This is a genomic window from Nocardia sp. NPDC050175 (assembly GCF_044459885.1).
Classification (GTDB): Bacteria; Actinomycetota; Actinomycetes; order Mycobacteriales; family Mycobacteriaceae; genus Nocardia.
This window is the reverse complement of the sequence record NZ_JBITJI010000013.1, coordinates 224,272-281,942: the sequence shown is the minus strand read 5'-3', so window position 1 is coordinate 281,942 and position 57,671 is coordinate 224,272. Positions and strand designations below refer to the sequence as shown.

The 57,671-nt window shown below is 67.6% G+C and carries 49 protein-coding genes (2 of these 49 only partly in view); 31 read left to right on the top strand and 18 right to left on the bottom strand.

Annotated features, from left to right (window positions below; translation table 11 throughout):
• Window positions 1-557: the beginning of an acyl-CoA dehydrogenase family protein gene (locus ACIBK2_RS36090; RefSeq protein ID WP_396974110.1), read on the bottom strand. The gene continues 616 nt to the left of window position 1, outside the view; 557 of the gene's 1,173 nt are visible here — the first part of the coding sequence; it begins with the start codon at window positions 555-557; its stop codon lies beyond the left edge, outside the window.
• A gap of 207 nt (window positions 558-764) precedes the next feature.
• On the opposite strand from ACIBK2_RS36090, the gene ACIBK2_RS36085 reads away from it, so the two are divergent.
• Complete coding sequence (locus ACIBK2_RS36085) at window positions 765-1,658, top strand: hypothetical protein (RefSeq protein ID WP_396974109.1); 894 nt, start codon at window positions 765-767, stop codon at window positions 1,656-1,658.
• Window positions 1,659-1,700: 42 nt separating this feature from the next.
• Here ACIBK2_RS36085 and ACIBK2_RS36080 read toward each other — a convergent pair whose 3' ends face one another.
• Window positions 1,701-2,846: an epoxide hydrolase family protein gene (locus tag ACIBK2_RS36080; RefSeq protein WP_396974108.1), complete on the bottom strand. Its 1,146-nt coding sequence runs from the start codon at window positions 2,844-2,846 to the stop codon at window positions 1,701-1,703.
• Window positions 2,847-2,943: 97 nt separating this feature from the next.
• Here ACIBK2_RS36080 and ACIBK2_RS36075 point away from each other — a divergent pair, with 97 nt between their 5' ends.
• Complete coding sequence (locus ACIBK2_RS36075; protein WP_396974106.1) at window positions 2,944-3,936, top strand: helix-turn-helix transcriptional regulator; 993 nt, start codon at window positions 2,944-2,946, stop codon at window positions 3,934-3,936.
• Here the strand turns inward: ACIBK2_RS36075 and ACIBK2_RS36070 are convergent.
• A complete protein-coding gene (locus ACIBK2_RS36070; protein ID WP_396974104.1) occupies window positions 3,921-4,880 on the bottom strand; it encodes an SMP-30/gluconolactonase/LRE family protein in 960 nt (319 codons plus the stop codon). The genes ACIBK2_RS36075 and ACIBK2_RS36070 overlap by 16 nt on opposite strands.
• 169 nt (window positions 4,881-5,049) lie before the next feature.
• Here ACIBK2_RS36070 and ACIBK2_RS36065 point away from each other — a divergent pair, with 169 nt between their 5' ends.
• The 5 genes from ACIBK2_RS36065 (at window position 5,050) to ACIBK2_RS36045 (ending at window position 8,937) form a co-directional block, all read left to right on the top strand.
• Complete coding sequence (locus tag ACIBK2_RS36065; RefSeq protein WP_396974102.1) at window positions 5,050-5,775, top strand: alpha/beta hydrolase; 726 nt, start codon at window positions 5,050-5,052, stop codon at window positions 5,773-5,775.
• Window positions 5,776-5,813: 38 nt separating this feature from the next.
• On the top strand, window positions 5,814-6,254 hold the full coding sequence (locus ACIBK2_RS36060) for a hypothetical protein (protein WP_396974100.1): 441 nt from the start codon (window positions 5,814-5,816) through the stop codon (window positions 6,252-6,254).
• Entirely contained in the window at window positions 6,247-7,584 is a 1,338-nt protein-coding gene (locus ACIBK2_RS36055; RefSeq protein ID WP_396974098.1) for a hypothetical protein, read from the top strand. Before ACIBK2_RS36060 ends, ACIBK2_RS36055 begins: the two co-directional genes overlap by 8 nt.
• A complete protein-coding gene (locus tag ACIBK2_RS36050) occupies window positions 7,581-8,348 on the top strand; it encodes an ESX secretion-associated protein EspG (protein WP_396974096.1) in 768 nt (255 codons plus the stop codon). The genes ACIBK2_RS36055 and ACIBK2_RS36050 overlap by 4 nt, the downstream gene beginning before the upstream one ends.
• 187 nt (window positions 8,349-8,535) lie before the next feature.
• On the top strand, window positions 8,536-8,937 hold the full coding sequence (locus ACIBK2_RS36045; RefSeq protein WP_396974094.1) for a gamma carbonic anhydrase family protein: 402 nt from the start codon (window positions 8,536-8,538) through the stop codon (window positions 8,935-8,937).
• Window positions 8,938-9,016: 79 nt separating this feature from the next.
• Here the strand turns inward: ACIBK2_RS36045 and ACIBK2_RS36040 are convergent, their stop codons facing one another.
• Both ACIBK2_RS36040 and ACIBK2_RS36035 read right to left on the bottom strand, forming a co-directional pair.
• Window positions 9,017-9,640: a phosphoribosyltransferase gene (locus ACIBK2_RS36040; RefSeq protein WP_396974092.1), complete on the bottom strand. Its 624-nt coding sequence runs from the start codon at window positions 9,638-9,640 to the stop codon at window positions 9,017-9,019.
• Between the two features lie 11 nt (window positions 9,641-9,651).
• Window positions 9,652-10,506, bottom strand: coding sequence for a carbon-nitrogen hydrolase family protein (locus ACIBK2_RS36035; protein ID WP_396974090.1), 855 nt, complete (start codon window positions 10,504-10,506; stop codon window positions 9,652-9,654).
• 62 nt (window positions 10,507-10,568) lie between these two features.
• Here ACIBK2_RS36035 and ACIBK2_RS36030 point away from each other — a divergent pair, with 62 nt between their 5' ends.
• The 3 genes from ACIBK2_RS36030 (at window position 10,569) to ACIBK2_RS36020 (ending at window position 17,586) form a co-directional block, all read left to right on the top strand.
• Window positions 10,569-12,362: a DEAD/DEAH box helicase gene (locus ACIBK2_RS36030; RefSeq protein WP_396974088.1), complete on the top strand. Its 1,794-nt coding sequence runs from the start codon at window positions 10,569-10,571 to the stop codon at window positions 12,360-12,362.
• 258 nt (window positions 12,363-12,620) lie between these two features.
• Entirely contained in the window at window positions 12,621-16,004 is a 3,384-nt protein-coding gene (locus ACIBK2_RS36025) for an AAA domain-containing protein (protein ID WP_396974087.1), read from the top strand.
• Window positions 16,005-16,152: 148 nt separating this feature from the next.
• Window positions 16,153-17,586 (top strand): ATP-binding protein, encoded by a 1,434-nt coding sequence (locus ACIBK2_RS36020; RefSeq protein ID WP_396974085.1) that lies wholly within the window; start codon window positions 16,153-16,155, stop codon window positions 17,584-17,586.
• Here ACIBK2_RS36020 and ACIBK2_RS36015 read toward each other — a convergent pair.
• Together ACIBK2_RS36015 and ACIBK2_RS36010 are read right to left on the bottom strand one after the other, a co-directional pair.
• Entirely contained in the window at window positions 17,583-18,761 is a 1,179-nt protein-coding gene (locus tag ACIBK2_RS36015; RefSeq protein ID WP_396974083.1) for an amino acid deaminase/aldolase, read from the bottom strand. The genes ACIBK2_RS36020 and ACIBK2_RS36015 overlap by 4 nt on opposite strands.
• Before the next feature lie 163 nt (window positions 18,762-18,924).
• Window positions 18,925-19,404, bottom strand: coding sequence for a TetR family transcriptional regulator (locus tag ACIBK2_RS36010; RefSeq protein ID WP_396974081.1), 480 nt, complete (start codon window positions 19,402-19,404; stop codon window positions 18,925-18,927).
• 416 nt (window positions 19,405-19,820) lie between these two features.
• Between ACIBK2_RS36010 and ACIBK2_RS36005 the strand changes: the two genes are divergently transcribed.
• On the top strand, window positions 19,821-20,567 hold the full coding sequence (locus ACIBK2_RS36005) for a tyrosine-protein phosphatase (protein WP_396974079.1): 747 nt from the start codon (window positions 19,821-19,823) through the stop codon (window positions 20,565-20,567).
• Between the two features lie 7 nt (window positions 20,568-20,574).
• Here ACIBK2_RS36005 and ACIBK2_RS36000 read toward each other — a convergent pair whose 3' ends face one another.
• On the bottom strand, window positions 20,575-21,840 hold the full coding sequence (locus ACIBK2_RS36000; RefSeq protein ID WP_396974078.1) for a class I adenylate-forming enzyme family protein: 1,266 nt from the start codon (window positions 21,838-21,840) through the stop codon (window positions 20,575-20,577).
• Between the two features lie 92 nt (window positions 21,841-21,932).
• Complete coding sequence (locus ACIBK2_RS35995) at window positions 21,933-22,727, bottom strand: enoyl-CoA hydratase/isomerase family protein (protein ID WP_396974077.1); 795 nt, start codon at window positions 22,725-22,727, stop codon at window positions 21,933-21,935.
• A gap of 38 nt (window positions 22,728-22,765) precedes the next feature.
• Between ACIBK2_RS35995 and ACIBK2_RS35990 the strand changes: the two genes are divergently transcribed.
• From ACIBK2_RS35990 to ACIBK2_RS35940, 11 genes are all read left to right on the top strand, one after another.
• A complete protein-coding gene (locus ACIBK2_RS35990) occupies window positions 22,766-23,788 on the top strand; it encodes a glutathione S-transferase family protein (protein ID WP_396974075.1) in 1,023 nt (340 codons plus the stop codon).
• A 99-nt stretch (window positions 23,789-23,887) separates the two neighbouring features.
• Complete coding sequence (locus tag ACIBK2_RS35985) at window positions 23,888-24,619, top strand: hypothetical protein (protein WP_396974073.1); 732 nt, start codon at window positions 23,888-23,890, stop codon at window positions 24,617-24,619.
• The gene (locus ACIBK2_RS35980) at window positions 24,616-25,605 is read left to right on the top strand and encodes an ABC transporter ATP-binding protein (protein WP_396974071.1); all 990 of its coding nucleotides are present in this window, start codon (window positions 24,616-24,618) and stop codon (window positions 25,603-25,605) included. The genes ACIBK2_RS35985 and ACIBK2_RS35980 overlap by 4 nt, the downstream gene beginning before the upstream one ends.
• Window positions 25,602-26,384 (top strand): ABC transporter permease, encoded by a 783-nt coding sequence (locus tag ACIBK2_RS35975; protein ID WP_396974069.1) that lies wholly within the window; start codon window positions 25,602-25,604, stop codon window positions 26,382-26,384. Before ACIBK2_RS35980 ends, ACIBK2_RS35975 begins: the two co-directional genes overlap by 4 nt.
• Window positions 26,385-26,437: 53 nt before the next feature.
• A complete protein-coding gene (locus ACIBK2_RS35970; RefSeq protein WP_396974067.1) occupies window positions 26,438-30,115 on the top strand; it encodes an ABC transporter ATP-binding protein in 3,678 nt (1,225 codons plus the stop codon).
• A gap of 159 nt (window positions 30,116-30,274) precedes the next feature.
• Window positions 30,275-34,063, top strand: coding sequence for a multifunctional oxoglutarate decarboxylase/oxoglutarate dehydrogenase thiamine pyrophosphate-binding subunit/dihydrolipoyllysine-residue succinyltransferase subunit (locus ACIBK2_RS35965; protein ID WP_396974065.1), 3,789 nt, complete (start codon window positions 30,275-30,277; stop codon window positions 34,061-34,063).
• A gap of 112 nt (window positions 34,064-34,175) precedes the next feature.
• On the top strand, window positions 34,176-34,517 hold the full coding sequence (locus ACIBK2_RS35960) for an ESX-1 secretion-associated protein (RefSeq protein ID WP_396974063.1): 342 nt from the start codon (window positions 34,176-34,178) through the stop codon (window positions 34,515-34,517).
• Window positions 34,514-34,690 (top strand): hypothetical protein, encoded by a 177-nt coding sequence (locus ACIBK2_RS35955; protein WP_396974061.1) that lies wholly within the window; start codon window positions 34,514-34,516, stop codon window positions 34,688-34,690. Before ACIBK2_RS35960 ends, ACIBK2_RS35955 begins: the two co-directional genes overlap by 4 nt.
• Before the next feature lie 243 nt (window positions 34,691-34,933).
• Window positions 34,934-36,220, top strand: coding sequence for a hypothetical protein (locus tag ACIBK2_RS35950; protein ID WP_396974059.1), 1,287 nt, complete (start codon window positions 34,934-34,936; stop codon window positions 36,218-36,220).
• Window positions 36,220-36,549, top strand: a complete 330-nt coding sequence (locus tag ACIBK2_RS35945) for a hypothetical protein (RefSeq protein ID WP_396974057.1) — start codon at window positions 36,220-36,222, stop codon at window positions 36,547-36,549. The genes ACIBK2_RS35950 and ACIBK2_RS35945 overlap by 1 nt, the downstream gene beginning before the upstream one ends.
• Before the next feature lie 468 nt (window positions 36,550-37,017).
• Window positions 37,018-37,707, top strand: a complete 690-nt coding sequence (locus ACIBK2_RS35940) for a hypothetical protein (RefSeq protein ID WP_396974055.1) — start codon at window positions 37,018-37,020, stop codon at window positions 37,705-37,707.
• Between the two features lie 85 nt (window positions 37,708-37,792).
• Here the strand turns inward: ACIBK2_RS35940 and ACIBK2_RS35935 are convergent, their stop codons facing one another.
• Window positions 37,793-38,419 carry a TetR/AcrR family transcriptional regulator gene (locus tag ACIBK2_RS35935; RefSeq protein ID WP_396974149.1) on the bottom strand — a complete coding sequence of 209 codons (627 nt, stop codon included), beginning with the start codon at window positions 38,417-38,419 and terminating at the stop codon, window positions 37,793-37,795.
• 74 nt (window positions 38,420-38,493) lie between these two features.
• On the opposite strand from ACIBK2_RS35935, the gene ACIBK2_RS35930 reads away from it, so the two are divergent.
• From ACIBK2_RS35930 to ACIBK2_RS35900, 7 genes are all read left to right on the top strand, one after another.
• Window positions 38,494-40,020 (top strand): flavin-containing monooxygenase, encoded by a 1,527-nt coding sequence (locus ACIBK2_RS35930; protein WP_396974053.1) that lies wholly within the window; start codon window positions 38,494-38,496, stop codon window positions 40,018-40,020.
• The gene (locus ACIBK2_RS35925) at window positions 40,017-40,847 is read left to right on the top strand and encodes an SDR family NAD(P)-dependent oxidoreductase (RefSeq protein WP_396974051.1); all 831 of its coding nucleotides are present in this window, start codon (window positions 40,017-40,019) and stop codon (window positions 40,845-40,847) included. Before ACIBK2_RS35930 ends, ACIBK2_RS35925 begins: the two co-directional genes overlap by 4 nt.
• Before the next feature lie 16 nt (window positions 40,848-40,863).
• Window positions 40,864-41,778 carry an alpha/beta hydrolase gene (locus tag ACIBK2_RS35920; protein ID WP_396974049.1) on the top strand — a complete coding sequence of 305 codons (915 nt, stop codon included), beginning with the start codon at window positions 40,864-40,866 and terminating at the stop codon, window positions 41,776-41,778.
• A gap of 118 nt (window positions 41,779-41,896) precedes the next feature.
• Window positions 41,897-43,690 (top strand): AMP-dependent synthetase/ligase, encoded by a 1,794-nt coding sequence (locus ACIBK2_RS35915; RefSeq protein WP_396974047.1) that lies wholly within the window; start codon window positions 41,897-41,899, stop codon window positions 43,688-43,690.
• Window positions 43,691-43,815: 125 nt separating this feature from the next.
• On the top strand, window positions 43,816-44,472 hold the full coding sequence (locus ACIBK2_RS35910) for a hypothetical protein (protein ID WP_396974045.1): 657 nt from the start codon (window positions 43,816-43,818) through the stop codon (window positions 44,470-44,472).
• A gap of 70 nt (window positions 44,473-44,542) precedes the next feature.
• Window positions 44,543-46,216 carry a molybdopterin-dependent oxidoreductase gene (locus ACIBK2_RS35905; RefSeq protein ID WP_396974043.1) on the top strand — a complete coding sequence of 558 codons (1,674 nt, stop codon included), beginning with the start codon at window positions 44,543-44,545 and terminating at the stop codon, window positions 46,214-46,216.
• Window positions 46,217-46,285: 69 nt separating this feature from the next.
• Window positions 46,286-46,912 carry a Uma2 family endonuclease gene (locus ACIBK2_RS35900; RefSeq protein WP_396974041.1) on the top strand — a complete coding sequence of 209 codons (627 nt, stop codon included), beginning with the start codon at window positions 46,286-46,288 and terminating at the stop codon, window positions 46,910-46,912.
• Between the two features lie 94 nt (window positions 46,913-47,006).
• On the opposite strand, the gene ACIBK2_RS35895 is transcribed toward ACIBK2_RS35900, so the two are convergent.
• The 6 genes from ACIBK2_RS35895 to ACIBK2_RS35870 form a co-directional block, all read right to left on the bottom strand.
• Window positions 47,007-48,488: an MFS transporter gene (locus ACIBK2_RS35895; RefSeq protein WP_396974039.1), complete on the bottom strand. Its 1,482-nt coding sequence runs from the start codon at window positions 48,486-48,488 to the stop codon at window positions 47,007-47,009.
• A complete protein-coding gene (locus ACIBK2_RS35890) occupies window positions 48,485-49,246 on the bottom strand; it encodes a PadR family transcriptional regulator (RefSeq protein ID WP_396974037.1) in 762 nt (253 codons plus the stop codon). Before ACIBK2_RS35890 ends, ACIBK2_RS35895 begins: the two co-directional genes overlap by 4 nt.
• Window positions 49,247-49,487: 241 nt before the next feature.
• A complete protein-coding gene (locus tag ACIBK2_RS35885) occupies window positions 49,488-50,204 on the bottom strand; it encodes an ABC transporter permease (protein WP_396974035.1) in 717 nt (238 codons plus the stop codon).
• Window positions 50,201-50,869, bottom strand: a complete 669-nt coding sequence (locus tag ACIBK2_RS35880; protein ID WP_396974033.1) for an ABC transporter permease — start codon at window positions 50,867-50,869, stop codon at window positions 50,201-50,203. The genes ACIBK2_RS35885 and ACIBK2_RS35880 overlap by 4 nt, the downstream gene beginning before the upstream one ends.
• Window positions 50,866-52,029, bottom strand: coding sequence for an ABC transporter ATP-binding protein (locus ACIBK2_RS35875; protein ID WP_396974031.1), 1,164 nt, complete (start codon window positions 52,027-52,029; stop codon window positions 50,866-50,868). Before ACIBK2_RS35875 ends, ACIBK2_RS35880 begins: the two co-directional genes overlap by 4 nt.
• Window positions 52,030-52,039: 10 nt before the next feature.
• Window positions 52,040-53,035, bottom strand: a complete 996-nt coding sequence (locus tag ACIBK2_RS35870) for an ABC transporter substrate-binding protein (RefSeq protein ID WP_396974029.1) — start codon at window positions 53,033-53,035, stop codon at window positions 52,040-52,042.
• 136 nt (window positions 53,036-53,171) lie between these two features.
• Here ACIBK2_RS35870 and ACIBK2_RS35865 point away from each other — a divergent pair, with 136 nt between their 5' ends.
• Window positions 53,172-54,071, top strand: coding sequence for an ABC transporter substrate-binding protein (locus tag ACIBK2_RS35865; protein WP_396974027.1), 900 nt, complete (start codon window positions 53,172-53,174; stop codon window positions 54,069-54,071).
• 41 nt (window positions 54,072-54,112) lie between these two features.
• Window positions 54,113-54,334 (top strand): hypothetical protein, encoded by a 222-nt coding sequence (locus ACIBK2_RS35860; protein ID WP_396974025.1) that lies wholly within the window; start codon window positions 54,113-54,115, stop codon window positions 54,332-54,334.
• 9 nt (window positions 54,335-54,343) lie between these two features.
• Here ACIBK2_RS35860 and ACIBK2_RS35855 read toward each other — a convergent pair whose 3' ends face one another.
• Both ACIBK2_RS35855 and ACIBK2_RS35850 read right to left on the bottom strand, forming a co-directional pair.
• Window positions 54,344-55,540 (bottom strand): NADP-dependent malic enzyme, encoded by a 1,197-nt coding sequence (locus tag ACIBK2_RS35855; protein WP_396974023.1) that lies wholly within the window; start codon window positions 55,538-55,540, stop codon window positions 54,344-54,346.
• 436 nt (window positions 55,541-55,976) lie between these two features.
• A protein-coding gene (locus ACIBK2_RS35850) for an FAD-binding protein (RefSeq protein WP_396974021.1) crosses the window boundary here: on the bottom strand, window positions 55,977-57,671 show its 3' portion. 72 nt of this gene lie beyond the right edge of the window; only the last 1,695 of its 1,767 coding nucleotides appear in the window; the start codon falls outside the window, past its right edge — the gene reads right to left on this strand; the stop codon is at window positions 55,977-55,979.

The window sequence follows — 57,671 nt, the reverse complement described above, 5'->3', positions numbered from 1 at the left end:
ATGCCCGCCTGCTTCTTCGCCGCGCTCGGGTCGGTGCGCACCAGGCAGAAGATCCAGTCCGCGTACTGGGCCAGCGTGGTCCAGATCTTCTGGCCGTTGACGATGTAGGAGTCGCCGTCGCGCACCGCGGTGGTGCGCAGCGAGGCCAGGTCCGAGCCCGCGTCGGGCTCGGAAAAGCCTTGGCACCACCAGATGTCGAGCGCGGCGGTGGGCGGCAGGAAGCGCTGCTTGAGCTCCTGCGAGCCGAAGTGCGCGATCACCGGGCCGACCATCTGCGCGTTGAACGTCAGCGGGTCCGGCACCGAGGCGAGCTGCATCTCGTCCTGCCAGATGTGGCGCTGCATCGGAGTCCAGTCCTTGCCACCCCACTCGACCGGCCAGTTCGGCACCGCGAGGCCGTTGTCGTTCAGCGCCTTGTGCGAGCGGACGATGTCGTCGCGGGACAGCTCCTGGCCGTACTTGAAGCGCTCACGGATCTCGGCGGGGATCTCGGTCCGGTAGATGTTTCGCAGTTCGTCGCGGAACGCGACTTCGTCTGGGGACAGGCTTATTTTCATACGCAGCTCCGTCTGTGTCTCGTAACGTCCGAGTCCAACCTACCCTTGAGTAATCCTCTACTGTCGAGTGGATCACACCTGAAGGACACGCTTGCGGGCGTCAACACTGGGTGAACAGCGGCGCTACCTGGGCGGTATTCCTGACGAACTGGTACGTTGCTGCACGTGGGTTGGGGACCCCGAGACTTTGCGTATCGAGGAGTTCGAGTGAACGGCAGGACCATCGCACGCGCCGCATCGGCCGTGACAGCTCTCGGCATCGGCGCGGCGCTGACCATCGGTGGTACGGCCACCGCCGATCCGGAACCGTCGCCGCTGGACACCGGGCTGGCCCACCTCACCGAGACCGCAGGCCCCGACCCGACCGTGCAGGCGGGTGTCGGCGCGCTGACCGAGTACACCAAGCTCGCCGATGTGGCCGGACTGCGCCACGTCACCAGCGCCTTCACCCCGTTCGCCTACGCCGCACCCACTTTCGGCTGCGGCAGCATCGGGCCGGTCACCACCATCATCGCCGCCGCGACCACCGACGGGGTCGGCAACAGCCAGGACCTCAATGTCGCGCCGGGCACCCTGCGATTCAGCGCGACGCCCGCGCACACCGGCACGCCGCTGGCCTCGGGCCTCGTGGTGGCCTGGGTGAACATCAACAACGGCGCCAGCGGGATCGATCCGCTCGACGACCTCACCGAGTACGGCCTTCCGTCGCTGTCCAAGACGGTGAACAGCGGACCCGGCACGGTGATCGCCTCGATGTGGGGCATCATCGACTACCCGTTCGCGCACTGCTTGATGACGCCGACCGTCGGCACCTTCATGGTGCCGGACCAGCCGGTGATCCAGCCGAAGCCGTCGAACACCAACGCCCCGGGACTGGTCACGCCGGGCCCCAACGGGACCGAGATCGGCCCGGAGGCCGCGCCGCCCGTCGAGCAGAAGCCCGCGCCCGCTGCTCCGGCGCCCGCCTCCGCGCCCGCTCCCCCGGCACCCGAGGCTGCTCCGGCGCCCGCCCCAGCCCCGCCCGCGGCGCCGACGCCGACCACCCCCAGCGCGCCTGCCGGTGCGGCGGTGCACGGCGAGTTCAGCAAGCCTGCCAACTGATACGACGGCACCGCCACGGATGGCGGTGCCGCGCAGTCCGATTCAGCTGACCTTCGCGAAGAAGGCGCGGATGTCGGCGACGTGCAGCTCCGGAAGTTCCATCGGGACGAAGTGATTGCCGGTGTTGCCCTCCGGCCAGTGCGCGATGTCGTTGTCGCGCTGGGCAAGTCGCAGCATCAGCGACGAACCCCCGCCGTAAACGCCCGTCGGCACCAGCTTTTGGCCCTTGGGCCAGGCAAAACCGTTGTCGCCGAGGCCGTTGTACATCGGCCAGGATGAGCTGGCGGCCGTATTGGTGAACCAGTACAGGCTGATGTTCGTCAGCAGATGATCCCGGTCGATGACGTCCTCGGCCTGGTCGGCGAGCGGCGCGAATTCGTTGAACTTGTGCATCAGCCAACCGAGCAGCCCGACCGGTGAGTCGGTCCAGGCGTGCGCGAAGGTCTGCGGCGCGGCGTGCAACAGGACGTGGTGGTTCAGGCCGGTCATCCACTTCTGCATCAGGTCCCATTCGGCGCGCTCATCCGGGCTCATGGTCGGCACGTCGGCCGCGGTCGGCATGCCGATGCCGCCGTCGATGTGTACGCCGATCACCCGATCCGGCGCCGCGATCGCCAGCTCGGGCGCGACGTACGCGCCGAGATCGCCGCCCTGGGCCCCGAAACGCCGGTAGCCGAGCCGAGTCATCAGCTCGAGCCACATCTCGGCCACCCGGCCCGGCGTCATCCCCACTTCGTGCGGTCCCGCCGAAAACGCGAAGCCCGGCACCGACGGCACCACGACGTGGAAGGCCTGCGCCGGGTCAAGACCGTGCTTGCGCGGATCGCTGAGCAGGCCAATGGTTTTGCTGAATTCGACGAAGGTGTTCGGCCAGCCGTGGGTCAGGATCAGCGGCACCGCGTCCGGCTCGGGCGAGCGCACATGCACGAAATGCACGTCGAGGCCGTCGATTTCGGTGATGAACTGTGGAAACTCGTTCAGCGCCGCTTCCTGTGCGCGCCAGTCGAATTCGGTCCGCCAGTAGTCGGCCAGCTCTTGCAGGTAGGCGACCGGTACGCCGCGGTCCCGACCCGAACCGGGCAGCTGCGCCGACCAGCGGGTGCGGCGCAACCGGTCGTTCAGATCGTCCAGGTCGGCCTGCGCGATGTCGATGCGGAACGGGCGAACTGCGGTGCGGTTGTCGGTCATCGGTGCTGCTCCTTGCCGGTCGGTCTCGCGATCTGGGCACCACGTTAGAAGTCATGTAGGACCATCTATGTCCTAGTTTTCTGGGACCCTCGAATTCATGAACAACACCCCCGCCCGGCTGCTGCGCCTGCTGTCGCTACTGCAGACCCCGCGCGACTGGCCGGGCAGCGAACTGGCCGAACGGCTCGGCGTCACCGACCGCACGGTGCGCCGCGATATCGACCGGCTGCGTGAGCTGGGCTATCCGGTGGACGCGACGATGGGCGCGGCGGGCGGCTATCGACTGGCGGCGGGGTCCGCGCTGCCGCCGCTGCTGGTCGAGGACGACGAGGCGGTCGCCATCGCGGTGGGCCTGCGGGCCGCCGCGGGTTATGCGGTCGCGGGCATCGAGGAGGCGTCGGTGCGCGCGCTCACCAAGCTGGAGCAAGTGCTGCCTGCGAAGCTGCGCCGCAGGGTGCGCGTGCTCGGCACCGCGCTGGCGCTGCCCACCGATACCGGTCCGCTGGTGGATCCGGAGGTGCTGACGGCGCTGGCCGCTGCCGTGACCAACAGGGAGCGGGTGCGTTTCACGTATCGCGACGGTGGTGGCGCGGAATCGCGGCGGCACGCCGAACCGGTCGGACTCGTTCCGTCACGGCGTCGCTGGTACCTCGTCGGCTTCGACATCGACCGAGATGACTGGCGCATCTACCGGGTTGATCGCATCGAGCGACCACAGCCGACCGCCGCCCGGTTCACCCCGCGCGAACTACCTGCCGCCGATCCCGCCGCATTTGTGGCCGGGCACCGAACCAACTGGGGCACGCCGACTTTCCGTCTGTCGATCACCATTCACGCACCCGCACAACGGATCACCGGCCGACTGGGCGATCAACCAGGCGACATCATCGCGATCGATGAGATCACCTGTCGCCTGGACACTCTCCGCGACGACTCCCCGGAATGGTTGGCGCATCGACTGATTGCCCTCGGCGTCGATTTCGAGGTGCGCGAACCGCCGGAGCTGATCCGACAGCTGCGCACGGTGACCGCGCGCATCGACCGCGCTATCGGCGGCCCGCTTCGAGCTGACGCTCAGCGCGGCAACTGAATTCGCAGGACCGCACCGTTCTCGGTACCCGCGATCAGTTGATCGGGCTGCCCCGGCGTGGCGACGACCGAGGTCAACGGCTCACCGCTCAGCACGGCACAGGCCGCGCCGGTAGTCGGGTCGACGCGCACGAGTTGGCCGAAAACTGTGGTCACATACAGGATTCCGGACGAATCGACGAGAAGATCATCGGTGAAATCCGGAATACCGGGCAGCGGCGAAGCGACGTCCGCGACAACGGAGGTGGCGCCGGGAGCATCGATCGGGACGCGCAGAATCCGGCCGAGCGGGCCGCCATTGGAGGTGACATAGAGCATGCGGCCGCGCACGACGACACCGTTCGCGCTTCCCTTGGGGGCCTGGTCGGTCCACGCGGTGTCGATGGTGCCGTCCGGGCGCACCCGGATTACGCCGGACAACGACGCACCGAGGTAGAGATAGCCGTCCGCGTCGAACGCGGCGCCGTTGGGCATGGTTCGCACGCCGGAGACGAAGACCTCGGGCTTCGGGTCGGCCGCCGTCGGGTCGAAACGGACCACGCCACCGGGACTGACCAGGCTGGTCGGTGTGTCCCCGTAGACGACATAGAGCAAGCCATCCGGACCACTGCGCACGGCACCGGGGAAGTCGACCGGGACGGTCGCGGTCAGCGCACCGGAACGGTCATAGCGCTGCACCACATTGCGGTACACCCGCGAGACCCACAGGTTGCCCGCGGCGTCGTAGCCGACGTTCTCCGACCAGTCGAGCATCGGCACGCCGACGGGCACCGCGGTCGCGGCGAGCGCGGCGAGCGCGGCGAGCGCGGGCGCGCACGCGGCGACCGGCTGCGCGGCGGTCGGGTCCGCGGCGGTCGGGTCCGCGGCGGCGACCGGTGCGGTGCACGCCAGGGCGATCAGGGCGGCGGGCCACAGCAACGAGCCTGGGCGACGGAGTCTTCTCAACGGGCACCTCGGTCTCTGCAAGCCGATAGAGCAATCGGCTGGGAGTCTAGCCACCTGAACAGAAGAGGTCCGTGCTCACACCGGGCCTGGCCGGGGCGAAGACGCGCGGCGGCCGACTGGAGACATCGTGAAGTCCCATGAGCGACAAAATCTTTGGCAAGATCAGGGGATGCCATTTTTCGACGGCGAGCGCGGCCGGATGCATTATCGGCGGTGGCCGATCGAAAACAGCGTTGCGACAGTGCTGCTGCTGCCCGGAATAGGTCAGCACAGCGGCCACTACCACCGGTTCGCCAGGACGCTGAAGACCGCAGGCATCGAAACGTGGGCGCTCGACACCTCGGGGCAGGGACTCAGCGAGGGCGACCACGGCAATCCGGGCACGCTGGTGGAGTTGGTGGCGGACGCGGTGCGGCTGTTCGACCTCGCGCGCGCCACGGTGCCTGCACCGCCGTTGGTCCTGATGGGTCATTCACTCGGCGCGGTCACCGTGCTCGCCCTGTTCGGCGCCGCGGAACCGGAAGCGGGCGCGGCGGCCGCGGATACCACCGCGTTGGAGCGCGCCTACCCGCTGCGGCCCGCCATTCCGGCCGACGCGGTGACCGGTCTGGTGCTGTCCGGCGTCTCGAAGCGGGCGCTTGGTGGGGGCACGCCCGGCGCGCTGGGAACACCACTGCCGCGCGACCTTCCGATCCTCGCGGTGCACGGCGTCGAGGATCGGCGAGCGCCGATTGATGCGGTCAGGGTATGGACTCAGCGCCACGAATCGGTAGATTTACGCGAGTACGCCGATGCCGGGCATGATCTGCTGCACGAGCCGGTGCACGCGCGGGTCGCTGCCGACATCGCGGACTGGATGCAGGGTGTCGTCGTGGGGTTGGCACGGCGCCCGTGAGCTGAGCCTCGCTCAGAGATGAGGAAGGGGGACGTCAGGTGCCATCTAACGAGAACGCCAATGGGGTCGGAAGCCCGGATCTGTCGGAATTCACGGCGCCCGGTGTCAGTGCCGCGGGGCTACACACCGCGGTCAACGACGGCGAGCTGTGGATCGACCGCGTGCTCGTCGCGAGCGGGGTGCACGAACGATGCGCGCGCCGCTACGAGCAACTGGCCAATCAGATCGAGGATCAGATCCGGTCGCTCAACGCCGCCTCCGCGCTGCCCGGGTTCGGCGGGTTCGCCTCCGGCGACGCGCTGCGCGCCGGCTTCGAGACGAAGGCGCACGGCGCGCTCACCCGACTGTGGGAATACGCCGAAGCCGCCAGGGAACTCGCGCTGACCTTCCGGGCCGCAGGCGCGGCCTACCATCGCGCCGACCACGTGCTCGCCTCGGCCGTCGGCCGGATCGACGCGGACGGAGCAGCCCATGCGTAAGTTGCCGCACACACCCGAGCGGACGCTCAGCAGGCGCAACGACCCGCCGTACGCGCCGACCGTCGAGGTCTTCGACAACCTGACCCATCAGGAGATCCACGAGAAGGTTCAACTGATGAAGCCCGCCGTGCTCACCGGCGGGCAGCAGGCCTGGGGTGCCGCGGCGGCCGGGCTGGCCGACGCGGTCGCGCAGGCGCACATCGAGATTCGCGCGGCCATCGCCGACGGGTGGCGCGGCAGCGCGGCCCAGCGCGCCGCCGCGGCCGTGCAGGGCTTCGAGCAGACCGGTCAGGATCTCGCCGACGTGCTGGCCGTCGTCTCGCAGCGGCTCGGGCAGGCGGGCGACGCGGCCGAGGCCTTGCGGGCCGCGGTATCCGCACCGTCCGGGAAGACGCCCGATCTGGGTGCCGCGCTGCTGGATCCGACGCAGGCCACCAGCAATGTCGCCGATCAGAAGACGACCGAGCACACGCGTCAGGACATCGTGCGCTCGATGAACGACATCTACACCGGCGTGTTCATCCCGACCGGCAACGACGTGCCCGCATTCCTGGACGAGCAGTTCGGTGACGCGCCGACCACGCCGAGCGGTGCACCGGTCAGCAAGGCGACCGGGTCCGGCGTCGACGCGGGAACCCCTGTCGTGCAACAGGTTCCGCTGAACACCTCGTCGATCGCGACGCAGCCCGCCGAGGCACCGACTGCGGACGCACCGGTCGGGGAGCAGGTCGCGGCCGAGCAGCACCAAGACGAAACCACACCCGCGGCAACGGTCGCCGCTGCCAGTGGAGCCACCGACGCGGGCGCGGGAAGTCCTGCCGCACCTGCCGCAACCCGAGTGACGGCGGCCGCAACGGATACGCCACTGTCCTTGGCACCGGCCGCGACCAGGCTGCGCACCGCGCCCGCCGCCACTGCGGCCGCGACACCGAGCACCACCGCCGCGTCGGCTCATCAGGTCGTTGTCCCGACCACACCGGGCACCGCGAGCGCGACCACCGACGAGCAGCGCAAGCGCGACGAACGACGCGGTGGCAGCAGCGGTACCAGTAGCAACGATGCGGTCAGTGGCCTCGGCGCGGGTGCGATGGGCGGCCTGATGGGTGGGGCGATGGTCGCAGGTGACGCACCACGCCAAGGATCCAGCGTCGCCGCGAACGCCGCCAACGCCGGCGCACGCGCCGCGCGCTTCGACGAGGAGGACGAGGACGACTTCCACTTCGACGACCTCCCGACCTACCTCGAACCGTCCGACGACAACGGCGAGCTGATCGGCGCCATCGATCCGACCACGCCGCCGGTGCTCGGCGAGTGGACCGAGCTGGAGTGAATTGGACGCTGACGCCGGACCAGTTCGCGCTGGCCTGGGCGCGCACCGACGGCGACCGGATTCCGTATCCGCTGGCCGTCCGATTATCCGCGCGCGACACCGCTGAGCGGGACACCCAACTACCGGCCTTACAGAGTTGGTGCGATCGGGTGCTCGATGCCGACCTCGAAGCGGCGCTGCGCGTGCTCGGCGCGCCGGAGCTGCGGATCGAGGTGTTCGGCGAGCGCGACGGCGCGCCGGGCTCGGACGCGGTCCGGCCGGTGCGGGTGCTCGGCGCCGCGGCGGGCAATGTCGCGGTGGTGGCCGCGCAGCGACCCGGCGCGACCGCGGATCGTGGCGGTGACATCCGGTTGTTCGTCGGCAGTGTGAAAAGCCTGACCGCCCGGGTCGTTTCGATGCTGCCGGAGCGGACGCCGGGCACCACGCCGCGATTGACCGCGCCGCTGGCCAGGGTCGGCGAGGACAGCCGCGATCTGGTCACCGTTCCGGTCGCGGGGCCGACGGTGCCGAGCCGCATCCGCAGAATGCTGCGGCAGCCGCGCGACGGCATCGGTCAGATCGTGGTGTCCGCCCGGCGCGGCGAGGGTGAACTGCGTCCGTTCGGGGTGCTCTGCTGGATCGATGTGGTCGACGACGGTCGCTACTCGGTGCGCACCGGCACCGATGTCGACATCGTTCCGGTGACCGCGCACGGTTTCATCGCACAGCTGCGCCCGATGGTCACCGCGGCCGAACGGGCCAGCGCCTACGCCGACCGCTGGTGAAATTCACCAACAGACAACTGATTTCGTAAGTACATGGGTAACTCGTCGGGTACGCCCAGATCTGAGCCGCCCACACGACCGCCGGCCCGGAGCGATACTGCCGCGGCATTTACGACCGGCAAAAGGCGCGGAGAGGCGGGGGAGCGACGTCCGGGTCGAGGCGGGCGCCTCGATCTGGTACGGCGCGGTGCTTCGCGCGGACCTGGCGCCGATCATCATTCGCGAACGCGCCAATATTCAGGACAACGCCGTGCTGCACGTGCCGCCGGTTGTGCCGATGGAGATCGGGCCGGGCGCGACGATCGCACACAGTGTGGTGTTCCACGGTGCGTCCGTCGGCGCGGAAGCCATTGTGGGCAACGGAACTACGGTGCTCGATATGGCGAAAATCGGTGCGGGAACGATGATTGCCGCCCACTCGCTGGTCCAGCCCGGCACCGAAATCCCCGACGGTGTCCTCGCCGCGGGCTCCCCCGCAGTAGTGAAGCGTCCCATCGAAGGCACCCCCGCCGAGTCGTGGATCAAGCTCAACCCCGGCTTCTACGCCGAACTCGCGCAACGCCACCGCACGGGGATCACCGAGGTCTAGACGCACGCCCTCCGATTTGGTGCACCTGGAATCGCATGCGATTTCCGGTGCGGCAAATCAGGAGACGTGCGTGGTGAGGTCAAGTGAGGAGGGTGGTCACTTCTTCGTCTGCTAGTTGGTGGAAGTCCTCGTAGGCGGTACCTACTCCGCCCAGGGTGCGCGGGACCAGCGGGCACACAACCTGGTCTGCTTCCGCGGCGACTCTGCGCAACGCCTCCGCTGAGGAAACCGGTACGGCCACCACGATCTGGGCAGGCTGGTGCAGGCGGGCGACGCGGCAGGCGACCACCACGGTCGCGCCGGTTGCCATACCGTCGTCGACGATCACCACGGTGCGCCCATCCAACGGAATCGGTTTCGCCTCGCCGCGCCACACCGTCCGGCGCCGATCCAACTCCACCCGCTCGCTGTCCTCGATCGCGGCGAACTCCTGCGCGCTGATCCCGATGTGCGACAACACATCCGAGTTGAGCACCCGCACACCGTCCTCGCCGATGGCACCCATCGCCAGCTCCGGCTGCCACGGCACACCGAGCTTGCGGACCAGCAGAATGTCGAGGTCACCACCGATGATCTCGCGCACCCCGGCGGCCACCGGAACCCCGCCGCGCGGCAGACCGAGCAGCAGCGGATATGCCGCGCGCAGGTCCTCCAGATGTGTAGCGAGCGCGCGACCGGCCGATGTCCGATCTGTGTAGATCATCCAGCAAAACGCTACTCCGCGGCCCGCTGGGCGATCGCGAATCGCCGCAACTCGAGGCTCGGATTAGTAGTACGGACCTCGGCCAGATGAACGAGGTCGATGCTTGCGGTCAACACGCCCGCTTCGTCGCCGAGTTCAGCCAGCACCGCACCGGTCGGATCGATGATCATCGACGCGCCCGCGCCACGCGGCGCGGCCTGATCGGCGGCGGCCACATAAACGGTGTTCTCGATGGCCCGCGCACGCAGCAACGTCGTCCACTGATCGACCTTGGCCGGACCGGGTATCCACTGGGCGGGCAGCACCAGCACCTGGGCGCCCGCGGTGGCCACCCGGCGGATGCCTTCCGGGAAGCGCAGATCGAAACAGGTCTGCAAGCCGAATGTCACGTCCGCCACACCGAAGACGGCCGGCGCCTCGATCGCGCCCGCCTCGACCACCTCCGATTCGAGGAAGCCGAAGGCGTCGTAGAGATGCACCTTCCGATACTTCGTGACGAGCGTTCCGTCGGGCCCGAGCACCACGAGGGTGTTGTGGATCCGGCTACCGCCCGGCGCGACCTGCTCCACCATTCCGGCGACCAGATGCACGCCGAATTCGCGGGCGATCTCGCCGAGTCCGGTGACGAACGGCCCGGTCAGAGGTTCGGCGACGGCCACGACACGCTCATCGAGCCGAGTGACGGCAAACATCGAGTATTCCGGCGCGACCACCACTCGCGCGCCCCGATCGCGGGCCGCGCGCACGTGCTCGCGCAGTGCGGAAAGGTTGGCGGACGGATCGGTGCCGGGGGCGAACTGGACGACCGCAACGTCCAGCTGGTTCGGGCCTGGGGTCTGATTCGTTTCGGAGCTATCCAGTTGCATACGTCTCACCGTATTGGGGCGGTGGCCGGGCAGGCCAGCACGAGGCAGTAAACTCCTGGTCAATGAGTACCAATCAGGTCGACAGCGTTCCTGGCGACAACGACAGGGACAACGACGGCCCGACCTTCGCCGATCTCGGGATCGATGACCGCATTCTCGCGGCCATCGCCGATGTGGGCTATGAGTCGCCGTCGCCGATCCAGGCTGCGACGATTCCGCCACTGCTCAGCGGCGCCGATGTGGTCGGCCTCGCGCAGACCGGCACCGGCAAGACCGCGGCGTTCGCGATCCCGATATTGATGGGTCTCGAAACCTCCGGCAAACTCCCGCAGGCCCTGGTGCTCGCGCCGACCCGCGAGCTCGCGATCCAGGTGGCCGAGGCGTTCGGCCGCTACGCCACGCACATCCCCGGGTTGCATGTGCTGCCGATCTACGGCGGCCAGGCCTACGGTGTGCAGCTGTCCGGCCTGCGCCGCGGCGCGCACGTGGTGGTCGGCACGCCCGGCCGGGTGATCGATCACCTGGAGAAGGGCACGCTCGACCTGTCGCAGCTGAAGTACCTGGTGCTGGACGAGGCCGACGAGATGCTGAAGATGGGCTTCCAGGAGGACGTCGAGCGCATCCTCAAGGACACGCCGTCCACCAAGCAGGTCGCGCTGTTCTCCGCGACCATGCCCGCGGCCATCCGCAAGATCTCCAAGCAGTACCTGAACAACCCGGTCGAGATCACCGTCAAGTCGAAGACCTCCACCGCGACGAACATCACCCAGCGCTGGGTGCAGGTCTCGCATCAGCGCAAGCTGGACGCGCTGACCAGGGTGCTCGAGGTCGAGTCGTTCGAGGCGATGATCATCTTCGTGCGCACCAAGCAGGCCACCGAGGAGCTGGCCGAAAAGCTGCGCGCCAGGGGCTTTTCCGCGGCCGCGATCAACGGTGACATCGCGCAGAACCAGCGTGAGCGCACCATCGGCCAGCTCAAGTCCGGTTCGCTGGACATCCTGGTCGCCACCGACGTCGCCGCGCGCGGCCTGGACGTGGACCGCATCTCGCACGTGGTCAACTACGACATCCCGCACGACACCGAGTCCTACGTGCACCGCATCGGCCGCACCGGCCGGGCCGGGCGCAGCGGCGAGGCCCTGCTGTTCGTCGCGCCGCGCGAACGCCACCTGCTCAAGTCGATCGAGCGGGCCACCAGGCATCCGCTGGAGGAGATGCAGCTGCCCAGCGTCGACGACGTCAACGCGCAGCGCGTCGCCAAGTTCGGCGACAACATCACCGAGAGCCTGACCTCGTCGAACCTGGCGCTGTTCCGCAGGCTCATCGAGGATTACGAACGCGAGCACGACATTCCGCTCGTCGACATCGCGGCGGCGCTGGCCGTGCTGTCGCGCGACGGCGACAACTTCCTGATGCAGCCCGAGCCGCCGGAGCCGGTGCGCGAACGCCGGGAACGCCCGGATCGCCCGCGCCGCTTCGAAGGTGACGACGATCGGTCCGGATTCGGTCAGCACAGTCGGGCCAACGGCACCGAGCTGGCGACCTACCGGATCAGCGTCGGCAAGCGGCACCGCGTGGTGCCGGGCGCGATCGTCGGCGCCATCGCCAACGAGGGTGGCCTGCGCCGCAGCGACTTCGGGCACATCAGCATCCGGCCCGACCACAGCCTGGTCGAGCTGCCCGCGGACCTACCCCCGGAGACGCTGGAAGCGTTGCGTCGCACCAGGATCAGCGGCGTGCTCATCCAGCTGACGCCCGATCAGGGTCCGCCGGGACAGCGCTCGTTCACCCGCGGCCCGCGCCGCGAGGGCGCGCCGGCGAAGCGGCCGCCGGAACGGCGTAAGCCGCGCTCCTGAGGCGGGCAGGGTCCACCGAGATCAAGCGCGCTAGCTAGAGTGTTGCCGTCCGTGCGTAATTAGTGCCGACGGCAGCGGGTGTCCCGCGAAAACTCGAGACGTGATGAGCGACAATGGCGCAGCCTGCTCATCGATGCCGACCGGGTGCGGGTGTCCCGCAGCGACCCGAGGCGTCGATGGGCGACAATTGCGCAGCCCGTTCATCGTCGCCGACCGGGTGCGGGTGTCCCGCAAGACACAGGAGGGCCGCGTTTGTTCGTGTTCGGTGATCGTGTCGTCTGCTCCGCCGTCGACCTCGTGCGCGCGGCGCGCTGTGAATTCGCGCTGCTTCGCGCCCTCGACACCGAACTCGGCACCGTCGCGGCCGATCCGGAAACCACCGCCGAATGGGCGCCGACGCCGCGCACCTGGTTCGACGACTCGCGGGATCGCAGGCTCAGCGACTTCCGCGACCGGTTCGGCAGCTCGATGGTGGAGATCCAACGCCCGCAGCACAAGTCGGACAGTCCGGAGACGCTGATCGCCGCGTTGACGGCCGCGCACGCGGCGACCGTCGCCGCGCTGCGGGCCGGAGTGCACGTGATCCACGGCGCCACCTTCTTCGACGGCGCCTTCGACTGTTCCTGCGATTTCCTGGTGCGGGCGGGTCATCGGGTGCGCTACACCGTGCACGGCACCGCGCACAGCAAAGCCGACCGGGTCGGCACCGCACTGGAACTCGCCGCCTGTGCTGACGCGGTGGACCACAGCGGATCGTTGACCGGCCCGCTGATCCGGCTGCATCTCGGCGAGGACAACACCGCCTACGCGCTGAGCGATCAGATCCCGGTGTACCGATCCCGCAGGCGCAGAGTCGAACACATCCTGGACGAGAAGCTGAGCGAGCTGCTACCCGTGCAGTGGGGTGATCCCCGGTATCTCGCCTGCGGGCGGTGCGGGACCTGCACGACGGCCGCGGCGGCCGCGCGGGATCTGCTGCTCGTCGCAGGCATGCCGACCACGACCAGGGCCCGGCTGCGCGAAGCGGGCGTGAGCACCATCGACCGGCTGGCCGGCACCGAGAGCACCGTGCGCGGCGTGCCGCCGCGCACCTTCACCGCGCTGCGCCGCCAGGCCGAAATCCAGTTGCGCCGGGAGGATTCCGGCCTGCCGACGCACAGCCTGATCGATCCGATCGCGCTCGGCGCGCTACCGCCGCCCTCCCCCGGTGACCTCTCGCTCACCGTCGAGGGTGGCGGGCGCACACCCCTGGCGGTGGACGTCGGTGGTCCCGGCACGGTGCACCTGACCTTCCGCGGGCCGTTCGGCACGGCCGGCGAGCCGGGCAGCGAGGCGGCCGGGCAGCGGCAGGCGCTGGAGGAGGTGCTCGACTATCTCGTGCAGCGGCGACGGATGTATCCGGACATGCACGTCTACCACTACACCTCCGCGGTACGCAGCGCGCTGCTGCACTGCACGGGCAGCACCGGTGTCGGCGAAGAGATCGTGGACGAGTTGCTGTGTGACGGTGTGCTCGTCGATCTGTATCCGATCGTGCGCAACGCGCTGATCGTCGGTGAACGTTCCTACCGGTTGAACCGGCTGGCGCGGCTGCTGCCCGGCGCGGCGCATTCGCCCGCCGCCGAACGGGATTGCCTGACCGTGCTGCGGCTACGGGACTGGCTGCTGGACCGGGCGGCCGAGCAGCGGATCGACCCGCAGGCGATCACGCTGGAGCGGGCCGGGTCGTGGTGTCAGGTGGCCGGTCCCGACGAATTGGAGCCGATACCGCCCTCGCGGCCGTCCTCGTTCGAGGCGGCGCTCGCCGAATACGCGGCGGCGCAAGACGAACCGCGGCACGTCGCCGCGATGATGGCCGCGGCGCTCGGCTATCACCGGCGCGAGCGGCAGCCGCTGTGGTGGGCGCACGTCGATCGACTCAGCCATCCGGTCGACGAATGGGCCGACGCGCCAGGGGTGCTGGTCGCCGAGTGGGGCACCGTCGACACCAAGTGGCATCGCAGTCCGGACCGGCCGACCATGCGCCGCTATCTCACGCTGACCGGCCGGATCGGTTCGAGCTGGAGTGCGGGCGGGCCGGGACCGGCCACGGTCCTGACGCCGGGCGCCACGGTCTACACCTTCTACGACCGGCCCGCGGCCGCCGGAATGGTCACCGCCGTCGGACGCCGGGCCACCGCCGTCGCCACCGTGCTCGGCTGCTCGGTCGACGCCGAATTCGACGACGCGGTCCGCCTCGAGGAACTGCTGCCCGACGGCTGCGAACCCTACGACGAGCTACCGACCGCGATCGCACCCGGCCTACCCGCCTGGGACTGGAACGCCGAAACCGCGGTCGAATTCGCCGCCCAGCAGCTGCTTGTCGCGCTCCCGGAGATTCCGGAGGGCGCCGTGTTCGACCTGCTCGCCCGCCGCCCGCCCCGGCTGCGCACCGGTGCCGCGCTGCCCGAGGTGCACGGCGATCACGCCGCCGCGATCACCGCCGCGATGCGCGAACTCGACAACTCCTACCTCGCGGTGCAGGGGCCGTCGGGCACCGGCAAGACCTCCACCGCTGCCCGCGTACTGGAACGCCTCGTCACCCGGCACAAGTGGCGGATCGGCATTGTCGGACAGACGCATTCGACCGTGGAGAACCTGCTGGACGCGGTCGTGCGGGTCGGCGTGCTGCCGGAACTCGTCGCGAAGAAGGACGTCGAGTCGGTGGGGCCGGAATGGGTCGTCATCGACGCCTCCCGATACGCGCGCTTCCTCGACAACGCGATCAGCGGCTGCGTACTCGGCGGCACCCCAACGGATTTCGCGAACGAAGAGATGGTGTCGCGCGAGGGACTCGACCTGCTGGTGATCGCGGATGCGGGGCGGTTCCCGCTGGCCGACGCCGTCGCGGTCGGCGTCAGCGCGCGAAACCTGTTGCTGCTCGGCGATCCCGTGCCACCGGCCACGCACAGCGCGCACCCGGAGCCGGTCGGCGAATCGGTGCTCGGCTGGCTCGCCGAGGGACGGCACACGCTGCCCGGCGAACGCGGCTATTTCCTGGACCGCACCTGGCGGATGCATCCGCAGGTGTGTGACCCGATCTCCCGCCTGTACTACGACGGACGCCTGCGTGCCAACGAAACCGTCACCCTGGCAAGGGAACTCGACGGCGAAGAGCCCGGCGTGAGCACCGTCCTGGTCCCGCACCACGGCAACGCCACCGAATCCGCGGCCGAGGCCCGCGAGGTGGTCCGCCGCGTGCGCGCGCTGCTCGCCATGAATTGGACCATCGGCGCGATGACCCGACGGCTACATCCACACGACATCTTCGTGGTCGCCCCCTACGCCGCACAGGTCGGCCGAATCCGAACCCTGCTCGCCCGAGCCAGGATCGAGGACGTCCTCGTCGGCACCCCGGACCGATTCCGCGGCAGAGAAGCAGCTGTAGTACTGCTCTCGATGACCACGTCCAGTCCCGCCGACGCCCCCTACGGCATGCCGTTCCTGTTGTCCCGAGCGCTCCTCCATGCCGCCCTCTGCCGCGCCATGTGGAAAGCCATCATCATCCGCTCGCCCCTACTGAGCGAATACCTGCCCCCAGCTCCGGAAGAGATCCCCGACTTGGCAGGTTTCCTGCGACTGTCCGCCTCACCTCGTGATTAGGACAGGCCTCGCTGCGCGATTGCGGCGCTGTTGGGGATCCCTATGGATCGACCATCGTTGTTCGCCAGGAATCGACATCGAAGAATTTCTGATCTAAGTTAGATTGCATCTACGTTAGATCAAATCCATGTTTAACCACGGAGCCTCCATGGAGTTCACAGGCAGAGCGACCGACCTCGGCCTGTTGGGCCAACAGCTGGCGCTGACGGTTGACCAGAAGGGCGCCACACGAGGCCGGGCGGTGATCGTGACCGGGCGACGGCGAGTCGGCAAATCACGGTTGGTACAGGAATTCTGTGATAGATCCGGCCGACCATACGTGGTGTTCCAGGCCACTCGCGGACGCAACCCTGTGGCCGAGCGCGACGACTTCATTGCGACCATCGCTCATTCCGCGCTGGGCGATGCGGAGTTGGTGGCCGGGTTGCACGCATCGGACTGGAATCAGGCGCTGCGCGCCTTGGCCATCGCCCTGCCCAGCGATGCGCCCACCATCGTTGTCATCGACGAGGTGCCTTGGCTGACCGAACAAGACGCCGAGTTCGAAGGTGCACTGCAGACGGTATGGGACCGCCAACTATCCGCAAAGCCCGTCCTGCTGGTGCTGGTCGGCAGCGACATCGCGGTCATGGAAGCGCTGCAGTCCCGCGATCGCCCGTTCTTCGGCCGAGCAACGAAGATGACAGTCGAACCGTTGCACCTGGCCGATGTCGCGACCATGACCGATCTCGACGCTGCCGCCGCTGTGGACGCGCTGCTGATCACCGGCGGTTTTCCCGAAATTGTGCAGTCGTGGGAATCGGGAATGAGCAGAGCAGAATTCCTGCAGGCATCCACCGCCAACCCACTCTCGCCGCTGCTGGTGGCCGGTGAGTTGTCGCTACTCGGAGAGTTCCCAGAAGCATCACGCTCGCGCGCGGTACTCGAAGCCGTCGGCAGCGGCGAACGCACCTTCAGCACCATCGCCGCGCAAGCGGGCAGTTCCGGCGCGCTGCCCGCGGGAACCCTCACCCCGCTGCTGAACACCCTGCAAGTCAAACGAACCGTCGCCGCAGACCTACCGCTATCGACCAAAGCGGACACCAAAAACAAGCGCTATCGCATCGCCGATCCCTATCTGCGCTTCTGGTTGGCGTTCCTGCAACGCGGAATTCCGCTCATCGAGCGCGGCCGCGGCGATCTCGCCTTGGCCCGCATCGAACGATCCTGGCCCTCATGGCGCGGACGCGCCGTGGAACCACTCATCCGGCAGTCACTGCTTCGCCTACTGCCCAACGACCGATGGCCCGAGACCGAAGCGATCGGTGGCTGGTGGAACCGCCAGAACAACCCTGAAATCGACCTCGTCGGCACCGACCGCGAACCTGTCGCCACCGCCATACAGTTCATCGGCTCCATCAAATGGCAAGACGACCGCAGCTTCGATCGCCACGACTACGACGCCCTCACCCGAACAATCCTGTCAGTGCCGGGCACCGACATCGACACCCCACTCATAGCCGTATCACGCTGCGGCGTAGTGCCTGACCTGCCACTGGCAACATACTGGGGCCCTGAAGATCTCGTCGACGCCTGGCGCTAGCCGAAGCAGTTTCCTTCGCCGCGATAGGTGGGGACTGCTGTTCGGGTGCCGTCGGCTTCGACCAGATGTAGCTTGTCGAAGCGTTCGCAGAGTTCGCCCGCCTTGGCATGACGGAACCACACCCGGTCGCCGATGCGGAGTTCTGCCGCGCCGGTCAGTGGGGTCTGCACCTCGCCGGTGCCCTCGGTGCCGATCAGGCGTAAACCGGTGGGCCACACCGGCTTCGGCACGCGAGAGGGGCCGGTCGGGCCGGAGGCGATGTAACCGCCTGCGAAAACCGTTGCGATGGAAGGGGTTGGGCGGCGCAGGACCGAGGTGGCGAAAAACAGTGCCGGTCTTGGTGTGAAGGAGCGGTAATGGTCGAACAGGGTCGGCACATACAGGCCGGAGCCCGCGGTGACCTCGGTGACGTCCGGGTCTGAGATGCTGACCTCGATCGAACCGGTGCCGCCGCTGTTGACGATCTCCAGCTTGCCGGTTACCGAGCGCACGGCATCGAGAACGCGCTTGCGGCGCTTGGTGATTTCGGCCGCGGAGGCCCGCTTCATCAGGCGCAGTGCGATGTTGCTGTCGGGCATACCGGCGATCTGCGCCTCGTAGGTCATCACGCCGACCACCTCGAACTTGCGGCGCAACGCCGCGCCGGCCAGGGTGGCGGCCTGTTCCGGTGTGCGAATCGGGGAGCGGCGGACGCCGAGGTGGATCGGGCCGATCCGCAGCGAGGCGTCGACATCCAGGCAGACCCGCGGGCGCACCAGGTCGGTGCCGATGGCGGCGCGGATGAGATCCAGCTGGGCGACATCGTCGATCATCAGCGTGATGGAGCGGAGCAGTGTCTCGTCGGCGGCGAGTTCGGCCAGTGCGGCACGGTCGACGGTCGGGTAGCCGAGCAGAATGTCGCGGGCGCCGCGACGGGCCAGCCAGATGGCCTCGGCCAGGGAGTAGGACATGATGCCTGCGAAGCCGCCCGAGGCGGTGAGCTCATCGCCGAGCACTTCTTCGAGGACGGCGCGACAGCGCACGGATTTGCTGGCGACCCGCACCGGGACACCGTTCGCGCGGCGCACCAGATCGGCGGCGTTCGCACGCAATGCGGTCAGGTCGAGGGCGGCCAGCGGCGGGTCGAGCTCTGCGGTGGCCGCGTGCAGCCCCGCGATCGGAGATGTCTCAGTCATGACTCCGCCTCGCTGACGCTCGGCTCCGTCATGCCCGAAGGCGCTGTGCTGATGGTTCGCTCGCTACGCTCGCTCACGGCACCTACTCAACCATCAAACTGGTCAAACGTCCAGTATTTGCGGGCTCCCCATTTCCCGAGGTCACCGCACACTCGGCGGGCCGCTACACCTCGGCGGCCCTGGTCGCCAGGCTGCTCACCAGATCGTCGAGCACCACCAGCATTGTCTCGTCATTGCAGTCGGCAAGCCAGCGCAACACGGTGCCTTGCAGCACCGAGACGGCGTAGGTAGCTATAGCGTCCACCGGTTCCAGCCACTGCGCGCCCGAACGATCGGCGCAGAGCTGCAGGAACGCGGCGACCTCGGTATCCATCTCCCGGTAGGCCGCGGTCGCGGTCGGGTCGGCGATGCAGTCGGTCTGCGCTGCCCAACGCTGACGCAGGGACTGCAATGTCGCCTCGTAGGCCTGGACCTGCTTGGCCGGTGCGGCCTTGACCAAAGGCCAGTACGCGCTCACGCCGGCATGCAGTAGCACCCGTAGTGCGCGCACACCTCCGTGGTCTAGTGACGCGGCCGCCTTTTCGACGGCCTCGCAGATGGTCGGCCGCAGCCGAACCACTGCGGTGTCTCCTCGTACGCTCAACGACGACTCCCTCGGCGAAAAGATCTCGCGCACCCTCGTCGGCGCGACTCGTCGAACATGGCGGGCAATTCGCTGGAAACCCCAGGCTGCCCGGTCCAACGTTCATCAATGGTAGAGGGTTTCCGGGGTTTGAGAACAGGTTCAGTGGGTAATTCCAGACTGAAAGAATGTTTTGTTACCCAAACGGAATAGTGGGGGTACTACTCCGCCCTGCCCGGATTTCCCTCCCTCGAGGTCACTCTCAGCCCTGCCCGGCCGAAAAGCAGACCGTTGTCCACTCTACGGGCGGGCTGGAACGCGCCCCGAATCCTGTGGCGGATCACACAGCTGAACCGCGCGAATCGGCCACCTACCGGTGTGCCGTTCGATCCGTGAACGACACCCGCGCGACGCCGACGGCCGGATAGCCTGGATCGGTGACTCTCTCGCCGCCAGCCGACCAGTACCTCATCTCCGGCACCTTCAACTTCCGTGACCTCGGCGGACTGCGCACCGTGGACGGCGCGAAGATCCGTCCCGGCGTGCTGCTGCGCTCGGCGCAGCTGACCGGGCTCGACGAGGCGGGCCTGGCCGCGCTGCGCGAACTGCGCGTCAGCGACGTGCACGACCTGCGCGGCGAACGCGAGATCGACCACATCGGCCACGACCAGGTGCCCGAGGGCGTCCGGGTGAACGTCACGCCGTTCGACGCGCGGATGGCCGAGGCGCCGCCGCATCACACCGATGCCCAGGGTGCGTTCACGCACATGCTCGAGGTCTACCGGATGTTCCCCGCGCTGCCCGAGGCGCACGCCGCGATCACCGCGCTCGCGCAATCGATCGCGCGCGGCGAGGGCGCGGTGCTGGTGCACTGCGCGGCGGGCAAGGACCGCACCGGCTGGGCCATCGCCACGCTGCTGCGCGCGGTCGGCGTGACCGAGGCCGAGGTAAAAGCCGACTACCTGGAGAGCAACGGCGCCGTCCCGGCCCTGCGCGCCATGATGACGACGAAACTGCTTGGCGGCGAAGAACTCTCGATTGACCTGCTGGGGGTGCGCGAGGAATACCTCAGCACCGCTACCGCATCGATGCACGAGTTGCACGGCGACGTGGACACCTACCTGACGAACGCCGGGATCACCCCGGACCTGCGAGCTCGGCTGCGCGAGCGGATGCTGGAGTGACGCAGGATCATTCGGTCTGAATCGGCCCGCGGCGCACCAGGCCGTCGGCATCGATGGTGACCTGATCACCGGTGTGGAACCAGGTTCCGGTGAAGCGGGCCGCGGTGGTGGTCGGGTCGTTCCAGTAGCGCGGAGAGACGTTCGGGCCGCGGCACAGCAGTTCGCCGTGCCCCGCCTGCGCCTGCGGCCCGCACAGCGCCAATTCCGTACCGCCGAACGGGAATCCGAGCACGGCGTCGGCGTCGGCGACCGATTCCGCGTCGTCGACGGCGAGGCCGATACCGCTGGTCTCGGTGGCGCCCCAGATCGACCACTGCCGGGCCGCCGGGAGCATCTCGCGCAGTTCGGCGGCCAGGTCCGCGGGGGTTGCCGGGGCCGAGGCCCGCTCGCCACGATGTCCGGCCTTGCAGATCCGGCCGATGCCCTCGGTGCGCACACCGTCGTCGCGCAGTGCGGCGAGCTGGGGCAGCAGGTGCGCGAAGATCCGCGGCGTCGCCGACAACATGTCGATCCGTTCGGCCACAATGGCTTCCGCGAGTCCGTGGCCGTCCCTGGCCAGCACCACGGTGCCGCCGACCGCCAACGTCGGCAACAGCTGGTCGACGCAACCGCTGGCATGGGCGAGCGGCAGCAGCACCAGGTTACGCAGGCCGTCGGTCGGCAGATCGAGCGCGCAGACCACCGAACGTATTGCCGACAGCAGGTTTTCGTTGGTCAGCTCCACCCCCTTGGGCGCGGCGGTGGCGCTGAGCGGGGTGCCGCTGGTGTAGCTGAGCAAGGCCAGATCACCCAGTGCCGCACCGTCATCGATGAACGCGGCGCCGTCGGGCAGTTCGGCGCCGCGGGCGATATCGCGACCGAGCACGAAATCCGCACTGCTGTCGGCGATCACCTGCTCGGCGACCGCGTCCGGTAATCCGTCGTGCACGAGCACCGGTACCGCGCCGCTGAGCAGCGCGCCGAGAAACGCCTGCACCCAGCGGACGCCGACGGGCATGTGCACCGCGACCCGATCGCCGTAACCGATGCCGTGCTCCTGCAGCCCGCCCGCGATGCGGGACGCGGAGTGCCACAGCTCCCGGTAAGTCAGCCGGGGACCGCCGATCTCGACCACGGCCTCGCGCGTCGAGAACGCGTGCACCTGCAGGTCGAGTAGCTCGGTGAGCGCCGGGGTGAGGTTGCCGTAGCGCAGCACACCGTCGGCCCCGCGGGCCAGCGGGTTGTCCTGGGCATAGCGGCGAGTCAGGGGGTATTCGACGAGCAACTGCGACATTCGTCCTCCGCGCGCCTCGAGTCAGCAGGCACTGCGACTATATGACGCGAGTCACACTTTAGCCGGGAGAGGCGATGAACGTGTCCTGTCTGTCACCGCCCGGTGTAGGTCGCCTTCCCCGGACCGACTTCGAGAAAACTGCGCACCGCGCCCTCGAGGTCGGCGGTGTCGAACAGCGCGCCGGACACCTCGGGTGTCACCGAATCCGCGTGTGCCACACCGCCGGAGCGCCACGCCTCGATGATCTTCTTGGTCGCGGCATGCGCGACGGTCGGTCCCTCGGCCAGGCGATGCGCCAATTCCCTTGCGGCCGTGTCGACGTCGTCGTGGATGGCATTCACCACGCCCCACTCGGCCATGGTCGCCGCGTCGTACAGGTCGCCGGTCATCACGAACTCGCGCGCCCGGCCCGAGCCCGCGCGTTCGGCCAGCCGCTGCGGGCCGCCCATCGACGGCGTCAGGCCGACCACGATCTCCACCAGGCCGAACTTCGCCTTCGGCGCGGCCAGAATGATGTCGCAGGCCAAGGCGATCTCGAAGGCGGCGGTCAACGTCAGGCTGTGTGCGGCGAACACCACCGGGCACGGCAGCGCCTCGAGCGGATGAATGATCTGCGCGAACAGGGTCCGCCACAGTTCGGCGCCCTGCTCGACCGACAGGCCGTCGAAGACGTGCACGTCGACGCCGCCGGACACCAGCTTGCCCTCGGCGCGCAGCAGCAGCGCGCGCGGCGGGTTGGCCGACAGCTCGGCGAAGTCCTCGATCAGGGCGTCGAGCATCGACTGGTCGAAGAGATTGAGGGGCGGATTGGCGAGGGTCAGCGTCGCCACCTCGGCGCCGCCGTCGGTGATTTGGCGTTCCAGGCGGGTGGCCTTCGATTCACTCATTCGGCCAGACTAGGTCCTCCGTCTGCGAGACTGTCCAGGTGACCAAGTCGGTGGAAAGTGGCTCCTACGTCGAGCCCGGCGAGTTCAAGCGGGACACCAACTACATCACCACCCGGATCACGGCCGATGGCCGCGACGGCTACCCCGTCGAGCCGGGCCGGTACCGGTTGATCGCGGCGCGGGCCTGCCCGTGGGCGAACCGCACGCTCATCGTGCGCCGCCTACTGGGGCTGGAGGATGTGCTCTCGCTGGGGCTGTGCGGGCCGACGCACGACAAGCTCAGCTGGACCTTCGATCTCGATCCCGGCGGCGTCGACCCGGTACTCGGCATCCCCCGGTTGCGTGACGCGTATCTGAAGCGCTTCCCGGACTATCCGCGCGGCATCACGGTGCCCGCGGTGGTGGAAGTGGCGACCGGTCAGGTGGTGACCAACGACTACGCGCAGATCACCCTCGATTTCTCCACCGAGTGGACCGAATTCCACCGGCCCGGCGCACCGCAGCTGTATCCCGAAGCGCTGCGCGCCGAGATCGACGAGGTGAACCTCGCGGTGTTCCGCGACGTCAACAACGGCGTCTACCGCTGCGGGTTCGCCGGCTCCCAGGACGCCTACGAGGCCGCCTACGATCGGCTCTTCAATCGACTGGATTGGCTCTCGGAACGCCTTGCGACGCAACGCTATCTGGTCGGCGACACGATCACCGAGGCCGACGTGCGGCTGTTCACCACGCTCGCCCGGTTCGACCCGGTCTATCACGGCCACTTCAAGTGCAACCGATCCAAACTGAGCGAGATGCCGGTGCTGTGGGCCTACGCCCGCGACCTCTTCCAGACGCCCGGTTTCGGCGACACCACCGACTTCGCGCAGATCAAGGAGCACTACTACGTGGTGCACCGCGACATCAATCCGACCGGGATCGTGCCGAAGGGACCGGACCTGGCGAACTGGCTGACCCCGCACGACCGAGAGTCGTTGGGCGGGCGCCCGTTCGGCGACGGCACGCCGCCACCGCCGCCGGTCGAGGCCGAACGCGTGCCCGCGGCGCACCAACCGGGCTGATGGAACCGATCAGGCTGGGTACATCGTTGTCATGACGAGCTGAGGGTGGACGTACCACTACAGTTCAACCCAGCAGACCGGAAGAGGAGGGTGCCGCCGATGTTCAAAGGCGCGTTCGAGAAGACGGTGGTCCAGCTACTCGATACGGGGTCTCGCCTGCAGGCACCCGCGGTCGCCAAGTACGTCGACCGAATCCGGCGCTCCCACCCGTCGGAAAGCCCCGCACAGATCATCGAGCGCCTGGAGAACCAGTACCTGCTCGCGGTGACCGGTAGCGGCGGTGCCGTCGGCGCGACGGCGGCGGTGCCCGGCGTCGGCACGGTCGCGGCCATCGCCGCGGTCAGCGCGGAGACCACCTTCTTCATGGAAGCCTCGGCCGTGTTCACCCTCGCGGTGGCCGCGGTGCACGGCATCTCACCGGAGGACAAGGAGCAGCGCAGGGCGCTGGTGCTCGCCGTCGTGCTCGGCGAGGGCGGCATGGACATCGTGCAGAAGACCGTCGGCACCTCGGCGAAGAACTGGGGCACGGTGTTCGCCAACCGCATCCCCGGGCTCTCATCGATGAACGACTCGCTGCTCAAGCGGTTCATCGTCCGCTTCATCACCCGGCGCGCGGCCCTGATGGCAGGCAAGATCGTGCCCGCCGGTATCGGCGCGGTGATCGGTGGCGTCGGCAACCGGGCGATGGGCAAGACCACGATCAAGAACGCGCGCGAGGCCTTCGGGCCCGCGCCGGTGGTCTGGCCGGCCGACCGGCATCTCATCGTCGACGCCGATCCGCTCACCGCGATCGACCCGTCGAAGCCGCAGACACCCACCAAGCCGCAGTGACCGCGCTCGCCTTTTCCGTTCGCGGCCTGACCAAGCGCTACGGTCTGGTTTCGGCCATCGAGAACGTGAGTTTCACCGTCGCCTCCGGCACCACCGCCGCCCTGGTCGGGCCGCAGGGTGCGGGCAAGACCACCATCGCGCGGACCCTGCTCGGGCTGCTCGAACCGACTTCGGGGACGGCGGCGGTCGGCGGGCCGGGGGCCGATCGGGCCCGCGGCGGCGCGGATGTCAGCTCCGCCCGCGTCGTCGGCGGGGTGCTCGCGCCGCGCGGAGTGCATCCCGGCCGGACCGCGCGCGACCATCTGCGGGTGTACGCGGCGGCGGTCAATGTGCCGGACGGGCGCGTCGAGGAGGTGCTCGAACTCGTCGGGCTGGGCGACGCGGCCGGGTCGAAGGGCGGCGCGCTCTCGGCCGGGCAGCAGACGCGGCTGGCGCTGGCCACCGCCGTGCTCGGCGATCCGCCGCTGCTGATCCTGGACGAGCCGATGGACGGCCTCGAGGCCGCGGAACGTGGTTGGCTGCAAGACTTTCTGCGCAGGCACGCCAAGCGCGGCGGCAGCGCGCTGGTGACCAGCGAGAGCCTCGCCGCGGTGTTGCCCGGCGCGGACAGTGTGATCGTGCTGAACGAGGGTGCGGTGGTGTATCAGGGCAGTCCGGCGCGGTTGCGGCGCGGCCATCCCGATCGACTCGTCGTCGCGGCGTCCACCCCGATCGCGCTGGCCACCACGCTGGCCGCGCGCGGGTTCACCGACGCGGTGATCCGGCCGGACGGGCGGCTCGCGGTGGCCGAGGCCACCGAGGCCGATATCCGGGACGCCGCGACCGCGGCGCAGGTGCGGTTGGACAGCATCATTCCCGACCTGATCCATCCCGATCGGGTGCTCGCGTCACTGACCAAACCGCCGACACCGACGGTCTCGCCCTACCCCGGTCTGGCCGGGGCAGCTCATCATCCGACGCCGACGCCATACGGAATTCCACGATGATCACGATTGTGCCCCCGGACCTGGTGCCTGCCATCAACTCCGAGGTACGCAAGGTCAGCACGCTGCCGCTCAGCCGGTACCTGGCCGGGGTGCCGCTGGTGGTCGCGCTGCTCGCGAGCATGGCGAGCGCGCTGCTGGCCGGTAAGGCCGATCCCAAGAGCGAACCCGTCACCGGCACCGCGACGATCGGCCTCTACGTCGGTATCGGGGTGGTGGTGCTGGCGGCCGCGGTGTTCGGCGCGGTCGGCACCGGCGCCGAGTATCGGCATCAGACCATGCCGGTGACCGCGCTGTTCACCGCGGACCGCGATCGGCTCGCCGCCGCGAAGCTGCTGGTCACCGGGGTGTCCGCGCTGGCCGTCGCGCTCGCGGTTGAGGTGGTCTCGGTGGTGGCGCTTTTCGCTTTCGGCCGAGGCAAATTCGACTTCGGCGTCGACCTGGCGGCGGTGCTCGGCGGCGGACTACTCGCCGCGGTCTGCTGGTCGCTGATCGGTGCGGGGCTCGGACTGCTGCTGCGGTCATCGTCGACCGCGATCGTGGTCGTCCTCGGCTGGCTGGCCATCGCCGAGCCCTTGCTCTGGCTGATCGCCAACGGCGTCGGCGCCACCGGCTTCGTCACGCTGTTCCCCGGTTCGGCCACCCTCAGCACCGTTGCGGTCGGCTCCTACGCCGACAGCGACTTCCTCGCGCCCACCCCCGCCGCCGTCGTGGTGCTGCTCCTGTGGACCATCGGCATCGGGGGCGCGGGCTGGTGGAACCTGCGCCGCCTCGACCTCTGAACCGGTCTGCGGGAACAACGACGTGTCGGTGAGCGTCATTATCGTGGATGGTTATGGGCGGGGTTGTCGAAGCGAGTACCCACACCGAGTCGCCTGAGCGCGACGCGGGCGGTCCCGGCTGGATTCGTCGGCTGTGGACCGAAAGCCGGTCGCACCCGGGCACGCTGGCAGGGCTAGGCGCGGCTGTGCTGGCAGGTGCGGTGGTGGAGATCGCCGGGCCGCTGCTGACGAAGCGTGCCGTCGATGCCGCGGGAATCGGTGAGACCGGTGTCATCGCGGTGGTCGCCGTGCTGCTGCTGTTGCTGGCGCTCGGCAGATTCGCGGCCGGATTCGGGCGGCGGCTGCTCGCGGGCAAGCTCTCGTTGGACGTGCAGCATTCGCTGCGGGTGGATCTGCTCGGGTCGCTGCAACGGCTGGACGGGGCGGGCCAGGACGCGATCCGGACCGGGCAGGTGGTGTCGCGGTCGATCACCGACCTGCAGCTGGTGCAGGGATTGCTGGCGATGGTGCCGCTGTCGAGCATGGCGGTGCTGGAGTTCCTGCTCGCCGCGGTGGTGATGATGTGGCTGTCGCCGCCGCTCGCGGTGCTCGCGCTGCTGGTCGTGCCCGCGATCGCGGTGGTGGTCTATCGGATTCGGCCTCGGCTGTATGCGGCTACCTGGTCGGCGCAACAGCGCGCCGCTGACGTCGCGCAACACGTCGAGGAGACCGTCACCGGTGTCCGGGTGGTGAAGGGGTTCGGGCAGGAGGCCCGGATGGTGGACGTGCTCGAAAAGCACAGTCGCACCCTGTATTCCGAGCGGATGCGCGCGGCCGCGGTCGACTCGCGGTTCGCGCCGACGGTGGCCGCCATTCCGCAGCTCGGCATGGTCGGCGTGATCGTGCTCGGTGGCCTGCTCGCGCTGCACGGGACGATCGGGATCGGCACCTTCGTCGCGTTCGCGGCCTATGTCGCGACGATGACCGGGACGGCGCGGATCATGGCGGGCGCGCTGGTCCTCGCGCAGCTGACCCGCGCCGCCGCCGAACGGGTGTACCAGGTGATCGACACCGCGCCACTGGTCACCGATCCGCCCGAGCCCACGCCGCTGCCCTCGGGTCCGCTCGGCATCGAAATCGATGCGGTGACTTTCGGATTCGATCCGGAGCAACCGGTGCTGCGGGAGCTGGACCTGACCGTGCGGCCCGGCGAGACGGTGGCGATCATCGGGCCCGCGGGTTCCGGGAAGACCACGCTCTCGCTGCTGCTCCCCCGCTTCTACGCGCCCGACGCGGGCCATATTCGGTTGTTCGGCACCGAAGCGTCCGATGACCGGGTCGACATCGCGGAGGTGCGCGCCGCCGAGCTGCGCAGTGCGATCGGCGTGGTGTTCGACGATCCGTTCTTGTTCTCCGACACCATCGCCGCCAATATCGCCATCGGCCGACCGGAGGCCACCGACGCCGAGATCCGGCGGGCCGCGAAGTCGGCGGCGGCCGACGACTTCATCGGCGAACTCCCTGACGGCTATGACACAGTTGTCGGTGAACGCGGCCTCACGTTGTCCGGTGGGCAGCGTCAACGCATCGCGCTCGCGAGAGCCCTGCTGGCACAGCCGCGCATTCTCGTGCTCGACGACGCGACCTCGGCGGTGGACGCGATCACCGAGGCCGCGATCTTCGGCACGCTGCCCGATCAGGCCGGGCGCACCACCCTGATCCTCGCGCACCGCGAATCGACACTCGCACACGCCGATCGGGTCATCCGGCTGCCCGCGCCACTCGGTGCGCACCTGCCGGGGCACCGCGCGTCCGCCGCGATCCCGACCACCGTCACCAATGGCAGTGCGGGCGGTACTTTCGCTGCGGCGGCAGCGGATCTCACCGAAACGCCTGAGCTGCGCCGGAATATCGCGTTGCTGCCGCCTGCTACCGAGCAACCGAAGCTGGACGACCAAAGGCTGCGACAGCCCGATCCGGAGTTCCGACTGACCAGACTGTTGCGACCGGTCCGCGCGCTGGTGCTCACCGCAGTCGCGCTGCTGCTGCTCGACGCGCTGGTCGGGGTGGCCTTCCCGCCGATCGTGCGGTTCGCCATCGATACCGGCGTCGGTCGCGACGATGCCGGTGCGCTCGGCCTCGCCGCCGGACTCGGCCTCCTGTTGGTCGCCGCAGGCTGGCTGGTCGGCGCGGCGAACACACTGATCACCGCGCGCACCGGCGAGCGAGTGCTGTACGGCCTGCGCATCCGCAGCTACGCGCATTTGCAGCGGCTCGGGCTCGACTACTACGAGCGGGAACTGTCCGGCCGGATCATGACGCGGATGACGACCGATCTCGACTCGTTGTCCACCTTCCTGCAGACCGGGCTGGCGACCACGTTGATCGGCGGGTTGACCTTCGTCGGTATCGCGGTGGCGCTGTTGGTGATCGACGTCTCGCTGGCCCTGGTGGTACTGGCCACGCTGCCGCCGCTGTTCCTGGCGACGATGCTGTTCCGCCGTTACGCGTCCACGGCGTACACCGTCTCCAGGGAGAACGTCTCCACGGTGAACGCCGACTTCCAGGAGAACGTCGCGGGACTGCGTGCGGTACAGGCGAATCGGCACGAGCCGGTCGCGGCCCGCCGCTTCGCCGAATACTCCGATCGATACCGGCGCAGCCGGATGCGCGCCCAGGCCTCGATCGCGCTGTACTTCCCGTTCGTCACCGCCTGGTCGGGTGTCTCATTGGCCGCAGTGGTCTTCGTCGGCGCGCGCGAGGTGGCCGCCGGGACCACGACGGCAGGCACGCTGATCGCGTTCGTGCTGTATCTGGAACTGCTGTTCGCGCCGGTGCTCGCGCTGTCGCAGGTGTTCGACGGATATCAGCAGGCCCGCGTCGGGCTGCGCCGGATCGGCGAACTGCTGCGCACCCCGTCGGCCATCGCGAGTGATCGAGCGGACGCCGTCCCGATCGAGCAGCGGCTGCGCGGCGAGGTCGTCCTCGACGACGTGCGCTTCCACTACCCGGGTGTCGAGGCGCTTGCCTTGGACAACGTCTCGCTCACGATTCCCGCGGGCAGCACCCTCGCCCTCGTCGGCCCCACCGGCGCGGGCAAGTCGACCATCGTCAAGTTGCTCGCCCGCCTCTACGACCTCCCCGCCGACGGCACCGGCGCGATCCTGGTCGACGACACCGACATCCGTGATTACCGTCTCACCGACTACCGCGCCCGCCTCGGCATCGTGCCGCAGGAGGCGCACCTGTTCAGCGGCGACGTCGCCAGCAATATCGCCTTCGGAAAACCGTCCGCGACCGACGCCGATATCGCCGAAGCCGCAGCTGCCGTGGGTGCGAGCGACATGATCGCCGCCCTCCCGCACGGCATGCGCCAGCCGGTCGGCGAGCGCGGTCGCGGCCTGTCCGCGGGGCAGCGTCAGCTCATCGCGCTGGCCCGCGCCGAGCTGGTTCGCCCCGACCTGCTGCTGCTCGACGAGGCCACGGCTACCCTCGACCCGGACGCCGAGGCTTCGGTGCTTGCCGCAAGTCGCTCGCTGACCCGCGGCCGGACCACCGTCCTCGTCGCACATCGGCTCGGTACGGCGGCGCGGGCCGATCGGATCGCCGTCGTCGAGCATGGTCGGATCGCCGAAATCGGCGCCCACGTCGAGCTGCTCGCCGCGGGCGGACCGTATTCCAGACTGTGGTCGGCGGCACGTGAATCCGGGGGAATATTCTCGGTGACGGACAAGTCGTCTTCTATGAGGTGAGGTTTGTCGGGTGGTCAGTCGCTCCGTCGGTTTGCTGCTGGGCCTATCCTCAGATAGGGCGCATCGGCGCGATTCCGCTGATGCCGACCCTTTCGAGCGACCGCAAGCAGTCGCTACGCAGTGCCGGGCACGTCACAACGTCGCAGCGCGAAGAACGAAATGAGGCGAACACCTGCTGTGAGCAGCTCAACTTCCCAGTTCGGACAGAACCAGTGGCTAGTCGATGAGATGTATCAGAAGTTCAAGCAAGATCCATCTTCGGTCGATGAGAGTTGGCACGAGTTCCTCGCCGATTACACGCCCGAAGCCACGGGTGATTCCGGTAACAGCTCGGCCGCGCCGGCCGTAGCCGCACCCGCGCAGGCACCGACCCCGGCTCCGGCACCCGCGTCGGTGAACTCGGCCCCCAAGGCGACCGCAGCCCCCAAGGCCGCCGCACCCGCGGCCGCGCCGGCCAAGGCCGCGGCCCCCGCGCAGGCACCGGCGAAGGCCACCGCGCGCACGCCGCAGACCACCCCGGCGCCCACCTCCAACGCGGCGCCCACCTCCGGCGGCCCGAAGACCGACAAGACCGACGAGGCCAAGGTGCTGCGCGGCGCTGCCGCCGCGGTGGCCAAGAACATGGCCCTGTCGCTGACCATTCCGACCGCGACCAGCGTGCGCGCCATCCCGGCGAAGCTGATGATCGACAACCGCCTGGTCATCAACAACCACCTGGCCCGCACCCGTGGTGGCAAGATCTCGTTCACCCACCTGCTCGGCTTCGCGATCGTGAAGGCCGTCAATTCGTTCCCGAACATGAACCGGCACTTCGCCGAGATCGACGGGAAGCCGAACGCGATCGCCCCCGCGCACACCAACCTCGGCCTCGCCATCGACCTGCCCGGCAAAGACGGCAGCCGTTCGCTGGTCGTCGCGGCCATCAAGGGCACCGAGGAGATGACCTTCGGTCAGTTCCACACCGCCTACGAGGACGTCGTCCGACGTGCCCGCGACGGCAAGCTGACCGCTGACGACTTCGCCGGTGTCACCATCTCGCTGACCAACCCGGGCACCATCGGCACCGTGCACTCGGTGCCCCGCCTCATGCCGGGTCAGGGCGCCATCATCGGCGCGGGCGCGATGGAGTTCCCGGCCGAGTTCCAGGGCATGAGCGACGAGCGCATCGCCGATATCGGTGTCGGCAAGCTGATCACGCTCACCTCCACCTACGACCACCGCATCATTCAGGGTGCGGAGTCCGGTGACTTCCTGCGCACCATCCACCAGCTGCTGATCTCCGACGAGTTCTACGACGAGATCTTCCACGGCCTGGGCGTGCCGTACGAGCCGGTGCGCTGGCGCAAGGACATTCGCGAACGCGGCGTCGACAAGAGCACCCGTGTGCTCGAGATGATCGCCGCCTACCGCAACCGCGGCCACCTGATGGCGGACACCGATCCGCTGCGGCTGGTCAAGGACAAGTTCCGCAGCCACCCGGACCTCGACGTCACCCAGCACGGGCTGACCCTCTGGGACCTGGACCGCACCTTCAATGTCGGCGGCTTCCACGGCCAGGAGCAGATGAAGCTGCGCGAGGTCCTCTCGGTCCTGCGCGACGCCTACTGCCGCCACGTCGGTGTGGAGTACACCCACATCCTGGAGACCGAGCAGCTGCAGTGGATCCAGGAGCGGGTCGAGCAGAAGCACGTCAAACCGACTGTCGCACAGCAGAAGTACATCCTGAACCGGCTGAACGCGGCGGAGGCCTTCGAGACCTTCCTGCAGACCAAGTACGTCGGGCAGAAGCGCTTCTCGCTGGAAGGCGCCGAAGCCGTCATCCCGATGATGGACGCGACCATCGACCAGTGCGCCGAGCATTCGCTCGACGAGGTCATCATCGGCATGCCGCACCGTGGCAGGCTGAACGTGCTCGCCAACATCGTCGGCAAGCCGTACTCGAAGATCTTCACCGAGTTCGAGGGCAACATGAACCCGGCCGGGGCGCACGGCTCCGGCGACGTGAAGTACCACCTCGGCGCGCACGGCACCTACCTGCAGATGTTCGGCGACAACGAGATCGAGGTCTCGCTCACCGCCAACCCCTCGCACCTGGAGGCGGTCGACCCGGTCCTGGAGGGCCTGGTCCGCGCCAAGCAGGACCTGCTGGACAAGGGCGACGGCCCCGAGGGCTACTCGGTCATGCCGCTCATGCTGCACGGTGACGCCGCGTTCGCGGGTCAGGGTGTGGTCGCCGAGACACTGAACATGTCGGGTCTGCGCGGCTACCGCGTCGGCGGCACCATCCACATCGTGGTGAACAACCAGATCGGCTTCACCACCTCGCCGGAGAACAGCCGCTCCACCGAATACTCCACCGACATCGCGAAGTTCATCGGCGCGCCGATCTTCCACGTGAACGGCGACGACCCGGAAGCCTGCGACTGGGTGGCCCGCCTCGCGGTCGACTTCCGGCAGAAGTTCCGCAAGGACGTCGTGATCGACATGGTCTGCTACCGGCGCCGTGGCCACAACGAGGGCGACGACCCGTCGATGACCCAGCCGTCGATGTACGACGTCATCGACACCAAGCGTTCGGTGCGTAAGGCCTACACCGAGAGCCTGATCGGCCGTGGCGACATCTCGCTGAAAGAGGCCGAGGACGCGCTGCGCGACTACCAGGGTCAGCTGGAGCGGGTGTTCAACGAGGTCCGCGAGCTGGAGAAGTACACCCCGGAGCCGAGCGAGTCCGTCGAGGACGACCAGAAGGTGCCGACCACCGTGCAGACGGCGGTCGACAAGACCGTGCTGCAGCGCATCGGCGACGCGTTCCTGAACGTGCCCGACGGCTTCAACGTGCACCCGCGCGTCAAGCCGGTGCTGGAGAAGCGTCGCGAGATGGCCTACGAGGGCAAGGTCGACTGGGCCTTCGCCGAGCTGATGGCCTTCGGCACGCTGATCGACGAGGGTCGCGCGGTGCGCCTGACCGGTCAGGACTCGCGCCGCGGCACCTTCACCCAGCGGCACTCGGTGATCATCGACCGCAAGACGGCCGAGGAGTACACCCCGCTGCACAACATCGGCAGCAAGGACCCCGGTTGGTTCGCGGTGCACGATTCGGCGCTGAGCGAATACGCCGCCGTCGGTTTCGAATACGGCTACTCGCTGGGCAACCCGAACGCACTTGTGTTGTGGGAGGCGCAGTTCGGTGACTTCGTCAACGGCGCGCAGTCCATCATCGACGAGTTCATCTCCTCCGGTGAGGCCAAGTGGGGCCAGCTCTCCGACGTCGTGCTGCTGCTGCCGCACGGCCACGAGGGGCAGGGTCCGGACCACACCTCCGGTCGCATCGAGCGCTTCCTGCAGTTGTGCGCCGAGGGCTCGATGACGGTCGCCGTGCCGTCCACCCCGGCGAACTACTTCCACCTGCTGCGCCGCCACGCGCTGGACGGCATCCGCCGCCCGATGATCGTCTTCACCCCGAAGTCGATGCTGCGCAACAAGGCCGTCGTGTCGGATCTGAAGGACTTCACCGAGAGCAAGTTCCGCTCGGTGTTCGACGAGCCCTCCTACGAACAGGGCATCGGCGACCGCAGCAAGGTCAAGCGGGTCCTGATGACCAGCGGCAAGCTCTACTACGAGCTGGCCGCCGAAAAGGCCAAGCAGAAGCGCGAGGACGTCGCGATCGTGCGGATCGAGCAGCTCTACCCGCTGCCCACCTACCGCCTGAACGAGTCGCTCGACCGCTACCCCAACGCGACCGACATCGCATGGGTCCAGGAGGAACCGGCCAACCAGGGCGCCTGGCCCTTCTTCGGCCTCAACCTTCCCGAGGTCCTGCCCGACCGCCTCGGCAAGCTGCGCCGCATCTCTCGCCGCGCCATGTCGGCCCCCTCCTCGGGGTCGAGCAAGGTGCACGCGGTGGAGCAGGCGGAGATCGTCGCCGAAGCCTTCGAGCCGACCAGCTAGTAACTGACCCAACCCGGACGCCGGGTCGAATCCGCTTTCCAGCGGTTCGGCCCGGCGTCAGGCGTTTTTCGGGCATCGACACTGGTGAACGGGGTCAGTAGACTTCGCTGGCATGAGCGACGGGGGTACGCCGGAAACACCAGGCCAGCAGGTTTCGGTTGTTCCTGAGCAAGTTCGTGACGTCGGCAAATACGTCTACGAGTTGGCCGAGGCGCTGCGTTCGGCGTTGGATTCCGCCGCGAAAGACGTCGACGCGCTCACCAACGGGAGCTGGACCGGTGACTACGCCACCGAATTCGCCAACGGGTGGACCGATGTCCGCGACGGCGGCGTGCAGATCATGTCCGCATTGACCGGTATGGCGGAGAAACTCGGCATTACCGCCGACACGTATCAAGCCCGTGACTCGGATAATGCCGCCGCGCTGAACACCTCCAGCCTGGACCTGCCATGAGTTCGGAATTCTCGGTCGACCTCGAGCACCTCGACCAGATCGTCTCTCGCCTTTCCGGACTGGCCGGCTTCGTCGCCGACCATCTCGACGAAATCGACGACCGAGTCGCCGCCCTGCACGGCACAGGCTGGGAAAGCGTTGCTGCCCAGGCATATGCCGACGCTCATCGCTAATGGGCCACTGGTGCCCGCGAATTCGTCGAGGGCGTGCGCGAGATGAGCGACGCGGCGAAACAAGCGCACGGGCGCTATACCCGGGCGATCGAACTCAACAGCAAGATGCTGCAAGGGGGCTGAGCCGTGCGCATCGACTGGCAGACCTACTACGACGCCGCCAAGAAGTGCCACGCCCTAGCCACCGATCTCCGCCGCGCGGACAAACCGGTGCACGACGCTGTAAAAGGCGAATGCGCGGGCATGGCCGGTGACGCACCGGGCTGCAAAGAATGGGGCGAGAAGTACGACACCGCCGCGCGCGACACGATGCAGTCTTGCACGGACCTAGCGGATGCCCTCACCAACTTCGGTTATGTGTTGTACGCGACCGGATACAACTACGGCATCAACAACAAGAGCAATCCACCGCCCGATCTGCCAGTTGTTCACGAGGTGTCGAAGTACCAGGTCACGATCCCGACCTCGGTGCGCGACAACGGGATCGGCATCGAACACCACGGCGGCGTTCAGGAACTCTTCGACGCCCTGATTGCCCAGATCCTGAAACAGTTCGGCAAACTACCCAATGGTGATGTCGCGAAGCTCGCGAAAGCATCGTCTACCTGGACAACCTTCGCCAACCATCAGACCGTCACCGGTGCTCCGGCTCAAATCACCACCATCATCGGCTTATTCGACAACATCGATGACAAATCGAATCTGCCACCGATCCTCGGCCACCTCGAAACCCTGCGCAACGGTGCGACCCAGGTCGCAGCCGCATCCCAAAACCTGGCAGGCCCGGTCGCGGATTACCACGCAGGCACCGTGCAAGTGCGCGGAAACATCGAATCCTCGATCACCCAGGCCGAATGGGCGATCGGCCTCACGGTGGTCGCCGCAGCAGCCGCCGCCTTCTTCACCTTCGGCAGTAGCGCCGCCGCCGGAGCAGGCGGCGTCGGCGTCATAGTCACCAACACCATCAACACAATCCGCACCGTCTACCAAGGCAGCAAACTCCTCCAGGTAGTCGGTCTCGCCACCGCCGCCGCCGGAGCCGTCGGCCTCATCAAATCCTTCGACAAGGTCCCCGACCTCGGCACCACCCTCACCTCCCTCGCCACCATCATCGCCATGCGGGTGCTGATCGATGACGGCGGCAATAATCCCCATCCCGGTGCCAACAACCCTGCGGAGGACCCCAATGTCGGCAGGCTGAGCGACTCTGAGCGGGCAACTCTCGAACGGGCTCAACAGGCGCACCCCGAGCTCGGTCTGCGAGCCACAGCTGAGGAAAGAGACGGCGAATACGTCGACAAGGACGGAAAGATCTACGATCAGATGGGTAACCCTAAAGCGTCGGATCACTGGAGTGCAGAGGCTGCGGAGAAGTTCAATCGATCGATCGACCACCATCTGACGAAGTCGACCGACGCCACCCTTATCGATCTGACCGGTTTCAGTGATGAGGCAATCGCAGACGTCAAGCGCTATGTTGATTCCCTCCCTGCCGACAAACAGGCGAAGATATTCAGGATTGGATTCTGATGACAACGATCAGCTTCTCGCCCGCCGCCGAAGATATCTTCAGCGTTCGCAAGGCGATCTATAGGATGATTATCATACGCGCGACGAAAGAACTGGAACATTCAGAAGACATCAAAGAACTCGAGATGAGTGAACTCTTTGATGATATGTCGCTGTATTCCCTGCCGGAAGCTCAGCGAGCGCGACTCCAGGCAGCCTTGCTGGCGGGCACGTCAACTCTCCAGGCGGACATCATCACCGGTCGACCGACCGAAGAGCCCACACTAGCTGGGATCAATGAAAAGCTCAACGAACTGATCGAGTTCATGAGAGCACATATTGCGGCGTGAGCAACACGTGCAGCTGCACACCGAATGGGCACGATAGACACGCCTTTCATCCGGTACCACCGCCGAATCGTTCCCCCGGTCACTTGACGTATGAAGTTTGCTCCTGACGAAGGTTGCAGCATGCGTCAAGAAAATGGTTCGTGCGTTAAGTCGGCCGAGAACCGCAGTAGTACCCGAACAGACCTGTTGGGCTCGATATGAAACCCTCGCTTCGATGGTCTGCGCGGCGGTTCCATCACATGGAAGAGATCATTTCGCGGCACCGTTTTGCGTTGCTCTCAATTAGCCAATGCACTGCCTGCCCCTAAAAATGGGGGCCCTTGTCGTATCCAATGTGGCGATCGTCACATTATTCCGGATTTCGGAGGTTGGTCGGATATGAATATCTCTGTCGATCAATATCAACGCTTCGATTCGTCTGGGGGACAAGGCGTTCCATAGCGGTCGGGGGCGGGAGAGAAAGCCTAAATGTTCCATAAGACTGTCATGCGCGCAGGCCGCAACATCCTCACGGTCGTGCTGCCCTTCGCGGTAGTGGCAACCCTCGCCAGCGCGGGGACCTCGTCCGCGACCGAACTGGCGGACCAGCAGGCTCGGTGGGCCGACAGCCTGGTGGCGTCGGGTGCCGAGCAGGGCGTCGAATACAAGACCACCACGTCTCCGGACCTGAAGACGATCTCCACTGTGCTGAACAGTGGCAAGTTCACCCTGAACGCGGATTCGTCGGCGGTGAAGGTGGAATCGGCCTCCGGTGCGAAGGTCACCGAGTTCCCGATGTCGATGAAGACGGTGGCGGGCAACACGATCGCGCTGGCTCCGCAGATTTCCCAGGACGGGAAGACGCTGGTCGTCACCCCGCAGGTGACCCCGGAGGTCGCTGCTGAGCTGAACAAGGCCACCGCCACCGGTGACCTGAAGCCCATCGCGACCAACCCGGACGCGCAGAATCACGACCCGGTCGCCAACGGCCTCGCGGCCGGCGCCATGGTCGGCCTCGGCATCGCCGCGATCCTGTGCATCCCGGCACTGATCGTCTTCATCGTCGGCTACTTCGCCTGCATCATCGCGAGCGGCATCAGCTACGTCGTGTTCGCCGCGGTGATCGGTGCGATCCTCGGCGCGACGGCTCCGCAGATCATCCCGCAGGTCCTGCAGTAACGATCAACTGACCGGGCGATGCCCCGGTCAACAAGAGCCCGCCCCCACCGAAATCGGTGGGGGCGGGCTTTTTTCGTCGTTCCGGTCAGTCGCGCAGCGCCGCGGCCAGCGTCGGGCTCAGCGCGAGCGCCGGTAGCGATTCCACTAGCAAGTCGATGAGTTGCACACGGGGAATGGGCTTTTCGCTCATCCAGGTGAGAATCGTTTCCTCTACGAAGGCAATCCACCCGCGAAGGGCGAGGGTGAGCCGGGGCAGGTCCGGGTCGTCGGGCGGGATCGGAAGCTCGGTGAGGACGAGTTCGGCAATCGCGCTGCGGGATTCGTTGACGTAGGTGACCATGCCGGGGTTGTAGCTGGACGGCCCCCGCAGGATGGCGTGATAGGCCGCGCGGTTGTCCTCGACGTAGTCGACGTAGCGCTCCACCGAGTCGCGCAGCATGTCGAACAGACCGAGGCTGCGATTCGGCGCGGTCGCGGTCAGGAATTCGGCGCTGACATGCCGCGCGATGGCCTCGTGGAACTCGTTCACCGAGGCGAAGTAGTGGAACAGCAGGCCGCGCGAGATGCCTGCTTCTTTGGCGATGTCGTCGACGGAGATGTCCTGGAGCGCGCGCTCGGCGAGCATCTCGGCGCCGAGGGTGATCAGTTGCAGGCGGCGTTCGTCCGGGCTTAGCCGGACACGCTTGGTCTCTCCCGAACCGGAACGACTGATACTCACACCGACATCCTACTGAACGTGATTCAATACTGTTGACTGATGCTCAATAAGCCTCTACGCTCGGATACATGAGTCGCAAGGTTACAGACAAAGCTGTCGGCAACCAGCCCGTTCGCCGTGTCAAGACGATCATCATCGGCGGCGGATTCTCGGGGCTCGGCCTAGCCATTCGGCTCAGCCAGCAGGGGCGCAACGATTTCCTCGTGCTGGAGCGGGGCAGCGATGTCGGCGGCACCTGGCGCGACAACACCTACCCCGGCGCGGCCTGCGACGTCCCCTCGCACCTGTACTCCTACTCCTTCGCGCTCAACCCGGACTGGTCCCGCTCGTTCTCCCGCCAGGGCGAGATCCAGCAGTACATCCAGGGCGTGGCGAAGAAGTACAACGTGCGCGACAAGCACGTCTTCGACTGCGACGTGACCAGCGCACGCTGGAACAGCGAGACCGCCACCTGGCAGATCGAGTCGTCCAAGGGCAGCTTCGTCGCCGACACGCTGGTCTCCGCGGTCGGCGCGCTGTGCGAGCCCGCGCTGCCGGATATCAAGGGCATCAACGACTTCCAGGGCGAACTGTTCCACTCGGCCCGCTGGAACCACGACGCCGACCTGACCGGCAAGCGGGTCGCGATCATCGGCACCGGCGCCTCGTCCATCCAGATCGTGCCCGCCATCGCGGACAAGGTCGCCCACCTCGACGTCTATCAGCGCACCGCGCCGTGGCTGCTGCCCCGGATGGACCGCCCGTACACCAAGGTCGAGCGGCTCGCCTTCAAGCACGTGCCCGGCTTCCAGCGGCTGTCCCGCGCGGCCATCTACGCGGCGCGCGAGACCCAGGTCGTCGGCCTCGCCAAGTTCCCCCCGCTGATGCAGGCGTTCGAGCTGATCGCCAAGGCCAAGCTGCTGGCCGAGGTCCGCGATCCCGAGCTGCGCGCCAAGGTGACGCCGAACTTCCGGATCGGCTGCAAGCGCATGCTGATCTCGAACAACTACTACCCGGCACTCAGCCGCGACAACGTGGATGTGGTCACCGATGGCATCGCCGAGGTGCGCGCGAACTCGATCGTCACCCAGGACGGCACCGAGCGCGAGATCGACGCGCTCATCGTGGCGACCGGGTTCCACGTCACCGACTCGCCGACCTACGACACCATCGCTGGCCGCGACGGACGCACGCTGAGCGAGGTCTTCGACGAGATCGGTCAGCAGGCCTACAAGGGCGCGACCATCGCCAACTTCCCCAATATGTTCTTCCTGCTCGGCCCGAACGTCGGCCTCGGCCACACCTCGATGGTGTACATGATCGAGTCGCAGCTCAACTACGTCGCGGACGCGCTCGCCACGGTCGACAAGCTCGGCCTGCAGACGGTCGAGGTGCGCCGGGACGTGCAGGACGAGTTCAATGTGGACCTGCAGCGCAAACTGAGCAAGAGCGTCTGGCTCAACGGCGGCTGCGCCAGCTGGTACCTGGACAAGCACGGCAACAACACCACGCTGTGGCCCGACTTCACCTTCGAATTCCGTAGGCTCACCAAGTCATTCGACGTGGACGCGTACGAGACCACCCGATCCGACCTGAAAGTAGGGGCTGCACAGTGAGCAATGATGCTTACTTCCAGAACAAAGTCTGTGTGATCACCGGAGCAGGCTCCGGCATCGGTCGCGCACTGGCCGAGAACCTGGCCAAGCGGGGCGCGAAGCTGGCGCTGTCCGACATCGATACCGAGGGTCTGGCCGAGACCGTGCGGCGCTGCGAAGCGCTCGGCGCCGAGGTCAAGTCCGATCGGATCAACGTGGCCGAGCGCGAGGCCGTGCTGCTCTACGCCGATGCGGTGAAGGCCCACTTCGGCAAGGTGCACCAGATCTACAACAACGCCGGTATCGCCTACCACGGTGACGTGATCAAGTCCGAGTTCAAGGACATCGAGCGCATCATGGACGTCGACTTCTGGGGCGTCGTCAACGGCACCAAGGCGTTCCTGCCGTACCTCATCGAGTCCGGCGACGGACACGTCGTCAACGTGTCCAGCCTCTTCGGCCTGATCGCGGTTCCCGGCCAAAGTGCCTACAACGCAGCTAAATTCGCGGTGCGCGGGTTCACCGAGTCGCTGCGCCAGGAGATGCTGGTCGGCAAGCACAAGGTCAAGGTCACCTGCGTGCACCCCGGCGGCATCAAGACCGCCGTCGCGCGCAACGCCACCTGGGCCGAGGGCATCGACGGCAAGAAGGCCGCCTCGATGTTCGACGCGAAGCTGGCCATGCACACCCCGGAGATGGCCGCGCAGACCATCACCGAAGGCGTGCGCAAGGGCCACGGACGAGTGCTGATCGGCTGGGAGGCCAAACTGCTCGACGTGTTCGTCCGCGTCACCGCCTCCGGCTACCAGCGCATCGCCGCCGTCGTGAACCGTCCGTTCCTACCCTGATTCGAGTTCTATCACCATGCGGGACATCAATCTTCCGCTGCCCGTCGCACGAGCGGTGCTGCGTCCGATCTTTCGCGTCACGCTGAACAAGCGGGCGCCGTGGCGGATGCAGCGCCTGCTGCTCGAGGTCGGCTCGGCCGCGCAACTGGTGCCCGCGGGCACCACCATCGATCGAATTCGGCTGGGCGGCAGGCCCGCCGAGAAGATCACCGCCACCGCGACCCCCAACGGCGCGGTGCTCTATCTACACGGCGGCGGGTACGCGGTCGGTTCGCCGGCCACGCACCGGTCGCTCGCGGCGCGGTTGGCGCACGAAACCGGTTCCACCGTCTATGTTCTCGACTATCGGCTGGCCCCGGAGCACCCGTTCCCGGCCGCGCTCGACGACGCCGAGGCAGCGTTCCTGGAGCTGGTGGAAAGCGCGGGCTACCGGCCCGACCAGATCGCCCTCTCCGGTGATTCGGCGGGCGGCGGTCTGTCGCTGGCCACTGCGCAGCGGCTGATCGCGCGGCACGGGCACACCCCGGCCGCGCTCGGCCTGATCGCGCCGTGGACCGATCCGAACCAGATCCCGGAACGCGACAGCGACCTGGTGATCAACCGGCTGTGGTCGCGCGCCTGCGCGGCGGCCTACCTCGGCGGCGGGGATTCCAGTGATCCTGGTTACGCGCCACTCACCGGCGAATTGGTCGGGCTGCCGCCGACCTATGTCCAGGTCGATGTCGACGAGCTGCTGCACGGGCAATGCGGTGATCTGGTGACCGCGCTGCGTACGGCGGGCGTGCACGTCCGATTCACCGAGACCAAGGGTTTGTGGCATGTCGCGCAACTGCAAGCCGCGCTGGTCGCCCCGGCCGCCGCGGCGCTCAGCGAACTGGCCGCGTTCCTGCGGGAAGCGATTCAGCCGGTCGATATCCGGGACTTAGGATAGTTGGGAAGCGGGTCCGTACTCGGGTGTTACGCACGGATCCGTTTCTGGTGGTCGACCTCACGGCCCTGATCCAGGTGTCGTAGATTACTGGCGAGTAAACCCACGTGGAAGGGCACTGATGCGAGAGTTCGAAGTCCCGGCTTCCTACACCATTCCGGAAGACGCGAACAATTCCGACAACGTCTTCCGGCACGCCGAGCAGTCGCCCGAAGCGGTGCTGTTCAACGTGCCGAACGGCAGTGGTGGCTGGCGGGACGTGACGGCCGCGGAATTCGCGAAGACCGTCACGGGCGTCGCCAAGGGATTGATCGCCTCGGGCATCGAACTCGGCGACCGCGTCGCCATCATGGCCCCCACCCGCTACGAGTGGGCCGTGCTCGACTTCGCCATCTGGGCCGTCGGCGGCTGCACCGTCGCGATCTACGACAGCTCGGCCGCCGAGCAGGCCAAGTGGATCCTGCAGGACTCCGCCACCAAGCTGCTGTTCGTGGACAGCGACAAGCACCGCGCGATCATCGATGAGATCGACGCGACCGCGCTGACGGATCTGAAGGAGACCCTGCAGATCGACAAGGGTGTCGTCGACGAGCTGATCACCCGCGGCGCCGACCTGGACGACCAGGCCGTGCACGACCGGCGCAAGCAGGTCAACGCGGACTCCCCCGCGACTCTGATCTACACCTCCGGCACCACGGGGCGGCCCAAGGGCGTCATGCTCTCGCACGCCAACCTCTACGCCGAATCCCGGTCGGACCAGATCGCCCTCGGCACGTTCATCCGGCCGGGCAAGCGGACGCTGATGTTCCTGCCGCTGGCGCACGTCTTCGCGCGCGCGGTCGCGCTGGTCGCGTTCGACGCCAAGGTGACCGTCGCGCACACCTCCGACTGGTCCACGCTGGTCGACCAGTTCGGCAGCTACAAGCCGCACTTCATCCTCTCGGTGCCCCGGGTGTTCGAGAAGGTGTTCAACAGCGCGAAGCAGAAGGCGCACGACGGCGGCAAGGGCAAGATCTTCGACGCGGCCGCGGAAACCGCCATCGCGTGGAGCGAGTCGCTCGACAACGGCGGGCCCGGGCTGGTGCTCAAGCTCAAGCACGCGCTGTTCGACAAGCTGGTCTACAGCAAGCTGCGCACCGCGCTCGGCGGCCAGTGCGACGCCGCGGTCTCCGGCGGCGGCCCGCTCGGCGCGCGCCTCGGCCACTTCTTCCGCGGTGTCGGCGTCACCATCTTCGAGGGCTACGGGCTCACCGAGACCACCGCCGCCATCACCGTGAACACGCCCGAGAACATCCGGGTCGGTTCGGTGGGCAAGCCGATCGAGGGCCACGGCGCCAAGATCGCCGAGGACGGCGAGCTGCTGCTGCGCGGGTCCGTGGTGTTCGACGGCTACTGGGGCAACCCGGACGCCACCAAGGAAGCCTTCGAGGACGGCTGGTTCAAGACCGGCGATCTCGGCGCCATCGACGCGGACGGGTTCGTCACCATCACCGGCCGCAAGAAGGAACTCATCGTCACCGCGGGCGGCAAGAACGTCTCCCCCGCGTTGCTCGAGGATTCACTGCGGGCCAACCCGCTGATCAGCCAGGTGATGGTGGTCGGCGACGGCCAGCCGTTCGTCGCCGCGCTGATCACCCTCGACCCGGAGGCGCTGCCAAGCTGGCAGAAGAACCACAACGTGCCCGAGGACACCCCGATCGAGAAGCTGATCGAGAACCCGGAACTGGTCGCCGAGGTCGAGGCGGCGGTCGCGGAGACCAACAAGAAGGTCTCGCACGCCGAGGGCATCAAGAAGATCCGCATCCTGCCGATCGACTGGACGCAGGAGACCGGCGAGCTCACCCCGAAGTTGTCGCTGAAGCGTGCGGTTGTGATGAAGCAGCATGCGGATGACGTAGCGAAGATCTACAGCTGACGTTTACCCCAGCAGCGCCGCCCGCGAGTTTCCCTCGCAGGCGGCGCTTTTCGGTATTCAAGGACGTGTGGTCGTAGTTCGCGCTTCAATGGGGTGACACCGTCGAGGATCGGGAGCGTGCTGAAATGACTGACGGCGCAAAGAAACTACTCGATGAGATCCAGGCGGAGTTGGCGCCACGGGACGGGGACAACCGGCTTGTTCCGTTGATTGCCTCGGGGAAGGCGGCGCGGACGGTGTTCGCGGCGATCGCTACCGAGGAGTGGCGGATCACCGGAAGTGACTGGCGCAGTTTCCACGAGATGGCGGCGCGGGCGGCGGACACGCAGGCCCGCGCGTTCTTCGGCATGCTCGCGCCAGGTGAACAGCAGGCGCAGGTGATGTTGGAGGCACTCTTCGCCGTGGCCGGCGCGGATCCGGGCACCGAACTGCCGCGGGCGGGCTGTCAGGCCTACCCGGCCTATGTGGCCTGGCTGGCGGTGAATGGCGAATCGTCCTCAGTCGCGGCGGGAATCTACGCGAATTTCGCCGCCTTCGGCGCTTACTGTCGCGACGTCGCCGCCGGTATGCGCGAGCACTACGGCTTCGACGACGCGGCCTGTGCGTTCTTCGACTTCTACGCGACCGACGTGCCCGAGATCGAACAGCAGGCCCTGCGTGCCATTCAGGCGGGGCTCGATTCCGGGCGGCTGAAACGCGACGAAGCCCACCTGTACGCCCGCCTCTTCCAGAGTTACGAGCTGATGTTCTGGAATACCCTCGCCGACGAATTCGCGGGATAGCCCCGCCCAGGTCAGCGGCCGTCACTGAATGGTCATATTCCTGGGACTTTCCGGCAGTAGGCTCGAATTCATGGCCGATCTGCGATCGCGGGTGGCGGCTGGGATCGTCTCGGCAGCTGTGACGCTCGGCGTCGCGGAACTGCTCGCGGCGTTTTTCGGCCCCGACAGCGCGCCCCTCAACGCCCTCGGCGCGACCGTGGTGGACCACACGCCCGACGGTTTCCGCGAATGGGCGATCACGACGTTCGGCACCAGCGACAAGACCGTGCTGTATATCTGCATGGCTGTGGTCGCGGTAGTCGTCGCCGGGCTGGCCGGCGCGCTCGAACGCACCTCGCGCGCAGCGGGTTCGACGATTCTCGCGGTCTTCGGCGTGGTCGCCACCATCGTCGCGGTCGGGCGGACCAGTCTGTCCGGTGCGTTGCCGACCATCGTCGGTGTCGCCGTCGGCATCTATGCATTGCGGGTGCTGACCCGCCGGATCGATGAGGTCGCCGAGGTAGCGAAGCAGGCTGTCGCGAAAGCGCGCACCGACGCCGAGCATTCTGCGACACCGCTTGTCTCAAACGAAACACACAACGCCAGAACAGGATCCACTGTCACAGCAAACACGACCGCGGGCGCTGTCTCCGGAGACACCATCGACCCGGCTGGCGTGGGGCGGGAAGCGGCGGCACCAGAACGGCGGCAGGTACTGCAAGGTCTGTTTGTGGTGGGCGGTCTGGCCGTTGTCACCGGGATCGGCGGGCGGTTGCTCGGGACGAGCCGCCGGGATGTGTCAGGTGAGCGGGCGGCGGTGGAGTTGCCGCAGCCGACCGCGCCGGAGGTGCCGATCGCGCCGGGAGCCGATCTGCGGGTGCCGGGGCTGACGCCCTACCTGACCTCCAACGAGGACTTCTATCGCATCGACACCGCGCTGATCGTGCCGCAACTGTCCAAGAACGACTGGTCGCTGCGCATTCACGGCATGGTGGATCGCGAAATCCGGCTCACCTGGGCGGATTTGGCGAATCGGCCGGTGCTGGAGCGGCTGGTCACGCTGGCGTGTGTGTCGAATCCCATCAACGGTGACCTGATCGGCAATGCCCGCTGGCTCGGCTATCGGCTCGATGAACTGCTCGCCGAGGCAGGCCCGCATCCCGACGCGGACATGATGCTCTCGCACAGCACCGACGGCTTCACCGCGGGCACCCCGCTGTCCGTCCTCGCCGACGGCCGCGACGCCATGCTGGCCGTCGGTATGAACGGCGAACCGCTCCCGGTCGTGCACGGCTATCCGGCCCGCCTCGTGATCCCCGGCCTCTACGGTTACGTCTCCGCCACCAAATGGGTGACCGAACTGGAGATCACCCGCTTCGACCGCGCCACCGCCTACTGGACCCGCCGCGGCTGGTCCGCCATGGGCCCGATCAAGACCGGCACCCGCATCGACACCCCGCACGTCCGCGGCCGAATCAAGCAGGGCCGCAACACCATCGCCGGCGTCGCCTGGGCCCAGCATCGCGGCGTCCGCGCCGTCGAGGTCCAGATCGACAACGGCAACTGGCAACCCGCCCGCCTGGCCGACGACCTCTCCATCGACACCTGGCGCCAATGGACCTACGACTGGGACGCCGCCCCCGGCCAGCACACCATCCGCGCCCGCAGCACCGACGGCCCCGGCGACGTGCAAACCGCCGACCGCGCCGACGTAGTCCCCGACGGCGCCACCGGCTACCCCTCCGTCACCATCCAGGTCAGCTGACGCACGCTACGGTCTGTGCAGGTAAACGGCGTGGTTTCGCTGACCTGTAGCCAATCTCAAGGAGCGCACGTGTCCGCTATTTTCGACTGGGCGAAATCCGACAACTTGCAGCCGGAGCCGATCACGGTGGAGATCTGGCGCCAACTCCCCGAGGATTTCTGTCGTCAAGTCGAAGTCATCAACGGAGCCGCTATCAGGGCCGAGGCACCGATACGTTCGCACCAGACGGCCGCTAGACGGCTAGTGGAGTTGCTCGAATCAGCCGCCAAAGCGCATGTGAGCCAATACCAGGATGTTGGTCTCGACGTAAACATGGATTTCGATGTCGTGCTCTGGGAGTTGCCGAGAACAACCATCCGTCGGCCGGACGCAGCGTTGTTCGAATGTGCACCAGATGGCCTACGGCCCCTCCCTGCGTCGCTGGTGAAACTTGTAGTCGAGGTGGTGTCGCCGGGAACTGAAAAGATCGATATAGGGGAAAAGAAGGCAGATTACGCCCTCGCTGGTATCCCTTGGTACTGGATCGTGTGGGTTGCCGACAACCAGGTATCGCGCATCGAGACCTACGTACTCGACATCGCGCTCCGCCAGTATCGGCCATATAAAGTGCTGGAACCGGCTGGTCCGGAAATGTCCGTCGACGTGCCTATCCACCTGAAGATCGATTGGGATCGGCTCTCCGGCCTCACTCTTTGACCGCCTCTGATCAGTAATCAGAACCAGGAGTGACCCACCGCTCAGCACTGCGCCCCGCGGACAAAAGTCCGTGGGGCGCAGCGGGTTTCGTTGATCAGCCGACGAGCGACTCCTCCTTGGCGAGCTTGTCCTTCGGTCCGGCCTTGGCGGATTTGCCGTGGTTGACGAAGAGGGCGGCAGCGAGGACGCCGATGAGCAGGATGCCTGCGGGGAGCAGGGTGGACTGGCTGAGGGCGGTGCTGAAGGCGTCCTTGACGACTTCGGGGATGGGGCCTTGGCCCACACCACCTTCGGCGACCTTGCCGCCGCCGAGGCCGTTGGCGGACATCCGGGCCGCGATCAGGGCGCTGATCGCCGCGCTGCCGAGGACCGAACCGATCTGCCGGGTGGTGTTGTAGACACCCGCGCCCGCGCCCGCCTGCTGGATCGGCAGGTTGTGGGTGGCGGTCGTCGCGAGCGGACCCCAGATGAAGGCGTTCGCGAGGCCGGCCAGCGCCGCCGAGACCAGGAACCACCCGATCGACGAGTCCGGTGTCATCAGCGCGGAGAACCAGAACGCCGACACCGCGAACAGTGCGAAGCCGATGGTCGGCAGGATCCTCGGGTGCAAGCGGTCGGAGAACTTGCCGACGAACGGCGCGAAAATCAGCGTGCCGATGGCCATCGGCGCGAACACCAGGGCCGACTTGGTCGGCGACATCTCCCGCACCGCCTGCAGGTAGAAGTACGACGGCACCATGAACGCGGTGACCGTGGCACCCATCGCGGCGATGGCGGTGTTGGACAGCGCGAAGTTGCGGTCCTTGAACAGGTTCAGCGGCAGCAGCGGCTCGCCGGTATTGCGCGCCTGGTTCACCGCGAACGCGGCGAGCACGAGCACACCGGCACCGATCACCAGCCAGATCTTCAGTGACCAGTCCTCAGTGTTGCCTTCCTGAATTCCGAAGACCACCAGGAACATGCCGACGCCGCTGAGCAGCACGCCGGGGATATCGAACTTGTGCCGATTGGTCGGCAGCGCGGGCACCAGCCACACGGCGAGCGCGAAGGCGACGATGCCGATCGGGACGTTGACGAAGAAGATCCACTTCCAGCTCAGTCCGTCGACCAGCACACCACCGAGGATCGGCCCGACCAGCGTGGCGAGCCCGGCCACCGCACCCCACAGGCCCATGGCCGCGCCGCGCTTGTCCGGCGGGAAGGTGCGGGTGATCACCGCCATGGTCTGCGGCGTCATCAGCGCGGCGCCGATGCCCTGCGCGGCGCGCGCGGCGATCAGCATGCCGATGGTGCCGGACAGACCGCACCACAGTGACGCCGCGGTGAACACGGCCAGGCCGATGAGATAGATGTTCTTGGGGCCGAAGCGATCACCGAGCCGGCCGGTGACCAGCAGCGGCACCGCGTAGGCGAGCAGGTAGGCGCTGGTCACCCAGATCACCTTGGAGATGTCGGCGTGCAGGTCGGTCATGATGGCCGGGTTGGCGACCGCGACGATCGTCATGTCCAGCAGGATCATGAAGAAGCCGAAGACCAGTGCGGTGAGCGCCAGCCACGGATTGCGTTGAGTGGTCATGGATTCGGTGTTCCTATCTCGGATGTTCCCGACAGCGGGGGAACAACGACGGGGGTGTGCCTGGCATCGGGATGGTGGTACGCCAACCGTCTCGTGTGCGGCGTCGGTGGCGGCTCGTCCGGGTTGTCGCGCTGCCACGGGTGGTGCTGGTGCTTTTCGGCTCGTGCGCCGGTTTCCGGATCGAAGTCGTCCCATTCCAGGTCGCCGGTCGCCAATTCGGCGAGAAAGCTGTTCACCCAGGCGATCTCGGCGCCGATCATGGCGTGCAGATACGGGAGCACGATGATGTAGCGACGGGGCACCTTGCGCTCGCCCGCCCAGTCGATCAGCATCGCGACTTCGGCGAGCTCGACTTCCAGATGCGCGACCCGCTCCCTCAGCAACGCGATCACATCATCTTTGGGCAGGTTGTGCGACTCGGCCAACGCGACCGGGAACACCGGGTACTCCGGCGCGGGATACCGCAGGATCTCGGTGATCCGGTTGCGCAGCGTGGCGCGACCGGCCTCGGTGATCCGGTAGGTGGTGCGCTCGGGCCGGTTTCCCTCCCGGTCGACCCCTTCGGCCCGCACGAATTGCTGCTCGGCCAGCCGCGCCACCGTGTGATACAGCGAGCCGGGGCGCACCTTGATCAACGCGTCTTCGCGGCGCGCGATCAGCAATTGATACATCTCGTACGGATGCATGGGCTGCTCCTCGAGCAGCGCGAGCACAGCGATCGCCATGGGCGTCACCGCCGGACGCGCTTGCTGCGCCATTTTCCGTCACCTCCTGCTGATCGCTCGCGCGCGGTCGTGGCGCGAGCCGGGAGCCATCGATCCGCGAGGCGAACGCTAGCCCCGGCCTCCGACATGCTCCATGCTTAATATTCCACGTGGAATATACGGCGCGGAACAATCAGGCCGCAATACCGGACGATCGAGCAGAATGGTGATCGCGAGCACAAAAAACCGGCCCCGACATGAGTCGAGGCCGGACTTCAGTGAGCTACGCGGCAGCTCAGTTGGCAGACTGCACGCTGAGGTCAGGGGCCACCGGCACGGCATTGGTGCGCCGCAGCCGCCCGGTGCCGGGAGCGCTCGCCCAGACCGTGAACGCCAGCAGACCGTCGAGGACCATGGCCAGGACGGCGACCAGCAGCGCACCGACGAGGACGCGGTCGTACCGGTAGAGGCTGATGCCGTCGAAGATGTAGCGACCGAGCCCGCCGAGGTTGACGTAGGCCGCGATGGTCGCGGTGGCGACCACCTGCAGGGTGGCGCCGCGCAGCCCGGTGAGCAGGATGGGCAGCGCGTTGGGCACCTCGACGCGGAACAGGATCTGCGTCTCGGTCATGCCCATGGCCCGCGAGGCGTCGACGACATCGGCTGGCACATTGGCGATTCCGGCGTAGGCACCGGCCAGCAGTGGCGGAATGCCCACTGTCACAAGGGCGAGCAGCGGCGGGATCAGCCCGAGACCGAGGCCGAGCACCAGGAAGGTGAGCAGGCCGAGCGTCGGCAGCGCGCGCATGGCGTTGGCGAAACCGACGAGCAGGGCGGCACCGTGCTTGGTGTGGCCGATCACCAGACCGAGCGGCAGCGCGATCGCGGCGGAAATGACGATGGTGAGAAAGCTGTACCAAAGATGTTCGGCGATACGGTGTTCGATGCCCGCGGGCCCGCTCCAGTTCGCGCCGTCGGTGAGGTAGTGCCAGGCGTCGATGAAAAGGTTCATGCGGCACCGCCTTTCGCCTTCGCGGACCTGGCGTCGGCCCGCACCCACGGCGTCGACCAGCGGCCGAGCAGGTAGACGAGACGGTCGAAAATCAAAGCTAGCGCGAGGATCACGATGATGCCCGCGACGATCTCATCGGGATAGTCACGCTGATACCCCTGAGTGAACAGCTTGCCGACCCCGCCGACGCCGATCAAGGCGCCGACCGACACCATCGCGATGTTGGTCACCACCACCACCCGCAGGCTGGACACGAAAACCGGGATGGCCAGGGGCATGTCGACGGTGAGCGTGCGCCGCAGCGAGCTGAACCCGACCGCGTCGGCGGCGTCGATCACCTCGGCTGACACCGAATCCAGCGCTGCGGGCACCGCGATCACCAGCAGCGCGGTCGAATACAGCGTCAGCGCGATGATCACGTTCAACGGATCGATGGTGGAGATCCCGGCCAGCGGCGGGATGATCACGAACAGCGCCAGCGACGGAATCGTGTACGCCAGGCTCGCCGTGGTCACCGTCACCCGGCGCAGCCAGGACACACGACGCACCAACGCGCCCACCGGAATCGCGATGATCAGCCCGAGCGCCAGCGGCACCAGCGCCAGGTACAGGTGGGTTTTGGTGAATCCCATGATCTCGGCGAAATTGTCGATCAGGTACCTCACGTCGGTCCCCCGCCGCTCACTTCCTGTTCGAAGAAGTGCCGGTTGCGCTCGGCGTCTTCGACGGCCCGCTGGTCGGCGAGCTGCTGTAGGATCTCGGTGGCCAGCACGCCGCCGCGCACCGCACCCGAATCATCCACGGCGACACCGGTTCCGGAGGGTGAGGAGATCGCGGCATCCAGCGCCTGCCGCAGGTCACCGGTCGGCGTGAACAGCGAGCCACCCGCGGCGGTGCTGTCGGCCAGCGATCGCCCGCCGCGCACCGCCTCCACGCCGGTCACGTCGATCCAGCCGTGCGGTTTACCGTCCGCGTCGACGATCAGCACCCAGTCGCCGCGGTCCAACCGCAGCGCCGCTACCGCCTCGGCCGTGGACGTCCGAATCTCGTGCAGCGGAACATCTTTCGCGGAGCGAAAGGACAGCCCGCGATAGCCGCGATCACGCCCGACGAAATCGGCGACGAAATCGGTGGCCGGTTGGGCCAGCACATGATCCGGCGCGTCGAACTGCTGCAGCACCCCGCCGCGCCCGAACACCGCGACCCGATCGCCGAGGGTGATCGCCTCATCGATGTCGTGCGTGACGAACACGATGGTCTTCTGCAATTCGGCTTGCAGCCTTTGCATTTCGCTCTGCAGCTCGGCCCGCACCACCGGGTCGACCGCGCTGAACGGCTCGTCCATCAGCAGCACCGGCGGGTCGGCGGCCAGCGCTCTGGCCACCCCGACGCGCTGCTGCTGCCCGCCGGAGAGCTGCGCCGGATACCGACTCGCCAGCGCCCGGTCCAGCCCGACCCGGTCGAGCACCTCCAGCGCGGCCGCACGGGCGGCCTTGCGCGAATCACCGCGCAGCACCGGCACGGTCGCCACATTGTCGACGACCGTGCGGTGCGGCAGCAGTCCGCCGCTCTGGATCACGTAGCCGATACCGAGCCGCAGCTTTACCGGGTCGACCTTCGAAATGTCCTGTCCGGCAATGGTGATCGTGCCGGAGCTGGGCGTGATCATTCGATTGATCATCCGCATCGAGGTGGTCTTGCCGCAGCCGGACGGGCCGACGAACACGGTGAACGAACCGGATTCGATGCGCAGATCTAGGTCGGTGACGGCGCGGGTGCCGTCCGGGTAGGTCTTACTGATACCGCGGAATTCGATATCGGACAACGGTTTTCCCCTAGCCGGTCGGCGTGTTCAGTCCCTGCGCGGTTACCCAGGCCGCCGCGGCGGCCTTGGGCTCGGTCTTGCTGGCACCGGACACGGCCTCGTTCAGTTTGATCAGCTCCGCGGTGGTCAGCTTGGCCGAGGCGGCGTTCAGCGCGGCCAGCGCCTTGTCCGTCTTCTTGGCCGTGTTGAACAGCGGAACCACGTTCTGCGCGGGGAAGTTGTGCTTCGGATCCTCCAGCACCACAAGGTTGTTCTGCGTGATGGCGGGCGAGGTGGTGAAGATATCGGCGGCGGTCACCTGGCCTTCGACCAGCGCGCGCACGGTGGCGGGCCCGCCGCCGTCGGCGATCGGCACGAAGTTGTTCGCGGCGATGTCGAGGTTGTAGTTCTTCTTCAGGCCGGGCAGACCGCCCGCGCGCTCCTGGAATTCCGCGGGCGCACCGAATTTCACCTCGGCGGCGTGCGCGGCCAGGTCGGCGATGGAGTGCAGGTTCCAGCGCTCGGCGGTGGCCTTGGTGACCACGACCGCGTCGGAATCCTCGCCGGGAGCCGGGGTGCCGATGGCCAGATCCGAGCCGAGGGCCTTGGTGAGCGCGGTGTTCACCTCGGCCGCGCTGGTCGCGGTCGCGGTCTTGTCCAGGTACTGCAGCAGGTTGCCGTTGTAGTCGGGAATCACCGAGATGGCGCACTGCCGCACGGCCGGAACGTACGCTTCGCGACTGCCGATGTTCAGCTTGGTGTCGACCTTGAATCCGTTGACGCGCAACACCTCCGCGTACACCTCGGCCACCGTCTCGGACTCCGGGAAGTTCGCCGAGCCGACGATGAGCCCGTCACCGCCGCAGTCGCCCTTGCTGGCCAGTGGGTCGGAGTTGCCGCCGCACGCGGACAGGATCATGGCGACGGCCAACGCCGCGGCGGCGGCGATGAACCGGGTGGCGCGCAGCGTGAGGCGCAGCGCCGACCGGCCATGCCGCGCCGCATGGGGGGTGATCGAGGTTTTCACTGGAGTCCTTCCGGCCTGACGGGCAGTGCGAGGTCCCGGGGCAACACAGCCACCGGTACATTCTGGGTGTCCATACTGCCCGCTTCAGGGTGTTCGTGTTAGCTCTGTCGGTCTCTCGGAGAGTTGGTGTCGCCGGATGGTGTTGCCCGCGTCGCTGCGGATGCTGGCTCGAGTACTGGTCGTCGCGACCGCCACACTGGCCGTATCCTGCGGTAACAGTGATCAGGGCGCGCGCATTACGGTCGGTGCGGGTGATTCGGTCGAGTCGACCGTGCTCGCCGAAATATATGCGGGCGCACTGGCCCGGATCGGTACGCGCACCTCGGTCGAGCCGCATTCAGGCAGTCGCACCGACTATCTCGCGGCGCTGGACGCGGGCCGGATCGACCTGATCGGTGAGCACAACGGCGCGCTGCTGGGCTTCCTCGACCCCGCCGCCACCGACCGCGCGCCCGACCTCGACAAGGTGCCCACCGCACTGAGCAAGTCGCTGCCCGAGGGTCTGGTGGTCACCGATGCCGCCGACGGCACCGATATGCGACCGCGGGTGTTGCTCAGTGCCGAGGCCGCGACGCACGACAACGTGCGCACCATCGGCGATCTCACGCCACGCTGCGGCACGCTCACGGTCGGCGTCGCGTCGGTGCCGGACCTGATCGCCCTGCCGCCCGCGTCAGAGCAGGTGGCGGACTGCCACTTCGCCGCGACAGTGCCGTTTCCCGACGCCGCCGCACTACGAAAAGCCCTGCTGGACGGGCAGGTTCACGCCGGTCTGCTGACCGGCCCGCCCGCCGTCGTGCCCGGGTCGACCGACGGTCTGACGATCCTGTCCGACGACAAGTACGCGGTGCGCACCGAGAACGTAGTGCCCCTGTTCCGCAAGGGCAAGCTCGACGAACGCCAGATCAAGAAGCTGAATTACGTTGCGGGCGAACTCACCACCGACGATCTCGCCAAGATGATCCGCGATGTCCGGGACGACCACGCGAAGCCCGCCGAGGTGGCGCGCGTCTGGCTGGACGACCACTCGCTCTGAACATCGCACGCTCGGCACCGGACCTGGCTAACGTCTGACCCGTGAGTATCAGGTTCATCGGCGGTTACGTGGCGCTCGTGGCGATATTGCTGTTCGCCTGGACGACCTACTCGAACAAGAATCCCGTGTTCGCGGCGGCGTTGATCTTCGCGCTGTGCGCGATGATCGCCATGAACATCTGGATCCATCTGTCGCTCCGGAAGCACACGCCAACGCGAAAGGCGCCCCGTCCCGAGCGGGACAAGGCGCCTTCCAGCGACTGAACTGACTTACTACGCAACGCCTTCGGCGCGCGCCGCGGCCGCGACGGCCTCGGCGACCGCCGGGGCGACCCGCGGATCCAGCGGGCTGGGCACGATCTTCTCCGGGCCGAGCTCGTCGGCGACGACGCTGAGGATCGCGTCGGCGGCGGCGATCTTCATGCCCTCGGTGATGCGCCGGGCGCCCGCGTCGAGCGCGCCCTTGAACACGCCGGGGAAGGCGAGCACGTTGTTGATCTGGTTCGGGAAGTCGCTGCGGCCGGTGGCGACGATCGCGGCGTACTTGCGCGCGACCTCGGGGTGAATCTCCGGGTCCGGGTTGGACATCGCGAACACGATCGACTCCGGCGCCATCGAGGCGATGAGCTCCTCGGCGATCAGGCCTGCGGACAGGCCGAGGAAGACATCGGCACCGTTGAGGGCCTCGGCGGCGCCGCCGACCAGCCCGCGCGGGTTGGTCCGGGTGGCCAGCTCGGCCTTCACGTCGTTGAGGTCGCCGCGCTCGCGGCTGATGATGCCCTTCGAGTCGAGCACGGTGACGTCCCGAACACCCGCGGCCAGCAGGATATTCGCGCACGCGACACCGGCCGCGCCCGCACCGGACACCACGACCTTCATGTGGTCGGTGGCGCGACCCTGCACCCTGGCCGCGCCGTTGAGGGCGGCGAGCACCACGATGGCGGTGCCGTGCTGGTCGTCGTGCATGACCGGGCAGTCGAGCGCCTCGATGAGTCGCTTCTCCACCTCGAAGCAGCGCGGCGCCGAGATGTCCTCCAGGTTCACCGCGCCGAAGCTGGGGCGCAGCCGGATGACCGTCTCGACGATCTCGTCGACGTCCTTGGTGTCCAGCACAATCGGGATCGAGTTGAGTCCGGCGAACTTCTTGAACAGCGCCGCCTTGCCCTCCATCACGGGCAGCGAGGCGCGCGGGCCGATATCACCGAGGCCGAGCACCGCGGTGCCGTCGCTGACCACGACGACGAGGCGGTCGGTCCAGGTGTAGCGCTTGCAGAGCTCGACGTCCTGCGCGATCGCCCGGCTCACCTGAGCGACGCCCGGGGTGTAGGCGATCGACAGGTCGCGCTGGGTCTCCAGCGGCGAGCTGAGTTCTACCGAGAGCTTGCCTCCGAGATGTCCCGCGAAAATCTCGTCGTGGGTGATTTCGGAAAGACTTGCAGTGGCATTCGGTGCGTCAGTCACAGGTGACACGATTTCACTCCTGCTCGGGCCGGACAAACCGGGGGACGGTTACCGCCGGGTATATAGGTATAAGTGTTTTCATTACGCTCATCGAGTGCGCTGACCGGTACGTTTCGCTGTTACGGCGGGTCACGAAAACCCGTAGCCGATTTCGCTGACGTGGCGCGGCACTGATCCGCGGAGCGGGAGCCGGACGGGTAGGTCCGGACAGAACATGCGGCGTGATCCTCGGGTCGCGACGGTGCGTCGCGAGGCGGAGATCTCCGTAACTCCAGAACCCGGCGGTGGCTTAGGTAAAGGAATCCGACACATTCTGCCAGCACAGTCCGCGACTTGCCAAACCGGTCGGGTTCCCGCTGTGTCGCGCGCCGGTGTCCAGCCTACTGCGGCGGAATTACCAGGTGGTAAGGGAAAACTCGCGCGGGCGCGGCCCGGCGGTGAGCTGTCACAACGCGATCGGGCCTGCGGGTGTGAGGTGCGGGGCGGTCCCGTCCTCGTCTTCGGGCAGGATCTCCGGCGCGTCCGGGATCGCCGCCGAGCGCGCGCTCAGCACGCCCGCCTCCCTGGTGTGCGCGACCGCGGGGCCGCGGGCATCGAGCACGAGAGCCTCGCGCCTGCCGCGCGGGAACGGCTCGCGGACGGGCGCCACCACGATCTCCGTGGCACCGATGACACCGGCGTCCAGCGCCGCCATTTCCCGCGCGTCCGGCCGTACCCACACGTTGTCCAGCCCCCCTGACATCAGCCGCACCCGCCAGTCCGCCTCGGCCCCTGGATGATCGGTGCGCCGATGCATGCCGCGGCTCTCGGTCCGCGCCAGCGCGCTGTACTTGGTCCACCGCGCCACCGCGAGCAATGCCGCCGCCTGCCTGGCCCGCAACCGATCCAAACCGGTACCGCCCAGGTCGAATTCAGCACCGGGCCACATCGAGTCGAGCTCGCCGATGCTGTCGACCAGGCTGCCCGCGCTGCGCCAATAGCTGCGCCGCAACGGCAGCGTGTGTTCCTGCACCAGTCCGACCACCGCGCGCGGATCGATCCGCGCCACCGCGCTGAGTCCGGCACCGGCCACCTCACGCACCGGGCTGCGCCGGTCGGCCGAGCGCGCATACCTGGCCGCGCCGGTGCCCGCCCACACGCCGGACGCGATGGCCCACGCGCCACCCTGACCGCCGAAACCGCTGACCGCGCCGGTGATCGGCTCCCTGGTGGTCACGTCGCCCGCGCCGAACAGCCCGCCGACCGTGGTCGCGCAGTCCGGGCCCGCGAGGCGCAGGCCGCCGGTGCCGCGCACGGTGCCCTCCAGCACGGCCCGCAGCGGCACCCGTCCGGTGCGGTCGATCAGCCCCTGCTCGGACAGCCAGCCGCGCATCGTGGCGGGTACGTCGTCGAGTGCCGCGAACACCCGGCGACCGTCGGCGATCGCGGCGAAGGCCGCGGCCCGATGGCCTTCCAGGACCGTGCCCGACTCGTCGTAGAGGGTGGCGAAGTGCAGCCCGAGGCCGAGCGCGGAATTCACCGGCGCAGCTGGTCGCGGCACGTTCACCACGGGTGTCAGGCCGTACGCGCTGGAGAACTCCATGCCAGATAGCTGGGCACCGGCCTCCGCGGCGAAGAGCAGTCCGTCGCCGGTGTCCACGTCGGTGCCCGCCCCGCCGGACAGGAACGCGCAGCCGCCGGTGGCCACCACCACGGCACCCGCCCGCACGGTCCACGCCTGGAACTGATTGTGCTGCTGCACCCCGGTCGCCCCGGCGACCTTGCCGTCGCGATCGACGAGCAGTTGCAGTGCGGGATGGTGATCGAGGATGTGCACGCCCGCATTGAGCACGCTGCGCCGCATCCGGCGCAGGTAGCTGGCACCGTCCAAATACACCCGCAGCGAGGAGCCGGGCCCCGCGCCGGGGAATCGATAACCCCAGCGGGCCAGCTGTTCGACGCGCAGGTGTGTCTCCTCCAGCACTCGATGCATCCAGTCCGGGTCGCCGAGTCCGCCGCCGTGTGCGTAGCCACGGTGCACTGCCTCGTCCCTGGCCGGTCCGGGCGGGATGTTCCACAGGGAGGTGGCGCCGTGGGCCGTCGGGCCGCTGGTGCCGCATCTGGCCTTGTCGGCGAGCACGACCCTGGCGCCGGTGGCGGC

Bases quoted from the DNA above. Each gene is read 5' to 3' on its own strand.
- ACIBK2_RS36080 (WP_396974108.1), bottom strand. From the start codon at position 2,846: ATGACCGACAACCGCACCGCAGTTCGCCCGTTCCGCATCGACATCGCG.
- ACIBK2_RS36075 (WP_396974106.1), top strand. From the start codon at position 2,944: ATGAACAACACCCCCGCCCGGCTGCTGCGCCTGCTGTCGCTACTGCAG.
- ACIBK2_RS36065 (WP_396974102.1), top strand. From the start codon at position 5,050: ATGCCATTTTTCGACGGCGAGCGCGGCCGGATGCATTATCGGCGGTGG.
- ACIBK2_RS36055 (WP_396974098.1), top strand. From the start codon at position 6,247: ATGCGTAAGTTGCCGCACACACCCGAGCGGACGCTCAGCAGGCGCAAC.
- ACIBK2_RS36040 (WP_396974092.1), bottom strand. From the start codon at position 9,640: ATGATCTACACAGATCGGACATCGGCCGGTCGCGCGCTCGCTACACAT.
- ACIBK2_RS36035 (WP_396974090.1), bottom strand. From the start codon at position 10,506: ATGCAACTGGATAGCTCCGAAACGAATCAGACCCCAGGCCCGAACCAG.
- ACIBK2_RS36030 (WP_396974088.1), top strand. From the start codon at position 10,569: ATGAGTACCAATCAGGTCGACAGCGTTCCTGGCGACAACGACAGGGAC.
- ACIBK2_RS36020 (WP_396974085.1), top strand. From the start codon at position 16,153: ATGGAGTTCACAGGCAGAGCGACCGACCTCGGCCTGTTGGGCCAACAG.
- ACIBK2_RS36015 (WP_396974083.1), bottom strand. From the start codon at position 18,761: ATGACTGAGACATCTCCGATCGCGGGGCTGCACGCGGCCACCGCAGAG.
- ACIBK2_RS36000 (WP_396974078.1), bottom strand. From the start codon at position 21,840: ATGTCGCAGTTGCTCGTCGAATACCCCCTGACTCGCCGCTATGCCCAG.
- ACIBK2_RS35995 (WP_396974077.1), bottom strand. From the start codon at position 22,727: ATGAGTGAATCGAAGGCCACCCGCCTGGAACGCCAAATCACCGACGGC.
- ACIBK2_RS35985 (WP_396974073.1), top strand. From the start codon at position 23,888: ATGTTCAAAGGCGCGTTCGAGAAGACGGTGGTCCAGCTACTCGATACG.
- ACIBK2_RS35975 (WP_396974069.1), top strand. From the start codon at position 25,602: ATGATCACGATTGTGCCCCCGGACCTGGTGCCTGCCATCAACTCCGAG.
- ACIBK2_RS35970 (WP_396974067.1), top strand. From the start codon at position 26,438: ATGGGCGGGGTTGTCGAAGCGAGTACCCACACCGAGTCGCCTGAGCGC.
- ACIBK2_RS35965 (WP_396974065.1), top strand. From the start codon at position 30,275: ATGAGGCGAACACCTGCTGTGAGCAGCTCAACTTCCCAGTTCGGACAG.
- ACIBK2_RS35960 (WP_396974063.1), top strand. From the start codon at position 34,176: ATGAGCGACGGGGGTACGCCGGAAACACCAGGCCAGCAGGTTTCGGTT.
- ACIBK2_RS35955 (WP_396974061.1), top strand. From the start codon at position 34,514: ATGAGTTCGGAATTCTCGGTCGACCTCGAGCACCTCGACCAGATCGTC.
- ACIBK2_RS35950 (WP_396974059.1), top strand. From the start codon at position 34,934: ATGGCCGGTGACGCACCGGGCTGCAAAGAATGGGGCGAGAAGTACGAC.
- ACIBK2_RS35945 (WP_396974057.1), top strand. From the start codon at position 36,220: ATGACAACGATCAGCTTCTCGCCCGCCGCCGAAGATATCTTCAGCGTT.
- ACIBK2_RS35940 (WP_396974055.1), top strand. From the start codon at position 37,018: ATGTTCCATAAGACTGTCATGCGCGCAGGCCGCAACATCCTCACGGTC.
- ACIBK2_RS35930 (WP_396974053.1), top strand. From the start codon at position 38,494: ATGAGTCGCAAGGTTACAGACAAAGCTGTCGGCAACCAGCCCGTTCGC.
- ACIBK2_RS35920 (WP_396974049.1), top strand. From the start codon at position 40,864: ATGCGGGACATCAATCTTCCGCTGCCCGTCGCACGAGCGGTGCTGCGT.
- ACIBK2_RS35915 (WP_396974047.1), top strand. From the start codon at position 41,897: ATGCGAGAGTTCGAAGTCCCGGCTTCCTACACCATTCCGGAAGACGCG.
- ACIBK2_RS35910 (WP_396974045.1), top strand. From the start codon at position 43,816: ATGACTGACGGCGCAAAGAAACTACTCGATGAGATCCAGGCGGAGTTG.
- ACIBK2_RS35905 (WP_396974043.1), top strand. From the start codon at position 44,543: ATGGCCGATCTGCGATCGCGGGTGGCGGCTGGGATCGTCTCGGCAGCT.
- ACIBK2_RS35895 (WP_396974039.1), bottom strand. From the start codon at position 48,488: ATGACCACTCAACGCAATCCGTGGCTGGCGCTCACCGCACTGGTCTTC.
- ACIBK2_RS35890 (WP_396974037.1), bottom strand. From the start codon at position 49,246: ATGGCGCAGCAAGCGCGTCCGGCGGTGACGCCCATGGCGATCGCTGTG.
- ACIBK2_RS35885 (WP_396974035.1), bottom strand. From the start codon at position 50,204: ATGAACCTTTTCATCGACGCCTGGCACTACCTCACCGACGGCGCGAAC.
- ACIBK2_RS35865 (WP_396974027.1), top strand. From the start codon at position 53,172: ATGGTGTTGCCCGCGTCGCTGCGGATGCTGGCTCGAGTACTGGTCGTC.